This is a genomic window from Dactylosporangium sp. NPDC049742, assembly GCF_040674675.1.
Lineage (GTDB): Bacteria > Actinomycetota > Actinomycetes > Mycobacteriales > Micromonosporaceae > Dactylosporangium > Dactylosporangium maewongense.
On sequence record NZ_JBFANF010000024.1, the window covers coordinates 438 to 56,807 of the forward strand.

Sequence of the window (56,370 nt, forward strand, 5' to 3'; positions counted from 1 at the left end):
CCGCCACCATGCACAACCCGGGATCGCGCCCGAGCCTGGCACGGCGTCCGGCCCGACGCGGCACCCAGCCCGGCGCGGCACCCGGTTCACCAACTCCGACCACGCACCCACTCCGACCACACACTCGCCCGGCACTCACACATAGCCCCGACTCAGTCGCAGCCAGCCGACACCGCACACAGCCCGCCACCATGCACAACCCGGGATCGCGCCCGAGCCTGGCACGGCGTCCGGCCCGACGCGGCACCCAGCCCGGCGCGGCACCCGGTTCACCAACTCTGACCACGCACCCACTCCGACCACACACTCGCCCGGCGCGCACACACAGCCCCGGCGCAGTCGCACCCGGCCGACACCGCGCACAGCCCGCCACCGCGCACAGCCCGCCACCGCGCACAGCCCGGCATCGCGCCCGAGCCTGGCACGGCACCCGGTTCACCGGCTCCGACCACGCACTCGCCCGGCGCTCACACACAGCCCCGGCGCAGTCGCACCTGGCCGGCACCGCACAGCCAGGCACCGTGCACAACCCGGCATTGCGCCCGGTCTGGCGTGGCGACCGGTTCAGTCGCGCCGATCTGGATCGCGCTCGGCCAGGCGCGCCCGGAGCAGCGGCGTGGTGGGCTGTGGCCAGCTGGCCCTGGCGACGGCGAAACGGACCGGGGTCGCGTCCGCTGGCGTGGTGTAGGAACGGCCAGCGCTGATCCAGATGGTTGAATGTTAGGCCGCTGCCAGTTCGGCGGCGGTGGGTTCAGCGTTGGTTCCCTCGGTCGTGATCAGGGTGAGTCTGGCTTTGGCGAGGATTTCCAGGCCCATGTAACGGCGGCCTTCAGTCCATTCGTCGGTCTGCTCGGCGAGGACGGCGCCGACGAGCCGGATGATCGCGGCCCGGTTGGGAAAGATGCCGACGACGTCGGTTCGGCGGCGGATCTCCTTGTTGAGCCGCTCTTGGGGGTTGTTGCTCCAGATCTGGCGCCAGACCTCCCGCGGGAACGCGGTGAACGCCAGGAGCTCCTCACGGGCGTCGTGCAGGTGGTCGGCCGCGGTGGTGGGGAACCGTTCGCCGATCGCGGTGACGGCGCGGTCGTACTGGGCTCGGACGGTGTCGGCGTCGGGTTGGTCGAAGATGGTGCGGACCAGGGTCGCGACCCATGGCTGCGCCGATTTCGGGACCTTGGTGAGCAGGTTGCGCAGGTAGTGGGTGCGGCAGCGTTGCCAGGTGGCGCCGGGCAGGGCGGCGCCGATGGCGTTGACCAGGCCGCGGTGGGCGTCAGACACGACGAGGCGTACTCCGGGCAGGCCGCGGGCGGTCAGGGACCGCAGGAACGCCAGCCAGCCGGCGCCGTCCTCGTCCGAGGTGACGTCCAGGCCGAGGACTTCGCGGCCGCCGTCGGCGTTGACCCCGACCGCGATCAGGGCGTGGACGTTCACGATCCGGCCGTGTTCACGGACCTTGATCACGAGGGCGTCCATCCACACGAACGTGTAATGCGCCGCGTCCAGGGGCCGGTTGCGGAACGCCTCGACCTGCGCGTCCAGATGCGCCGCCATCTCGCTGACCTGCGACTTCGACAGCGTGGCGACGCCCAGCTGCTCGACGAGCTTCTCCACCCGCCGCGTGGACACCCCGAGCAGGTAGGCGGTCGCAACCACACTGACCAGGGCCTGTTCGGCGCGGCGACGGTGCTGCAGCAGCCAGTCCGGAAAGTAGGAGCCCTGCCGCAGCTTCGGAATGGCGAGCTCGACGGTGCCGGCGCGGGTGTCCCAGTCCCGCTGCCGGTACCCGTTGCGGGAGTTGACCCGTTCGTCGCTGCGTTCACCGTAGCCCGCGCCGCACACCGCGTCGGCCTCGGCGGACATGAGCGCATCGGCGAACGTTTTCACCATCGCACGCAACAGATCGGGTGACGCGGACTCGAGTTGCTCACGCAGGAACGCGGCACCGTCCACACTCACAGGTACGGCCATCGCTTGATCTCTCCTTCGTTACTTCGCCGTTCGAAGGATCAAGCGGTGGCCGTTCCCATTCACCACATCACGCCCAAAGTGGGCGAGTCGTACACCACTCTCGTGGACGCAACCCGGACCGGCCGCGATGCCCCGAGATGGATGTGCCACGCCCCGCGGGCGGGTGCCGCGGGTTCCACGGTGCAGCGAGGCCGCCACCGCTACCGCCAGTTCGGGCAGTGCAGGCGACCCCTCCGCATCAGCCGGACCGAGTCACCCCCACATGCGCACGTAACTCCCCTCGGCCCGTCTGATCCGAGGACCTTCCACGCCGGTGCTGTCACCGCAGCGCCGTGATCCATGGACGGGGTTGGTCGTTTGCGCGGCCGGATTCGTCCATGGGTCACGGCGGCTCGTCCGGTGCTCACGCCGGGCGCCGGTCGGGGTGGGGCAGAGAATGGGGGGCATGGAGGGGACGGTGCGGTGGGTGCGGTCGTTGGCGGCGGCGGAGAGTGTGGCGCTGGTGGTCGGAGGGCGCTGTGGGTTGCGGGTGACGGGGTGCGAGCTGGTCAGGTCGCTGGTCAACGACGTGTACCGGGTGGACGTCGAGGGTGGCCTGGTCTATGCGTGCAAGGTGTACGCCGCCGGGAAGGCGCATGTCGCGTGGGAGCAGGATCTCGCGGTGCACCTTGCGGCGGCGGGGGTCACCGAGGCGGTGCCCGTTCCGATGGAGGACGGGGCGCTCGTCGGGGAGATCGAGGCGCCTGAGGGGGTGCGGCAGTTCACCGTCACGGCGTGGATGCGGGGTGGCAAGCCGCGGCCGCCGTGGTCCGGGGAGTTGTTCTTCCGGTACGGCGCGGCGCTCGCCCGGTTCCACGAGGCGGCGGACGGGTTCGACAGCGCGCATCCGGCCAGGACGTACGATCCGGTCCGCACGCTGGACGACGCGTTGGCGTACATCGGCGACCCCATGGTGCACGAGATCGCGGAGCGGGTCAGGCCGCTGCTGGACGGCATCGGCGACGTCGGGGTGCGGCACGGGGACGCGAGCCTGGACAACGTGCACCTGACCGATGACGGCAGGATGCTGTGGCACGACTTCGACCTTGCCGCCGTGGGGCCGCGGGCGGCGGACCTGACCGGGGTGTTTGCGAGCGGGCACTGGCCGGCGTTCGAGGCCGGGTACGCCTCGCGACGGCGGACGACCGGCGACGTGCGGGCGCTGCGGGTGGTGGAGCTGGTGCGCAACATCGCGTGGCACCTGCGGGACAAGGTGGCGTTGCGGGGCACGGAGTCGACGGCCGAGGGCTGGGTCGACCGCGAGCTGCAGAGCCTGAGGGATCTGCTGTAGGCGGCGGCAGCCCCGCCGCCGCCTACAGCGTCACCCCGCTACCCGACGGCGCAGGTCGTGCCGTTGAGGGTGAACGCGGCCGGTTTGGCGTTGGTGGTGTTGTTCCAGGAGGCGATGAAGCCGAAGTCGACGCTGCCGCCGTTGGCGGCGATCGTCTTCGTGTAGTCGGCGGGAGTGATGGTGACGTTCGCGCCGCTCTGGGTGTAGACGCCGCCCCAGATCTGGTTGATGACCTGGCCGTTGGCGTACGTCCACGTGAGGGTCCAGCCGTTCACCGGGGTGGCGGAGCGGTTGGTGATCTTCACGGCGCCCTGGAAGGCGCCGCCCCACTGGCCGGCGATGGAGTACGCCACGGTGCAGGCGGCCGATGAGGAGGACGAGGGCGAGGACGAGGCGGAGCGGGACGGCGACACCGAGACCGACGGCGACACCGACCGCGAGGGCGATGCGGAAGAGGCCGACGGCGACGCGGAGAACGACGTCGGCGGGGCGCCGGTGCGGTCGCCGTAGATGATGCCGCGGCCGTTCGTGCCGAGGTACACCCGGCCGTAGATGCGCGGGTCGCCGGTGATGGTGTCGCCGATGTTGCCGTACTGGTGCTGGTCGTCGTTGATCCGCAGCCAGGAGGCGGCGGTGTCGTCGGAGCGGTAGACGCCCTTCTTGCCGTCGACCTGCGCCACGGCGAACACGGCCACGTTCGGGCGGCCCGGTGCGCCCTTGCCGAACCCGACGGCGTTCGCCGCCTGTACCGACGCGACCTTGGCGAACGAGACGCCACCGTCGGTCGACCGGAAGAGCCCGGAGGTGCCGCCGGCCAGCCAGATCTCGCCGGCCACGCCCGGGACCGCCTTGAACGACGCCGTCGCGGGCAGGCCACTGGCGGCCGCCGTGAACGTGGCGCCACCGTTGGTGCTGCGGTAGAACGTACCGCCGCTGAAACCGTAGAAGGTGCCCGGAAGCACCCGGTCGGACTCGACAACGGCATTCTGCGGCAGTCCATTGATAGAAGTCCACGTGTTGCCGAAGCCCACCGAGTAGACGGGGGCGGAGTTCTTCGGCGCCCAGACGAACCTGGACCCGTCGGCGGCGGCGGCGATGGTGCCGCCCTCGTTGATGCCGCCGGGCTCGCTGCCCTGGAACCAGTTCGCGCCGCCGTCGGTGGAGAACGCGGCGTGGCTGTCGTTGGGGCGGTCGCTGTCGGCGAAGTTGCCGGCACGGACCATGACGCTCGGGTTGAGCTCGGCGTAGTCGAGGCTGGTGGTGCTGGTGAAGTACGGCGACTGGAACATCATCGCGGGCACGGCGTCGAGGTTCGTGTGCCGGAAGCCGCCGATGTCGCCGAGGCCGGAGATGAGCGGCGCGCCGGTCGGCGGGCTGATGAGGTCCAGCACCGCGGTCTCCTCCAGGCCCGCGGCCATCGGCTTGATCGTGATCTGGCCGCCGGTGTCCCAGGTGGTGAGGTCGGTGCTGCCGTACACGGTGGCGCCGGTGCCGTACATGAACCGGTTGGAGTTGAAGGGGTCGATCTCCATCGACTCGGTCATCCAGCCGAGCTTCGGCGTCACCTCAGGGGGCTGCGGGTTGGCCCCGAGGGAGAGCCACGGCGAGCGGCTGACGTCCATCTTGTACCGGAAGCTCCGGTTGGGGTAGCTGGTGAAGTCCCAGATCCGGGTCCACGTCGCGCCGCCGTCGGTGCTGCGGAAGAAGATGACGTCCGGCCACCACGAGATCTGCGTGGCGACCATGATGGTGCCGGGGTGCTGCCGGTCGATGGTGAGGCCGCTGTACCCGAAGTAGTCGTCGCTGCTGCTGCTCGGCACGGGGCTGATCTGCGTCCAGGCGCCGGTCGCGGTGTTGTACTTCCAGACGTCACCCTTGCCGCCGTCGTACGGGCCGCCGGTGTCGCTGGTCGCGATGTACAGGTAACCGCCGGCGGTGTCCAGGACGCCCTTGTGCGACAGGTACCCGGTCGGCTGCCCGGCGAGGCGCTCCCAGGTGGTGCCGCCGTTGGTGGTGCGGTAGACGGTGTTCTGCTTGTCCGCCACGCCGACGTAGATGGTCTGGGTGGTGTTTCCGGCGGTACCGGAGCGCTTGTCGAACGTCACCCAGGTGATGCCCTGGTTGTCGGTCAGGTACCCGTTGGGGTCGTTCGGGTCCTGTGCGTAGTTGCCGGGGTTGGGGAACGCGGTCACCTTCGCCCAGGTGACGCCGGAGTCGGTGCTGCGCCACAGCCCGTTGCCGCTGGGGGCGCCGAGGTACAGGATCGAGTTCTTGTTCGGGTCGATCGCCAGCCGCTCCCCCATGCCGCGGCCGGGCATGTTGCCGCCGAGCTTGAACGGAAGGGCCGAGGTCTGCCAGGTGGCGCCCTTGTCGGAGGAGCGCAGGACCGCGCCGTTGTTCGGGTCCCAGCTATTGGTGTACATGCCGGCGGCCACGTACACCTTGTTCGGGTCGACCTCGTCGGTGGCGAGGCTGACGACGCCGTTGTAGCCCCAGTTGTCCTGGCCGACCCAGTCCAGCAGGGGAATCCAGCGGTTCGTGGCGGGGTCGAGGCGGTACGCCCCGCCGATGTCCGTCCGGGCGTACACCAGATTCTGCTGCTTCTGGTTGAAGATGATGCCCGGCACGAAGCCGCCGCCCTCGATCTGGACGTTCTTGAGCGCGTACGGGTCCGCGGCCGCGGCCTGCGCGGGGCTGGTGGCGGTCTGCACGGCGACGCCGACGGCGACGACCGTCACCGCCCCCGCCAGCCCGGCAATGAGCCCTCTCAGCTTGGTTCGCATGGGCCGCATGGTGTGAGCGCTCACTGTCCCGGGTCAACGAAGCCGGTGTCCCACTCCAGGTCAACCCCCTTCGGAGTGTGAAACTCTCACCACGCGGGTCGCTTGCGTATGGTTGAGCCCCGTGAGACGGGCCCGACCGCTGATCGCCCTCGCCGCCGCGCTCGTCGTCGGCGGGTGGCTGCTGTTCTCCCCCACCTCGCGGGACACGCCACCCTCGGTCACGCCGTCGGGCGCCGGGACGGTCACGGCGACGCTGGAGCCGGGGGTGATGCCCGCGAAGCTCGCCGACGGGGTGATCTACACGCCGCTGCTCTATCTGGAGACCGGCGCCTCCGTCGGGACCGCCCCGTCCGCCGACGGCAAGGCCGAGCGGTTCCTGCTTCGGGAGGCTGCCACGGTACGGGAGCTGCGCAGCGTGCCGAAGGACCAGTTCCCGCAGTGGCTGGGCCTCACCGCCGCCGACGGGGTCCTGTACTGGGCGGAGTCGGCGGCGACCGCCGCGGGGCCGTACGAGACGCGGCTGTGGCGCGCGTCCCTGGCCGGAGGGGCACCGGTCGCGCTGACCGCCGACACGGGCGGGATTGTGTTCTTCGACTCACAGTACGACCTGGTCGTCGCCGAGGAGCGGGTGCACTGGGTCGCAGCCACGCCCGACGACGCGCCGAAGACGGAGGTGCGGTCGGTCGCCCTCACGGGTGGCGCCGTCAGCACGGAGGTCATCGACGGCCGGTACAGGTGGAGCTCCTGGCCCTGGCTCGTCAGCGTCGACCCGGGCGCGGCGACGCTGCTCAACCGGGCCGACGGGCAGCGGCGATCCGTGCCGGCGACCGCGGCGGAGACGATGCTGTGCACGCCGGAGTGGTGCCGCGCGATCCAGGAGACGGCGAGCGGGCGCAACCTCGTCGACGTCATGCGCTCCGACGGCGGCGGGCGGCGCCGGGTCGCGGGTGACCTGAACGCCATCGGCGTCGACGTCGGCCTGCTGGACCGCTTCGAGCTGCTGACCGGGGTCGAGGGCGAATCGTTGCGGCTGCTCGCGTACGACCTGACGACGGGCCGGACGACCGTGCTCGCGCGGGACGTCGGCGTGGTGACGACCAAGGCCGGCCTGGTCTGGTGGTCCACCGGGAGCCCGGATCCGACCGCCTGGCACGTGCTGGACCTGCGGCGGCTGGCGTAGCCACAACCCCTGTAATAGGCCGGAATCGAACGTGTGCTCGACTAGTAATCAAGCCGCGTAGGCTGGTCACCGGCCTTTTCACGGACGGTGACCTCGATCAGGAGGGGTTTTGTGACGAATCCAACGGCCACGGCATCGACCAAGATCGACGCCGCGGTGCTGAAGATCGCGGGGGTCGTGGTCCTCGGTGCGATCATGTCGATTCTCGACATCACTGTCGTCAGCGTGGCGCTGCCGACCTTCCAGACCGAATTCAACGCGTCGTACGCGACCGTCGCGTGGACGATGACCGGTTACACCCTCGCGCTGGCAACCGTCATCCCCCTCACCGGCTGGGCGGCGGACCGGTTCGGCACGAAGCGGCTGTACATGGTCGCCCTCGCCCTCTTCACGATCGGCTCCGGCCTGTGCGCCACCGCCGACTCCATCGGCCAGCTCATCGGCTGGCGGGTCGTGCAGGGCCTCGGCGGCGGCATGCTCATGCCGCTGGGCATGACGATGCTGACCCGGGCCGCCGGCCCGGAGCGGATCGGCCGGCTCATGGCCATCCTCGGCATCCCGATGCTGCTCGGCCCGATCACCGGCCCGATCCTCGGCGGCTGGCTCATCGACGACTACAGCTGGCACTGGATCTTCCTCATCAACCTGCCGATCGGCGTCGTCGCGCTGGTCTACGCGGCGCTCGCGCTGCCGAAGGACGAAGCGCACCCGTCGGAGTCCTTCGACTTCCTCGGCATGTTGATGCTGTCCCCGGGCCTCGCGCTGTTCCTGTTCGGCGTGTCGTCGTGGCCGGAGGCCGGCACGTTCTCCGCGACGAAGGTGTGGCTGCCGATGCTCATCGGCGGGCTGCTCGTCATCGGCTTCGTCTTCTACTCCTTCAAACCGGCGCACCCGCTGCTGGACCTGCGGCTGTTCCGCAACCGCAAGCTGACGATCGCGACGATCACCCTGTTCGTGTTCATCATCGCGTTCATGGGCGCCGGCCTGCTGTTCCCGAGCTACTTCCTGCAGGTCGGCGGCGAGTCCACGCTGCACGCCGGTCTGCTGATGGCGCCGCAGGGCATCGGCGCGATGCTCACCATGCCGATCGCCGGCATGCTCGCCGACAAGGTCCCGGTCGGCCGGACGGTGCCGTTCGCGATGGCGCTCATCGCCGCCGGCTTCTTCACGTTCACGCAGGTCACCGCCGACACGTCGTACTGGCTGCTGTGCGGCTCGCTGTTCGTCATGGGCCTCGGCATGGGCGGCACGATGATGCCGATCATGACGTCGGCGCTCAAGACGCTCGGCCACGCCGAGGTCGCCCGCGGCTCCACGCTGGTCAACATCCTCCAGCAGATCGGCGGCTCCATCGGCGGCGCCGTCATGTCGGTGATCCTGACCAGGCAGCTCAACGAGTCGGACCTGGTGCCGGGCTCCAACCCGCCGGTCACCGAGGCCCAGCTGGCCATCGCGGCGCAGCACTCCGACCAGATCAAGGCGCAGGTGCCGCCGCCGCTGTTCGAGAAGGGCCTGGACTTCGTCGCGGAGTCGTTCGCCACGACGTTCTGGGTCGGCTTCGCGCTGGTCCTGCTGACGTTCATCCCGATCGCCTTCCTGCCGCGCAAGAAGGACCAGAAGACGGCCGGCGACGACGCGGCGGCCGGCGCCGCGACGCCGGTGATCGTGCACTGACGTCCTGATTTGGGAAAGGCCGCCCCGTTGCCGGGGCGGCCTTTTTCATGTCGTCTTCAGGGAGCCGGCCGCGAAGAACTCGGCGAACGGCCGCACGAACGCCGGCCGGGCGACGTTGGCCGAGTTGTGCGACGCGCCGGGGATGAGCATCGCCCTCCCTCTCGGCGCGGCGTCGGCGACGGCCTGGCAGTTCTCCATGAAGTACCGGGGGCTGCGGGCACCCGCCGCGAGCAGAAGCTCCGCGCTGACGCCCGCGTAGTCCTCCGCCTTGCCGCTGTGGTCATGGATGCGGCGGATCTCCGGCGGCATCGTCGGCATGAGCTCGACGAACCGCTTGCCGATGCTCGTGCGCAGGAACAGGCTGGTCATGGCCTTGGCGACCGGGAACGGCACCTTGGCGCCGAAGTCGTCCGGGTAGGTGGCCCTGGCCATCACCGTCATCGCCCGCGCGTGCTCGCCCTGCCGCACGAGCCGCTCGAACTCGTCGAGGAACTCCGTCGACGGTCGGCCGTCGAAGTGCAGGCCGGGGTCGTACACCGCGATCCGCTCCAACGGGAGGGTGAGTCCCGCCCGGAGCGCGGTGAACCCGCCGCCACTGTGCCCGAAGACGCTGCGCGCACCGGTGTGCTCGAGGACCGCGCCGAGGTCGGCGAGGTCCGTCTCCACCGTCTCGGTGCCCGTCAGCGGCGCCGAGTCGGCCCGGCCGCGCCGGTTGTACAGGTGCACGGTGAACTTGTCCGCGAGCGCGGCGGCCAACCGGTGGTAGTCCCGGACGGTGACACCCCCGCCGTGCAGGATCACGATCCCCGGCCCGGTGCCGGTCGAATACACGGTGACCTTCGCACCGTCCCCTGAGGTGACCTTCGCTTCTCTCATGTTCAATTATGCGAACGGTGTTTGCAGTTTTTCAACCCTATGCAGAACTGGGAGTAGCTATGTAGAGTACGGGCATGGCCGGTTTGCGTATGACGACGCCGCGGCTGCTCGTGCTGCGGGTGCTGCTCGACGACCCGGCGCGCGAGCGCTACGGGCTCGACCTGGCCACGGAGGCGGGGCTCGAGCCGGGCACGATCTATCCGATCCTGGTCGCCTTCGAGGGCGCGGGCTGGCTGTCCAGCCGCGAGGAGGAGATCGACGTGCACGCCGCCGGCCGCCCCCGCCGGCGCTATTACCTGCTGACCGCGGCAGGCGTGACCGCCGCCCGGGCGGCCCTCGCCAAGCGGTCCGCCCCGCGCGTCGGGCGCCTGGCGTGGTGACCGGCGCGGCCCCGGCCGCTCTCACCACCGGCGTGCGGCTCGCCGTCGCGACGCTCGCGCTGCTGCTGCCCGCCGCGTTCCGCGACCGCCAGCGCGCCGAGTGGACCGCGGACCTCCTGACCCTGCCGACCGGCCGCTGGCGCTACCTGTTCGGCGCGGCCCGCACGCTCCCGGCGCTGCGCGCCGCCGCACACCGCGCCGGCCTCTCCCGCGGCCCGGTCGCCGCCGCCGCTTCCTTCCCGTCGGACGCGCTGGCCCGCACGCTGCTCGCCGGCCTCGGCTGGCCCGTGCTGTCCTGGCTGCTGATGGTGCCGCTGCGCTACTTCCTGTTCGACATCCCCGGCCGCATCGCCACCGGCCCCGTCGACCCGAAGAGCCTCTGGCCCTCCGGCGCGCTGTTCGTCGTCCTGCTCCCGCTGATCCTGGCGCTGACCTTCGGCGCCTATGTCGCCCTTGCCGGCGGCTGGCTCCTCGCCGCCTCGATCGGCCTGGCCGGCGCCGCCGTGGGCGTCGGCCTGCGGCGCCTCTGGCTCGCCGTCGCCGGCCTGTCCCTCGCCGCGGCCGCCCTGCTCGCCGTGACGGCTGCCGGCCTGCCCATCTTCGACGCCGACCCGGGCTATGGCGCCGCCCTCCTCGGCACGACGGCCGTCGCCCTCGGCCTGTGGTCCCGCACCCTGACCCGGTGGCAGCGGGGCTGGCTGCTCACGATCGGCCTGGCCGCGGCCGCGGTGCTGGCCGCCCACCACACCCCCCTCGGCGCAGCCATGCACGCTTGGTACCTGGACTGACCTGCTTCGACGACCGACGCGCCGACCCTCCGGTCTCCCATGAGGAGCGCGGGGCCGCACCCTCCGGCCTGGCGCTCCAAGCCGCTCGTCGCCGGGCAGCAACCCATGCCTCTGCGTCTGGACCGGTCGCCGCCTTGGGTGGCCGCCGCATCTGGGCTGACCGACGCGCTGGGAGGCTGCCCCTGTCTGGGCTAGCTGCCGCGTTGGGTGATCGCCGCGTCTGGGTAGTGCTCTGACCACGAACGTTCACGGTGTTGGGTGACACGCCGCTCAGCCTCCGGGCCGGGTGGCGTGTCTGCGTTCAGGCTGGGCCGGTGGCAGAACCTGTGCGTGTGCGGCGGCTGTCTGACCAGGAAGGTCAGCAGCTGCTGCGAATAACCAGACGAGGGACCGGCTCAGCGATCCGGTTGCGGCGGGCGATGGTCGTGCTCGCCTCGGCCGGCGGCAACACTGTGCCGGTGATCGCCCGCCTCGTCCAAGCTGATGAGGACTCCGTCCGGCAGGTGATTCACCGGTTCAACGAGATGGGCATGGCCTGCCTCAACCCTCGGTGGGCGGGTGGCCGTCCCCGCCTGATCAGTGAAGACGACGAGGCGTTCATCGTCGCGACGGCCAACACGCGTCCCGACGCGCTCGACCAGCCGTTCACCCGGTGGAGTCCGCGCAAGCTCGCCGACTACCTCACCCACAACTCAGGGCCGCGCCGGGTCCAGGTCGGTCGGGAGCGCCTGCGGCAGCTGCTGCGCAAGCATGACCTCACCTTCCAGCGCACGAAGACGTGGAAGGAGTCCAACGACCCCGCCAAGACGGTCAAACTGGCCCGGATCGAGCAGGCCATGACCGAGTTCCCGGACCGGGTTTTCGCGTTCGACGAGTTCGGGCCGTTGACCATCCGCCCGCACGGCGGCGCGACCTGGGCGCCGGCCGGGCACCCCGACCGACTCCCCGCGAACTACCACAAGCTGCACGGGGTCCGGCAGTTCCACGGCTGCTACAGCGTCGGCGACGACACCCTCTGGGGCGTCGTCCACCAGCGCAAGTCCGCGGCGAACACCCTCGCCGCGCTCAAGTCGATCCGTCGAGCCCGGCCGGACAAGGCACCGATCTACGTGATTCTGGACAACCTGTCCGCGCACCGCGGCGTGAAGATCCGGCAGTGGGCGGCCCAGAACCGGGTCGAGCTGTGCTTCACACCGACGTACTCATCCTGGGCCAACCCGACCGAGGCGCACTTCGGGCCGCTACGGACGTTCACCGTCGCCGGGTCGAACCGGGCCAACCACCCGTCCTCGACCAAGGCGATCCACGCTTACCTGAGGTGGCGCAACGCCAACTCCCGCCACCCCGACGTCCTCGCCGCACAACGCCGCGAACGCGCTCGCATTCGCTCCGAACGGCAACACCGATGGGGCCAGCCAGCCAGTCGACCAGCCAGTCGCGCTGCCTGACCTGCGTCACCAACGAACGCGCCAGCCCAACTGCTCCATCACAGCTCGTCCACCGGCCGGCCCACCTCGCCAAGACCGTCCAACAACCGCTCCCGCGCGGCGTCCAGGCGGGCCGAATAGTCGGGCACAAAGACCTCCATCAATGAGGTATCCAGCGTCCCGGCGATCCGGTACAGCGGCGACCACACCGCGCGGTCCTGGTTCACCAGGCTGTCGAACTCCGCGGTACCCATCATGCGGTCGAGCCAGTCGGACAACACCAACGCCTGGTCCCGCGTCAGCTTGATCGTGAAGTCGTCCTCAGCCATCTCGCCGAGGCTACCTTCCGATCAACACTGTGAACGTTCGTGGTCAGGGCAGTAGCCGCGGCTCGGATCGCCGCCGCGCGTGGATGCCCCTGTCCAATCTGCGCGCCAACACTCCGGCCCACACCCGCGACTGGCTCCAGACAGTCCCCGAGTGATCCCGAATGAATCTGGTAGCTCTGACTACCAGAACCACACGGGATCATGGAGCAGCGACTGGCCCCGACTCCGACCCTCGGCCCGCCTGGCCACCACTCTCAAGACCAGCGCTCCACTGGTTGGCGGCAACCACGGCCAGGCGGCCACATACCCGTCGGCGTCCAGGGGCCAGCACGCGGAGATCAGCTCCCACCGGATCGCTCCCTGACCCAGCAGCCAGACGGCGCCGGCAGCACGCGACCCCCCAACACCGACGGTCGGCCAATTAGGTCCGAAGCCGTTCCAGACTGCGGGCACCCAGTTCGCGGTCGGATCCCGTGCCCACTCACCATCACAGACATCGGTCAATGCCCTGAAACATCCCATTCGGAGGCGGATGACGCGCAGTCACCGGGATGCTGGCAGTCCTGCCTCTGCGGGCGGCGGAGCGGCGGAAGGCAGCGGTGTGGGGGAAGGTGGGGTCGGGTCCGGAGGTGAGGAGGGCTTGGTCCGGCGGTACAGGAGCAGCGCCGTCAAACCGCCCGCCACGAGGCCCCAGAAGGCGGGGCCGATGTTCAGGATCGTCGTGCCCGATGCTGTCACGACGAAGGTGACCACCGCAGCCTCGCGGCCCGAGGGGTCGGTGACCGCGCTGGCCAGGGAGGCGCCGAGGGCGGACAGTAGGGCCAGGCCGGCGACGGCGATGACCAGGACCGGCGGCGAGAGCAGTACGAGCGCCATCGCCAGACCCGCGCCGAGGCCGAGGGTGAGCTGGCCCGCGCCGAGGGCGGCCGTGGCGACCCAGCGCCGGCGGGGGTCGGGGTGGGTGTCGGGGCCGGCGGTGAGGGCCGCGGTGATCGCCGCCAGGTTGAGGGCGTGGCCGCCGAACGGGGCGGCGAAGGCGCTCGCCACGCCGGTGGTGACGAGGACGCCGCGGAGGGGTGGGGTGTAGCCGTACGTGGCCATGACGGCCATGCCGGGGACGTTCTGGGCGGCCATGGTCACCAGGAACAGCGGGACGGCGATGCTGATCAGGGCCGGCAGGTTGAACGTCGGCACCGTGAGCACCGCGGCGGGGGCGATCGAGACGCCGGTGAGGTGGACGCCGCGGACGGCGATCGCGACGACGGCGGCCAGCAGCGCGCCCGGGACGGCCCACTGGCGGGCGAAGCGGGTCAGCACCGCCCAGGTGAGCACCACCGGGATGGCGAGTGCGGGCACGTCGACGACGGCGCGGACGGGGGCGGTGCAGAGGCTGAGGATGACGCCGGCGAGCATGGCGCCGGCGATCGGGCGCGGGATCGCGGCGATCGCGCGGCCGAGCCACGGCGACAGGCCCGCGACGACGATGAGCGCGGCACAGACGAGGAACGCGCCGACGGCCGCGGGCCAGCCGCCCTGCACGTGGCCGGTGGCGACGAGCAGCGCGGCGCCGGGGGTGGACCAGGCGATGCTGATCGGCATGCGGTACCGGAGCGCGAGGAAGACGGCGGTCGCGGCGATGCCGGCGCACAGGGCGAGCAGCCCGGACGCGGCCTGCGCGGGGGTGGCGCCGACGGCGCGCAGGCCGGCGAGCACGACGGTGAACGAGCTCGCGTACCCGACCACGGCGCTCACCAGCCCCGCCAGGATCGGCTGTGCCGAATCGAACCGCCGCATGACCACCCTCCGTTTCGCGTTCCGTATACGGAACGACTTGAAGAGAATGGCACCATAGCTGCGTGGAGACAAGTCTCGGTGACCGGCTGCGGGAGCTGCGGGCCGCGCGGGGGATGTCGCTGTCGGAGCTGGCGCGGGCCGCCGGCATCGGCAAGGCCACGCTGTCCGGGCTGGAGCACGGGACCAGGAACCCCACGCTGGAGACGCTCTACGCGGTGGCGGGTGCGCTGGGCGTACCGCTGACGGCGCTGGTGCGGGAGCAGCACGGCGAACCCGTCCGGGGGTCCGCGGTCACCGCGACGCTGCTGGAGGTGTTCGACGAGCCGGGGGTGACGTTCGAGCTGCTGCGCATGCGGGTGCGCCCCGGCGTCGTGCAGCAGTCACCACCCCACGCGCCGGGCGTGACCGAGCACGTCACGGTTTCGGAGGGTGTACTGCGGGCGGGCCCCACCAGCGCACCACTGATCGCGGGGCCGGGCGAGCACATCGCGTGGCCGGCGGACGTGCCGCACGTGTACGGCACCGTCGGCCCGGACGAGGTGGTCGCCACGCTCCTGATCAGGTCTCCCCGCGGGCAGACCTAGTCGACCGTGGTCTCCTCGGAGTCCTGGTCCTTGTCGTGGCCGTGCCCGGTGAGCCCATCCACGATCGCGTCGATGGGCTGCCCGATGTAGTCGAAGTCGGGCACCGCGATCCGCTCCGCTTCGTCACGGATGATGTCGATGTCCACGGTCTCGTCGACGCGCGGGACGTCATGCCTGCTGGTCATACTGAACCAGTTTCCGGCCGGGGCCGCCGCCAAACCCGGACTGTGGCATCGTTGCCACGATGGAGGTCCGCACAGCGCGCACCGAGGACGTCGACGCCCTCGTCACGATCCATCAGGTGGCCCGCCGCACGTACTACGGCGACCTGGAGATCCCTGACGACACGAGGGAGTTGCGGGACGCGTACACCATCAGCATCCAGGCAACGGATCGCCTCGTGCTGTGCGTGGACGGCGCCGACGGCCGGCCCGCCGGGTTCCTGTCGCTGGGACCGCCGGCGCGGCTCGTCGGCCTGTACGTCGACCCCGCGCACTGGCTCCGCGGCGCCGGCAGCGCCCTGCACGACGCCGGCATCGCCGCCTGGCGCGAGGCCGGGATCACCGAGGGTCAGCTGGAGGTCTGGGACGGCAACGCCCGCGCCAAGGCCTTCTACCTGCGGCGCGGCTGGCAGCCGTCCGGCGACCGCCGCGACGGCCCGCTGGGGCGCGACTTCGTGGTCCTAGGACTGAAGGTGGTGTAGGGCTCCGTCTTTGGACCGTTCTGCGGGGGCGGCGGCTCTCATACGATGCCAAGGGTGAGACCGATGGTCGCCGCCATGCGCGTGGTCTGGGACGAGCCGCGCGCCCCAGACGCGCCCCGGCGGGTGTGGCGCGACTGGGCGCTCGTCGGCGTCCTCGGCCCGGTCGCCGTGCTGGAGGGGCTGCTCCGCCCCGACCTGCCGATGCGCGCGCTCTCCGTCCTGGTCGTCCTGGCCGGCGTCGTGGCGGTGGTGCCCTGGCGCCGGCGTCAGCCGTTGGCGGCGGTCGCGGTGGCGTTCGGCGCGACCGGCCTGCTGCCGCTGCTGGCGGGCCGGGCCATGGACAATGGCGCCGCCGTTGCGGTGCTGCTTCTGGTGTACGCGCTGACGCGCTGGGGCTCCGGCCGCGAAATCGTGCTCGGCACGGCGGTCATCGCCGTGAAGGCCGGCGTGCTGGACCAGCTCGTGCAGGTCAAGCCGAGCGACACCGTCGCGGGGCTGGCCGTGCTGTCCAGCTGCCTCGCGCTGGGCCTGGCGCTGCGGTATCGTGCCGGCGCCCGCCGCCGCGAGATCGACCGCATCCGCCTCCTCGAACGCGAGCGCCTGGCCCGCGACCTGCACGACACCGTCGCCCACCACGTCTCGGCAATGGCCATCCGCGCCCAGGCCGGCATCGCCACCGCCGCGACGGACCCTGACGCCGCGCTCTCCGCCCTGCACCTCATCGAGGCCGAGGCGTCGCAGGCCCTGACGGAGATGCGCGCCATGGTCCGCCTCCTGCGCCACGCCGCCCCGGCCGACCCACCGGACCTGTCCCCGACCCCGTCCATCGCCGACCTGACCCACCTCGCCGACCCGGCCGCCGTGCCCACCATCGCGCAGCCCGACAACGCGCGGCCCGCCGAGACCCCTGCCGACGAAGCCCGAGACGACGAGGCCCGAGACGACGGCACACGGACCAACAGCACCCAGCCCGCCGAGACCCCTGCCGCCGAGGCCCGAGCCGACGAAACCCCAACCGACGGCACGCGAGCAGACGGCACACGGCCCAGCGAGGCACAGACCGACAGCGCACGGAGCAACAACTCGCCGCCCGACGACGCACGCGCCAACGACCTTCCAGTCAGCGCCCCCCGAACCAGCAACCCGCACACCGGCGACCCCCGAATCAGCAACCCACAGACCGGTAACCCCCGAACCGACAGCACACAGACCGACAAGGCCCAGGCCGGCGAAACCCCAGCCGACGACACGCGAGCAGAAGACACACGGACCAGCGAGGCACAGACCGGCGGCCCACGGAGCAACCACTCGCCGCCCGACAACGCACGAGCCGACAACCTTCGAGCCAGCACCCCTCGAACCAGCAACCCACAGACCAGTAACCCCCGGACCGACAGCACACAGACCGACGAGACCCAGGCCGGCGAAACCCCAGCCGACGACACGCGAGCAGACGGCACACAGCCCAGCGAGGCACAGACCGGCGGCCCACGGAGCGACCACTCGCCGCCCGACGACGTACGAGCCGACAACCTTCGGATCAGCGACCCCCGAAGCAACAACCCACAGACCGGTAACCCCCGGACCGACAGCACGCGGGTTGAGGGCACGCAGAGCGGCGACCCGCAGTCGTACGACCCGCGGACCCACGGCACGCGGCAAGTCAGGACCCGGATCGGCGACGCACAGACCGGGAACGCGCAGACCGGCGACGCAGGGATCGACAACCCGCGGACCAGTGGCCTACGAAACGGCGAACCCCGGAGCGGCGGCCTACGAAACGGTGACCCTCGGACCGGCGACACTCGGACCGGCGGCACTCCGGCCTCTGACGCTCGGGCCGGCGACTCGCAGGCGGACGGGGCGCGGACCGGCAAGGCGCGGACCGGGCCTCGCGTGGACGTCGAACTCTCCGGCGACCTCGACGGCATCCCGGCGCCGATTGGTGCGGCCATCTACCGTCTTGCGCAGGAGTCGGTCACCAACGCCAGGCGGCACGCCCGGCATGCGACCAGGATCGAGGTGCGGGTCCACGCCGACGACACGTCGGTGCGGCTGCGGGTCACCGACGACGGCGACTCAGGGTCGGCCCGGCCAGCCACCACCCACGGGTACGGCCTCATCGGCATGACCGAACGCGCCACCCTCCTCGGCGGCACCTGCGAGGCCGGCCCGACCCACCGCGACGGCACCGGCCGCGGGTGGACCGTGACGGCCGTCCTGCCGCGCTCGGGGGCGACTGCCCCGTCCCGAACCCGTCGGCCCGAGCCCGCAGCATCACCCTCACCCGAAGCGCCGCAGCCGCTCGGGCCGGCATCGTCGCCAGGACCGGCCTCGCCGACCAAGGCATCGCGGGCCGAGCACTCGCCCACCGATCCCCCGCGCTCCGAGGGACCTCGCGCTGATCCCCCGCATTCCGAAACGCCGCGCACCGAGCCCCCGCGACCCGAAAGGCCGCGCACCGAACTCCCGCAGCCCGAGAGGCCGTGCGTCGATCCCCCGCGATTCGAGACGCCGGGCACTGAGCTGTCCGATTCCCGGTGGTCGGTGTCCGAAATTCCGGACACGTTGCCGTCGGGGGTCGAGTCGCCGTGCGCCGAGGGAACCAGGTCGCATCAGCCCGCCCGCAGCGCCACGAAGGCACTGGCATCGGACCCGAAGCCGGCGTCCGGCGCGGCGGCTGCGAAGGCGTCCTCGGGGGGCTCCCGTTCCGAGGCGTCGCGGTCTGAGGCGTCGCGGTCTGAGGCATCACGGTCTGAGGCATCACGGTCTGAGGGGGCGCGGTCCGAGGGGGCGCGTGCTGGCGTTGAGGGGCCGCGGTCTGGGGTGGTGGGGTGAGCGTCCGGGTGGTGGTGGCCGACGATCAGGAGATCGTGCGGACCGGGTTGAGCATGATTCTCAATGCGCAGCCGGGGATTGAGGTTGTCGGGGTCGCTGCGAACGGGCATCGGGCGGTTGAGCTGGCGCGGCAGGTGCGGCCTGACGTCTGCCTGTTCGACATTCGTATGCCGGGGGTCGACGGGATCGAGGCGACGCGGGCGTTGGCCGGGCCTGGGGTTGAGGATCCGCTCGCGGTGGTCGTCATCACCACGTTCGACCTTGATGAGTACGTGTACGCGGCGCTGCGGGCGGGGGCGCGGGGGTTCCTGCTCAAGGATGCCGGGCCGGCGCTGCTGGCGCAGGCCGTGCACGCCGCGGCGAATGGGGAGGCGCTCATCGCGCCGGTGGTCACCGCCAGGTTGCTGGGGGCGTTCGCGGGAGCGGGGCCGGCGCCCAGTCCGCCGCAGCCGGTCGAGGCGCTCACCGAGCGGGAGGAGCAGGTGCTCGCGAAGGTTGCCAGGGGGCGGAGCAACGCCGAGATCGCCGCGGAGCTGGGGATCACGCTCAGCACGGTGAAGACGCACGTGGCCAGTCTGATGGCGAAGCTCGGGGTCAGGAACCGGGTCGAGATCGCCATCTGGGCCTACGAGACGAGGCGGGTAGTACTTAAGCACGGTCCGCCGTAGGTCCAAGTGGCGATGAGTGGGGGCGGGGGTGGCGTTCACCATCGACGCATGACCAAAGCCACCTGGCTCGTCCCGACCGGGCTGATCGCGCTCAGCTTCGTGCCGATGGCCGCCGGCACCATCCGTCTCGTCGAACTGGGCGGCGGCGGGACGCGTACACCGGACAATGCCCGCTTCTTCGATCAGCCGCTGCCGGTCGTGCTGCACATCATCAGTGCCAGCGTGTTCCTGCTGCTCGGCGCGTTCCAGTTCTCCCCCGGTCTGCGCCGCAGGCGGGCCGGCTGGCATCGGGCGGCGGGGCGGCTGCTGATCCTGCTGGGCATCGTCGCGGCGCTCACCGGTCTGTGGATGTCGGTGATGTACGACCTGCCGCCCGCCGACGGCACGCTGGTGATGCTGGAGCGCCTGCTGTTCGGCACGGTGATGGCGGCGGCGCTCGGGCTCGGGTTCGCCGCCGCCCGGCGCCGCGACTTCGCCACGCACAGCGCCTGGGTGACGCGTGGCTACGCGATCGGCCTCGGCGCCGGCACGCAGGCGCTCACCCACGCGCCCTGGTTCCTGTTCGTCGGCGAGCCCGGTCCGTCCGCGCGGGCGTTCCTGATGGGCGCCGGCTGGGTCATCAACCTCGCCGTGGCGGAGTGGGCGATCCGCCGCCGCCGCGCGAAGTCCCAGCAGCGACCGAGCCGCAGCGCACCGGTCCCCGCAACACCGTGACACCACGACACCGCAACGCCACAACACCGTGACGCCACGACGCCACAACACCGTGACGCCACGACGCCGCAAACCCGTGACACCGCAAACCCGTGACGGCACGACGGCACGACGCACGACCTCAGGCGGCGGGCTTCCACACCTCCGTGATCGAGCCGGTGAGGACCGTCCACCTGGGACGGTCGGCGTGGACGGGGACAGGGCGTTGCGGGCCGGCCGTGACGCCGTTGACCATGCCGTAGTCGACCCGCGGGCGCACGAGGCCGGGCAGGCCGCGCTCCAGCATCAGCGACAGCGTCGTGCGGACCTGCAGGTCGGCGAACTCGGCGCCCAGGCAGCGGCGCGGGCCGAGGCCGAACGGGATGAACTCGTACTGCCGGGGCGCCGGCTCCCCCGCGCGCCAGCGCTGCGGGCGGAAGGCCTGCGGCGACGGGTACACGAGCGGATCGCGGTGCTCGAGCAGCGGTGCCATGAAGAGCAGCGCCCCCTTCGGCACCGGCGGCGAGCCCGCGATCTCCACGGTCGTCGTCACCCGCCGGGGCAGGGTGATCGGGACGGCGGGCAGCAGCCGCTGCGACTCCTTCAGCACCGCTGACAGGTCGTCCTCGGTGGTCACCTCGACCGGGCTGGCGGCGGGGTCGGGGCTGCCGAGGAGTGTGATGAGCGCGAGGCTCAGCGTCATCGCCGTCGTCTCGAAGCCCGCCGCGAAGAACCCGTGCAACTCCCCCGCGATCTCCTCGGTGCTGAGCCTGTCGCCGTCCTCGTCGACGGCGTGGCAGAGGATCGACAGCGCGTCCGGGCGCGGGTCGGCGGCGCGGCGGCCGGCGATCAGCGCGGCGAGCTCGTCGTAGGCGGCGGCGACCCGGTGCAGCCACCGCCCGTACGGCGACCAGGGCAGATCCCGCCGGAAGAGCAGCACCCGCGGGTCGGCGGCGGTGGTGCCGAGCGTGACGATGCGGTCGGCGAAGGGGCCGAGGGACGCGTCGTCGTCGAAGCCCAGCAGGCAGCGCATCAGGTTCGTCTTGGAGATGCGCAGGCACTCCTGCTTGAGGTCGAACGGGTCCCCGCCCGGCGCGGCGAACCGGGACCGCGCGAACGTGTCGGCGAACACCTCCCGGTAGTGCGCCATCGCGGTGCGGTGCACGGCCGGCATCAGCAGCTTGCGCCGGCGGGTGTGCTCGGCGCCGTTGGCAGTGATGATCGCGTCGAACATGCCCGACCACGGCCGGCCGGGCGGCAGGTCGAAGAGCCCGTCGGCCCGGTGGAACGCGGTGTTGTCGGTGAACACCTGGCGCACGCCGTCGCGGCCGCGGACCACGACGACGGATCCGTTGCCGGCGGTGACCGGGACGACGGGCTGGTCGTAGGGGCGGATCCGGGCGAGCAGGAAGCGGGCCGAGTCGCGGATCAGCCGGAAGTTGTTGACCATGGGGACCCCGGACGGGCCCGGCGCATCGATGCGGAGTGCGGTGTCGAAGAGCTCCACCGCTCCACGCTCCCAAGCCCGGCCCATCGTCACCATCCGGCGAACGGACGGCGAGCGGATGGCGACGGCATGTGATGATCGGACGCTGTGACCCGCCTGATCCTCATCTGCGGCCTGCCCGGCGCGGGCAAGTCGACCCTGGCCCGGCGGATCGTCGCCGGGCGGCCCGCGGTGCGGCTGTGCCCGGACGAGTGGATGGAGGACCTGCGGATCGACCTGTTCGACGAGGACACCCGGGACCGGCTGGAGCGCCGCTTCTGGGTCCACGCGCAGGAGCTGCTGCGGCTGGGGCAGACGGTGGTGCTCGAGTCCGGGTTCTGGGTCAGGGCCGAGCGCGACGAGAAGCGGCTCGCCGCCCGCGCGCTCGGCACCGGGGTGGAGCTGCACTACCTCACCGCGCCGGTCGACGAGCTGGCCCGCCGGATCGCGGCGCGGGCCGCGGCGGGCGAACCGGGTGCGGTGCCGATCAGCCGCGAGCTCCTCGACACCTACGTGCCGCTGTTCGAGGCACCGACGGCCGAGGAGCTCGCGCTGTTCGATCAGCCGGCCGAGGTGAACCGGGCCGCCGGCTCGCCCGACAGATGACCGGGCGGCAGTTGCCGGCCGCAGACGACGAGGAGCAGGTCCTGCGCGAGGCCCCGCAGCGGCGTACCGCCGGCGCCGAAACTCCACTCGAGATCCGTGGCCTCCAGCCTGACGCCGCTCAGATCCGCGCCGAAGTACTCGACGTTGCGCGGCCGCATCGCGTCCAGGACCAGCCGGAGCCGGTCGTGCGGCACCCGCCGGTCGAGCCCGAGCGCGACCGTGCTGTCGAGGCCGTGGATGATCTCGTGCGACAGCGCCCCGACCGCGCCCCCGCCCGGCGGCGCCCACGGATGCTCGACGTTGTCCCGCAGCGACCGCAGCAGCGCCTCGGCCGGCATCCGGGCCGCGTCCCGCCGGGCGACCCGGTCCGACATCGCGTTGAACCGGCCGCCGGAGCGCACCATCTCCCACACGAACCCGCCCAGCCCCATCCGGAACGGCATCGTGGTGTGCGCCACCACCTCCCGGACCCGCCATCCGGCGCACAGCGACGGCGCGTCCCATTGCGCCGGGGTCAGCGCCCCGAACACCTCCGCCAGCTCCGACCGCTCCGCCACGACCGCGGCCCTCTCCTGCGACATGCGACATCCTCCTCGTTCGGCGTTTCCGGAGGGTGTACGAACGGAGCGGGCGAGACTCATCGGTCATGAGCGCGCGCCGTCGAGTCGGTCATGAGCGCGGCCCGGCGAGTCGGTCATGAGCGCGGCCCGGCAAGACCGGCCGGGCACGAGCGCGGGCCGGCAAGACCGGCCGGGCACGAGCGCGGCCCCGTTACACTGCCGAGTCATGACGACCTTGACCCGCCGACTCGCTGCGGCCGCCGCCGCCCTGGCCATCGGGCTGGGCGCGCTGACGGCGTGCAGCTCCGACAACGTGACCTGCTCGACCAACGCGTGCACCGTCACGTTCGACCGCGGCGTGGAGGCCGAGTCCAAGGTCCTCGGCGTCGAGGTCAAGCTGATCGGCGTCGACAACGGCATCGTGAAGGTCGACGTCGGCGGCACCACGGTCAGCGTGCCCGTCGACGGCAGCGCCCAGGCCCAGGGCTTCGACATCACGGTGCAGAGCGTGACCGACTCCCAGGTCGTCGTCCGGGTCCAGACCAGCTGACGGGTGGCCGGCGGCCGGTCTGCGGACCGGCCCCCGCCGCACGGCGAGCGGGCGGATACCGACCGGTAGGGTGTCGGCGTGAACATCGCCGCTCTGGTCCTCGTCGGCCTCGTCGCCGCGCTCCACGCCTACTTCCTGGTGCTGGAGATGTTCCTGTGGACGGCCCCGCGCACCCGGGCCGCGTTCGGCACCACGGCCGAGTTCGCCGAGTCCAGCAAGGCCCTGGCCGCGAACCAGGGCCTGTACAACGGCTTCCTCGCCGCCGGCCTGGTCTATGGCATCGTCGCCGACGACCCGGTCGGCTTCGCGATGCGCGTCTTCTTCCTCGCGTGCGTGATCGTCGCCGGCCTGTACGGCGCCGCGACCGCCAGCCGCCGCATCCTCCTCGTTCAGGCCCTCCCCGGCGCCCTGGCCCTGATCGCCGTCGTGCTCGCCCACTAGGCCGCGCCAGGCCGCGCCAGGTCGCGCCAGGCCGCGCCGCCCCGAGCCCCGAGCCGGCGGGCTGAGCCGAACCGCCGCACGCACGCCGCACACGGGTCTACGCTGAGTTAAGTGAAGATCACTCGCTGTGCACTGGTGCTGTGTCTGAGCCTCGCCGTCGGGGCATGTGCCGACAAGGACAAGCCGGGTGGCGAAGGGGCTGCCACGGCGGCCTTCAACGCGGGGCTGACCGAGGTCGTGAACCCGTCCACGGCGACCGGCGGCACGCTGAAGCTGGCCAGCGCGCACGACGTGGACTCGTGGGACCCGACGCGGTCCTACGTGACGGCGGTGTACAACCTGCAGCGGCTCTACGTCCGGACGCTGCTGACGCCGGACGCGAAGCCCGGGGCGGACGGGCTGAAGCTGGTCCCGGACCTCGCCTCGGCACTGCCGGAGATCTCGGCGGACAAGCTGACGTACACGTTCAGGCTGCGTGACGGAATCAGGTTCGAGGACGGGTCGGCGATCACGGCGCAGGACGTGCGGCACGGCATCGAGCGGCTGTTCGCGCAGGAGGACCTCAGCGGCGGGCCGACGTACCTCATCGACCAGCTCGACCAGGGCCAGCACTACCCCGGCCCGTTCGCCGACAAGAACGGCCTGAAGAGCATCTCGACGCCGGACGACAAGACGATCACGTTCAAGCTGGCGGAGCCGTTCGCCGACTTCCCGTACCTGCTCGCGATGGGCGTCGCCGCGCCGGTGCCGGCGGCGAAGGACACGGGCGCGAAGTACGGCGACAAGCCGGTGTCGAGCGGGCCGTACCGGTTCGAGACGATCGACCCGGGCAAGGAGGCCGTGCTGGTCCGCAACGAGCAGTGGGACCGGGCCACGGACACGGTGCGCAAGGCGCTGCCGGACCGCATCGAGCTGACCATCGGCGCCGCGGCCGACGAGATCGACCGCCAGTTGCTGGACGGGGACCTCGACGCGGACGCCGGGCAGGGCGGGGTGCAGTCGGCGTCACAGCCGAAGATCCTGCTCGACCCGGTGCTGAAGGCCCGCGCCGACGAGCCGACGACCGGGTTCGTGCAGTACGCGGCGATGAGCACGGCGGTGAAGCCGTTCGACGACGTGCACTGCCGGCGGGCCGTGCAGTACGCCGTCGACAAGACCACCGTGCAGACCGCCCGCGGCGGGCCGGACGCGGGCGGCGACATCGCCGGCGCGATGCTGCCGCCGGGCATCCCGGGGCACGACCCGTCGCTGGACCCGTTCCAGACGAAGAGCGGCAAGCCGCAGCCGGAGAAGGCCAAGTCGGAGCTGACCGCGTGCGGCAAGCCGGACGGCTTCGAGACCGTCATCGCCACCACCAACAGCCCGAAGGCGTCGAAGACCGCCGAGGCGATCCAGGCGGCCCTGGCGGCGGTCGGCATCAAGGCCCGCATCGACGCGTCGGACCCGTCGACCTACGCCCGGTCGGTCGTGGGCTCCCCCTCGAACGTGCACACCAAGGGGTACGGGCTGATCATGGGCGCCTGGTCGGCGGACTTCCCGACGGGCTACGGCTTCTTCCCGACGCTGATCGACGGCCGGCTCATCCCGCCCAGTGGCAACAACAACTACGCGGAGCTGTCCGACTCGGCGATCAACGCGCTCATCGACCGGGCCCGTGACACCACGGACCCGGCCGAAGCGGCGAAGCTGTGGTCGCAGGTCGACGCCGCGGTCATGGACTCCGCGACGATGTTGCCGCTGACGTACGACAAGGTGCTCAACTACCGCAACCCGCGAATGACGAACGTGTTCGTGAACCAGTACTACGGGATGTGGGACGTCACGGCACTCGGGGTGGCCTGAGCATGGCGTAGAGGGGCGGCCCGTCGCCGATGTGGAACGGCTGGGTGTCCGCGTACCCGTGCCGGGCGTACAGCGCCGCGTTGCGCCGCCCGGTCGCCTCAAGGTAGGCGGGCAGCCCGGCCTCGTCGGTGATCCGGTGGTGCTCGCGCAGCAGCCTGCTCCCCAGGCCCTGCCCCTGCCGCTCCGGCCGGACGCCGAGGAACGCCAGGTAGTCGTGCGCCAGGCCGTCCGGGTGCGCGGCGAGCATGTCCTCGTCGAGCTGGACGAACCGGCCGGTCGCCGCGCCGCACGCGGCCGCGAGGCGCCGGTCGTAGTCGGCGATCTCCGGCTCGAACTTGCCGTCGAGGCGCACCCAGGCCGCGACCGCCGCGCCGTCGGCGGTGACGTACACCGTCCCGTGCTCGACGAACCACGGCGTCACGAGGTCGAAGTACCGCCGGTACACCTCGATCCGCTCCGCCCGGTCGGGCACCAGCCAGTGCGCGATGTCGGTGTCGTCGAGCGCGGTGGCGAGCACCGCGGCGACCGTGCCGGTGTCGCCGGCCCCGGCGACGCGGATCGCCGGGGCCGTCGAGGTCGGGGTCATCGGGACGGACCGGCCCGGTGCGCGGCGGTGTCCTCGGGCTGGACCGTGAGCAGCGCCGCGCTCACGCCCTGGCCGATGCCGCGGTACGTGTCGGGGTTGCCGGCCCGCAGGAACGCCGCCCACGCGGCGCCGACCAGGGCGGCGGCCAGGAACAGGCCCGGGAACAGGTACCGCGCCAGGTCGGTCGGCTTGACGCCCAGCAGCGTGTCGAACTCCAGGATCGTCACGATCAGCACCCCACCCAGCAGCACCGCGCCGATCGCCGGGGCGATGAACCGCCGCCACGGCGACACCTGGGCGACCTCGCCGTCGCGGTTGCGCAGGAAGAACGCCAGCACCGCCACCGACGTCACGGTCATCAGGATGAGCACGCCGAAGCCGCCGGTCACGGTCCACCAGAAGAACAGGTGGACGAACGGGTCCAGGCCGTCGCTCGCGGCGAACACGGCGAGGACGACGGCGGCCAGGATCGTCTGCGTGAGCGAGCCCCACAGCGGCGCCCGGAAGCGGCGCCCGGTGGTGCCGAAGAAGCTGAACAGCACCCGCTCCCGGCCGAGCGCGAACGTGTAGCGGGCGGCGGTGTTGTGGAACGCGAGCAGCGCCGCGAACAGGCTGGTGATGAACAGCGCGTGGCCCAGGGTCAGCCAGATCTCCGCGAGGTGCGGGCTCACCAGCACGAACATCGTCTCGCTGGAGTTCTCCGTCGACAGGCCGATGATCTTGTCCGGTCCGGCGGCGACCGACATGGCCCACGAGCAGAACGCGTACAGCAGGCCGATGATGATCAGCGACAGGTAGGTGGCGCGAGGGATGTTCCGCTTCGCGTTGCGGGTCTCCTCGCTGTAGACGGCGGTCGACTCGAAGCCGACGAAGCCGGCCACGGCGGTGGCGAGCGCCGCACCCGTGCCCGCGCTGAACAGCTGCGACGGGTTGACCGTGTCGAAGGTGACCGTACCGCCGGCGGGGTGCGCGAGCTCCACCACCGAGAAGACCAGCGCGATGATGACCTCGGCGCCGAGCAGGACGCCGAGCACGATGCCGCTGAACTCGATGCTCAGCACGCCGAGGACGGCGATGACGGCCCAGGCGATGAACGCGCACGCCCACCACTTCAGGTCGATGCCCCACTGGTCGGCCAGGAAGCCGCTGAGCACCGGGCCGAACCCGCCGTACAGGCCGATCTGCATGAAGTTGTACGCGAGCACGGCGACACCGGCGGCGCCGAGGCCGGTCACGCGGCCCAGGCCCTGCGCCACGTAGGCGTAGAACGCGCCGGAGTTGACGATGTGCCGGGACATCTCGGTGTACCCGACGCTGAAGATGCCCAGCATGGCGGCCATGGCGACGTACGCGACGGGGATGCCGAGCACGCCGGTGACGGCCCAGCCCGCGGTCGCGCCGCCGGCGATGACGGTGAACGGCGCCGCCGCCGCGATCACCATCAGGATGACGGTCAGGACCGTCAGCTTGTTCTGGTCGAGTGCCGAGTCGACCTTGCTGGTGTAACCGCCTGTTGGCGGCGCGGTGCTGACAGGCATGAGGTCCTCCGGGGGAAGCGGGGGTGGGGGTGTTTCAGCGTCCGTTCATCACCTTGTTGCCGATGACGACCCTCGTTTCCTGGATGAGGGTCTGCACATCCGCGTGGGACTGCTGGATGAGGTGGTCGAAGTATGCGTACGCGGCCTGACCACCGCCGTCGAGAATGCTCGGGAGCAGCCCCGTCGCATCGGCGATACCCAGCAGGTGGACGTCGATCTGGTCGACCGGTCTGCGCTGCGCCAATGCCGTCCCCAGCCGCACCCTCGGCCACACGAACTCGTTCGTGTCGGTCGGCTGATAGAACGTGAAGCGGCGCAGCAGCCGCCGGCCTTCCTGGGGAATGACATGATTCCCGGCGACCATCCTGCGGGCGACCCGTTCATAGGCCTCCATCGACAGATATGCCAGCCAGGTGCGCACGTCGCGGGGCGTGCGCTCACCGCGGATGTCGTCCAGGACCGCGTGCGCGACGGAGTCGCCGGGCGTCGACCCGCTGCGCACGAACAGCAGTCCGTCCTCGACGGTCAGGATGCCGGCCCAGCCCAGCTCGCCGATCAGCGCGGAGGCGAGACCGATCCGGGTGGCGTCGTCGGACAGCCGCAGTGTGCCGCTGCGGTCGTCGTGACAGAGCCGGAAGAAGTCGTCGGCGAGCGGCTCCCGGCGCATGCGGTCAGCCAACAACCGCGTGCCATTCCCGCTGGTGCCGCACAGTCGTCCCCCGTGAATGAATGTCCGTGACCGAGTCCGCACAGCACCGTAGCGGTTGGTCACGACACACTTCAATCCCGAACGACGTTTTAACAACATGGAAACGGATCGGTCCAAGCGTGCGTGTCCCGATTTGCGAGGTCAGCACCACTATGACGAACTTCGATCGCGAAGATTTCTTTCGTTCCAAACGGTAAACTGGATCTTCATGGACGTGTTCACGATCTCCGGACCAGGTGACGGCCCATACGGCATCACGACCGGCCCCGACGGCGCGCTGTGGTGCACACTGGTCCACGCGGGTGCGGTAATGCGCATAGCCCTGGACGGGATCACGACGCGCTTCAATGTGCGGGACGGCGACGGGCCCGCGCTGATCACGCCCGGCCTCTGGTTCTCGTTGCTGCACACCGGCGCCGTGGGGCGGATCTCCCCCTCCGGCGAGGTGTCGCTGACGCCGCTGCCGGGTGTCCAGGGGACCTACGGTGTCACCGCCGGCCCGGATGGGGGTTGCTCGTACACCACGATGCAGCCACCACACATCGGATTCATCGGAAATGACGGATCTGTCGCGACCGTGTCCCTGCCGGAGGGGTCGATGCCGTCGATGGTGACGGTCGCCGGCGGCTCGACCTGGTGCACGCTGAACCAGGCCGGCGCGGTGGCCCAGGTCGGGCCGTCCGGCGCGCTGACGATCCACCCGCTGCCCACGCCGGACGCCGGGCCGGTCGGCATCACCACCGCGGGCGACGGCGCCGTCTGGTTCACGGAGATCGCCGCCGGTCAGATCGGCCGTATCACCGCCGGCGGCACGATCACCGAGTTTCCGCTCCCGGACCGCGCCGGCCGGCCCCACGCGATCACCGCCGACCCGGCCGGCGGCTGCTGGTTCACCGAATGGGCGGGCAACCGCATCGGTCACATCACCGCGGCCGGCGCCGTCACCACCTACGACCTCCCGGTCGCGGGCGCCGAACCGCACGGCATCACGGTCGCCCCCGACGGCACCGTCTGGACCGCCCTGGAGACCGGCGCCGTCGCCCGCCTCACGCGGACGTGAGGCGGGCGTTCCCGGACTACGACAGCACGCGCAGCTGGACCGTGGTGGCCATGTTGGACAGCTGGGCGAGGATCTCCGCCGGGTAGTCGATCGCGATGTCGGACAGCAGGTAGCCGAACTCGCCGCGGGTGGCCAGGATCTGGCCCTCCACGTTGACCTTGTGGCCGGCGAGGATGCTGTTGACGTCGGCGAGCACGCCCGGGACGTTGTGGTGCAGCAGGGCGATGCGGTGGGTGCCGGGGGCCTGCTGCAGGTTGAGCGACGGCAGGTTGACGCTGAGCGTGGTGGAGCCCTCCTGCACGTACTTGTGCAGCTTCTCCGCCACGAACGAGCCGATGTCCGACTGCGCCTCCTCGGTGGACCCGCCGATGTGCGGGGTGAGGATGACGTTGGGCAGGCCGCGCAGCGCGGACTGGAACTCGTCGCCCTTCGCCTTCGGCTCCTTCGGGAAGACGTCGACGGCGGCGCCGGCCAGGTGCCCGTTCTCCAGGTGCTTGCGCAGCGCCTCGTGGTCGATGACGAAGCCGCGGCTCAGGTTGAGGAAGATGCTGCGCGGGCGCATCCTGGCGAACTGCTCCTCGCCGAAGAACCCGCTGTTGCCCGGGCGGCCGTCGACGTGCAAGGTGACGATGTCGGACAGCTCCAGCAGCTCGTCGAGCGTGGCGCACCGCTGCGCGTTGCCGAGGGCCAGCTTGTCGGCGGTGTCGTAGAAGTACACCTTGAGGCCGAGGTTCTCGGCGAGGACCGACAGCTGGGTGCCGATGTTGCCATAGCCCACGATGCCGATCGACCGGCCGCGGACCTCGTGCGACCCCTCGGCGTCCTTGTCCCAGACGCCGTCGTGCATCCCGGCGTTCTTCTCGGTGAGCCGCCGGGTCAGCGCGATGATCTCGGCGACGGCGAGCTCGACGACGCTACGGGTGTTGGAGAACGGCGCGTTGAAGACCGCGATCCCGGACTCGGCCGCGGACCGCAGGTCGATCTGGTCGGTGCCGATGCAGAACGCGCCGATCGCCCGCAGGTGCGGCGCGGCGGCCAGGGCCGCGGCCGACACCTGCGTCTTGGACCGGATGCCCAGCAGGTGAACCCCTTCGGAGAGCTTGGCGATCAGCTCGTCCTCGTCGAGCGCGCGCCCGAGGGTCTCGACCAAATATCCCTCGGACCGCATCCGCTCGACGGCGACGGGGTGGATGTTTTCGAGGAACAGGACCCGCACCGGGTCGCTCTGGGAAGTCATTGACTGCACCCCACCTACCCTAAGTGACCTCAGGTGCCACTGGTACGTGACCCGCGACTCGTCCCGCTGTGTGGCTGACCCTGTGCGACCGCGTGCCGCTCCTGCAGCTTCGCCCGGATCTGCTCAGGCGTGTATGCCCGCCGCCGGCGCTCCGCCCGCGCGACCACCACTCCCGTGGCCGCGACACCCACCACACCGGCCAGGCCGAGGACCTTCCACCACTTCGCCTTCATGGGCATCTAGGGTACTGGTCGTGCAGGGAGCTATCGATCTCGACGACGCCGTCCAGATGACCCGGACGGGCGACCTCTGGGTGTTCCGCGGCCGTTCCAAGGCCGACCGGGCGATCCAGACGCTCACCAACAGCCCCGTCAACCACGTGGGCATGGCCGTCGTCCTGGACGACCTGCCGCCCCTCATGTGGCACGCCGAGCTGGGCAAGTCCCTGCCCGACATGTGGACCGGCGGCCACCAGCGCGGCGTCCAGCTCCACGACCTGCGCGACGCCGTGCTGGTCTGGGGCCGCCGCTACGGCCAGCGCCCCTGGCTCCGCCAGCTGCACTACGACGTGTCGCCGCCGATGGAGGAAGCGGTGCTGCGCACCATCGCCCGCCTCGACGGCACCCCGTTCCCGTCCACCGCCCGCCTCGCCGGCCGCTGGTTCGCCGGCCGCGTCCCGAACATCCGCAAGCCCAACGAGTCCTCCCTGGAGACCGCCTACTGCGCCGAGGTGGTCGCCGTCACCTACGAGGAGATGGGCCTGCTCCCCAAAGGCCGCCGCGCCAACTGGTACGACCCCGGCAAGTTCTGGAGCGGCGACGACCTCGACCTCCAGCACGGCGCCACCCTCGGCGACGAGATCGCCGTCACGCTCCCACCCGCCTGACCCGGCTGCCCTCCCGAAGGTCGGCTCAGCCGGCCAGGGCGGTCGCGGGCGCCAGGGTGGCGGCCAGCTCCCGGGCGAACCGCATCCGCGCCGCGGCCGTCTCCGGCCGCTCCCCGTACTCCCGCGCCAGGATGTCGACGCACCCCTGCGCACCGTGCCGGGTGACGGCGACGGTCACCGCGGCCCACGCCTCAGCGACGGTGACGGGCCGCGACGGCTGCAGATCGGAGGCGAAGACAGCTTCCGCGATGAACTCCGTGACGGTGCCGATCATGTCTGCCTCCCAGTGCTGTTCCCCCGTGTGTGCTGCCAACCACAACTCAACGCTCCAACGGGAGCAGCACCACACCCCAAACGGGTTCCGGACGGTTGCGGACCAACCGTTCACCCGACACGCCCACGCCGCTAGCCGGGGAGCTTGACGGTCGGGTCGTCCGGGTGGCCGCCGAGGCGCTGGGTGGTCGGCTCCTCGGTGGTGAGGCGGATGGTGACCTGCTCGCCGATCGGGTCGGCCGCGGGGGGCGGGAGGTCGTCGTCGTCGAGGGGCGGGACGAGCTGCGGGACGACGCGGTGGACGGTGGCCAGGACCGCGGCGACGACGAGGCCCGCGGTGCCGGCGATGCCCAGGGCGCCGCCCGCGTAGGCGGCGAAGAGGCGGCGGCGGCTCAGGTCGTCGACGGCGACGTCCAGGGCCTGGTCGGTCAGGTAGAGGGCGGCCGCGGCGCCGAGCAGCAGGCCCAGGGAGATGAGGGTGAGGAAGACGGTGGCGTAGGTGCTGGGGGCGCCGTACGTGACGCCGCCGTGCCGGCGCTGGACGAGGACGATGAAGACGCTGGCGAACGCGGCCCAGGCGCCGACGACGAGCAGGGCGGCGACGGCGTCACTGGGGCGGTGCCAGCCGGCGGAGAGGGTCGCGACGCCGGCGAGGGCGGCGAAGCCGGCGGCGATCAGGGCGCCGGTGGCGCGCGCCTTCGCCGGCAGGACCAGGACGAAGGCGACGGCGACGGAGGCGGCGATCGTGGTGTGGCCGCTCGGCAGGCTGTTGCCGACGCCGGAGCGCTCCAGGTCGACGCCGAGGTCGGGGCGGGTGAGGATGGCCTTGATGACCTGGGTGGTGACGTTGGCGCCGCCGATGAGCAGGATGGCGCCGACGGCGAGGGCGACCCGGCGGCGGATGAGGGCGATGAAGCCGACCGTCACGGTGGCGACGGTGAGGGAGAGCACGGAGATGCCGTTGAGGACGCGGTCGACGATCGTCTCGACGCGGGCGCGGCCGATGCTGTTGCCGGTGATGGCGAAATAGTCCAGCAGCTGCCCGTGCTCGGTCTGGACGAAGAACTGCCAGACCTGGGTGGCGCCGTAGGCTTCCGCGGTGCCGAGGAGAAGCAGCCACACCACGAGCCCGAGCGGCCATCCACGCATGGCGTGCAACATAGCCGATCCGGCGGCGATACAAACCTGGCAGGTGACCGGAATGCGTGGCCACGTACCAATCAGGGTAGAGAGTCGTTGCTGTCCACGAGAAGGAGGCGGAATGATCACCAGAGTGCGGCCGACCGGTGTCCTGGTCGGCTATGCGGTCGAGGCCGTCGACGGTCCCGTGGGCACGATCGACCGGGGCACGTACGACACCGGCCGCCTCGTCGTGAAGACCCGCGGCGGCGCGGCGGTCACGCTGCCGGTCGACGCCGTGCAGCGCATCGACCACCGCCGCCGGACGGTCTACCTGGGGGTGAGCCGGGCGTCGGTGTCGGGCTGAGCAGCCGCGACCTCGACCCGGTTCCGGCCGGCGCGTTTGGCGTCGTACAGGGCGGCGTCCGCGCGGGCGACCAGCTCGTCGGACGTCTCCACGCCGTTCCACTGGGCGAGGCCGGCGGAGAACGTCTGGCCCAGCGGCGTCGCCGCCATGAGCCGCCGCAGCACCGCCACGGACTCGGCGGTGTCCGCGCCCGGCAGCAGCGCGATGAACTCCTCGCCGCCGTAGCGGGCCAGGTGGTCGGTGCCGCGCAGCTGCCCGGACCAGGCCGCGGCGGCGGACTTCAGCAGCCGGTCGCCGGCCGGGTGGCCGTACTCGTCGTTGAAGCGCTTGAAGTGGTCGAGGTCGATCATGACGACGGCGAGCCCGGCACCGTCGCGGCGGGCCCGTTCGAGGGCCGCGGGCAGCTCGGCGCCCCAGGCGCGCCGGTTGGGCAGGCCGGTGAGCTCGTCGGTGCGCGACAGCTCGCGGACCCGGGCGGTCTGCGCCTCCAGCTGCCGCAGCAGCTGCGCCATGCGGATGACCACCAACAGGAACAGCACGATGGAGCAGATCGCGATCGGCAGCGCGTCGGTGACCTCACCGGCCGCGATCTGGCCGAGCAGCAGCAGCGGCGCCATCAGCGACGCGAGGGTGAGCAGGACGAGCAGGCCGGGGCCGAGCTTCGGCGGCGGGCCGGCGGTCTCGCCGATCTGGGCGGCGGAGCGGTGCAGCGCGGCGTGGCCGACGAGGACGTACGCGAGGAGGAACACCGCCCCGAGGACGCGGTGCGCGGCGGGGCCGGGCTCCACGCCGATCGTGTTGAGCACGGCCCAGGTGACGTCGCCGGCCAGGAAGAGGGACGCCGAGGCGATCATCAGGCGGAACGCGGCGCTCCGGGCGCCGCCGCCGAGCAGCAGGCGGGTCAGCATCGCCAGGACGAGCACGTCGCCGACCGGGTACGCGACGCCGGTGAGGTGGGCCAGCGGCGACAGGTCGGTCTGGTCGATCGCCGGGCGGATCATGAACACCCACGCGAGCAGGCCGAGGCCGGTGGTGACGGTGGTGGCGTCGACGAGCGCGCCCCAGTCGTGCCCCTCGGACCGGCGGCGGATCAGCAGGACCAGGCCGATCGCGAGCCCCGGGTACAGCGACAGGTAGCCGACGTCGGGCCAGCCCGGCGACTCGTACTCGGCGTTGACGTGGAAGCTGTAGGCCTCGACGAGGATGCCGGTCGCGTTGCCGCCGACCCCGGCCGCGAACGCCAGCCAGGCGGCCCGCGCGGTGCCGCGGTGCCGCAGCGCGCCCGCGATGATCGCCGAGACCGCCAGGTAACCGGTGAGCACCTGCACCGCGACCTGCCACCAGCTGCCGTCGGGCACCAGGAACGACAGGGCGACGCAGGTCCCAGCGGCCACCAGGTACCACCGCAGCATCATGTCACTTAGGGTAACTGCACAATCACACCAATAGGGCCGCGGTGGCGAGGCCCGTGCCCGCGACCGCGACGGCCGCCCCGGTCAGCAGGAACCGCAGCGGCGGCACCCGCAGGCCGGCCGCACGGCAGCGCTCCCACCACAGCAGCGTCGCCAGGGACGCCCACGGCACGGCGAGCGGCCCGACGTTGACGCCGATGAGCAGCGCCAGCAGCTGCGTGCGGTGTCCCGCCTCGATGCCGCGTTCTCCGGCGATGTACGCGGGAAGGTTGTTCACGACGTTGGCGAGGCCCATCCCGGTGGCGGCGGACCGGAACGCCCCGGCGGCGCCGCCCTGGTCGCCGATGAGGGTGGCCGCGAACCGGTCCAGGCCGTGCGCGCCGAGCGTCTCGACGACCAGGAACATCCCCGTCACGAAGACCAGCAGCCGCCACGGGAGCAGGCCCGGCCGCAGCGCCGCGCGGTCCCGCAGCGCGAACGCGCCGGCGACCACGACCGCGGCGGCCCCGGACGCCAGCCACAGGGGCACCGCGAGCAGCACGCCCGCGACGAACACCAGGCACGCGCCGAGCGCGACCCGGAACAGCACGGGGTCCCGGGGGCGGTGCGCCGGAGGCGGCGCGAACCGTCGGGGCGTGCGCCGCCAGTACGCGAGCCACAACGCCAACGCGGTGACACCGATCGCCGCCAGTTGCGGCAGCCACATCCGTCCCGCGAACGCGACGGGCCCCAGCCCAACCCGTCCGGCGGCGAGCAGGTTCGTCAGGTTGGACACGGGCAGCAGGAGGCTCGCCGTGTTGGCCAGCCACACGGTGGTCACGGCGAGCGGCAGCGGCGGCAGGCCGAGGCGCCGGGCGAGGGCCAGCATGACCGGCGTGAGCAGCACGGCGGTCGTGTCGAGGTTGAGGGTGACGGTGGTCAGCGCCGCGAACCCGACGCAGACGCCGAAGAGCGCGACGGTCCGCCCGCGGGCGAGCGTGGCGAGGCGGTCGGCGAGCACGTCGAACACCTCGGCCTGCGCCGTCAGCTCCGCCAGGACGATCACCGCACCGAGGAACGCCAGCAGCGGCGCGATCCGCCGCACCGTCGCCTCCGCCTCGGCCGCCGGCAGCAGGCCGGCCGCGACCGCGACCCCACCGGCGGCGAACAGCCCGATCCCGATCCAGTCCAACGCATGCAGCCGCCTCATCGCAGATGATCTTCTCACCGCGCTGACGTGCACGCACCTCGGGTCAGCCCCGGGTCAGCCTCAGCGCGCGGCGGCGTCCTCGCTCTCCGGCTCGGCCAGCGACGCGTTCGTCCAGCGCAGCGCCGACAGCATGTCCTCGGCCAGGTCCGGGACCACGGCGGTCGCGGCGTCCCGCTGGTACGTGCGGACCGCCGTGAGCACCGCGCCCAGCTGCCCCCGGCCGTGCACGACGGCCTCCGCGACGTCCTCGGTGAGCGGCAGCTGGTCGGTGAGCTCGCTGGCGGGGCGGCCGAGCAGGTCGCCGATCGCCGACAGGAGGCCGACAGTGAACGCCGCCGGGCCGGGTGCGCCGCGCCGCTCGGCGACCGTCTGGCACATGCGGGCCCGCAGGACGGCGTCGGTGAGCTGCGCCTCGTCGCCGTCGGCGAAGTCGGCGACCATCATCAGCGTCGCCCACTGGCGCACCTGCGGGATGCCCAGCATGACCACGGCCTGGAAGATCGAGGAGACCGGCTGCGGCAGGCCGTTGGAGGCGGCGTTGACGCCGCGCAGGACGCGGACGGCGAGCGCCGGGTCGCGTTCGATCGTCTCCACGGCCCGGTCGAGGTCGACCTCGTCGGCGGCGAGGTCCGCGAGCAGCCGCATGCGGGCCAGCCGCGACGGGCTCAGCGTGTGCGTGGTGATGAGGTGCGGCCGGCTGAGCACGTGGCCCTGGAAGAGCTGGAACTGCAGCTTGCGCGCCAGGTCGAGCAGCTCCTGCGTCTCGACCCGCTGGGCGACGAGCCGGATCCGCGGGAACCGGCGGCACTGCCCGGCGATCGCGCCGATCGCGGCCCGGTCCCCGGCGAGCATGTTGACCTTCACGTAGTGCGCGAACGGCAGCAGCCTGGCCCGGGACGCGTCGCCGGCGAAGTCGTCGACCGCGATGCGGTGGCCCTGCTCGACGAGCCGCCCGACGCCGTCGAGCACCTCGTCGTCGACGGCGACGTCCGCCATCAGCTCCAGCCCGACCGATCCCGGCGGGAACGGCAGCGGCAGCTCCCCCACGATGAACTCGCGGGTCAGGTTGATGAAGCAGCGCCGGTCGCCGACGAGCTCGGTGATGCCGAACGCGGTGAACGCCTCCACGATCACCCGGCTCGTCGCGGCGCTGTCGCGGACCGAGGCGTGCATCGCCTCCGGGCCGTCGCGGAACAGCAGCTCGTAGGCGGCGACGTGACCGTGCCTGTCGTAGAGCGCCTGCCGGCCGATGTGTACGGGTCGCGTGCTGTCCACGTCCGCCTATCGGCAGGTCGCGTCGCCGGTTGCGTGTTTTACGGCGTCGCCGGGCGGGTCCTGGGCGCGATGATGTGGCCGGTGTACGCGACGGCGTCCAGGTAGGCCAGGGCGGTCTCCTCCACCGGCACCGGCGCGGCCAGCAGCATCGGCAGGTCGGACGCCTCGTACGCGGCGACGAGCGACAGCAGCTCCCCGAGCGGCCCGACCCCCTCGACCAGGGCCTCGGTCACCTCGTGGCTGAGCGACAGGCGCAGCGCCAGCTCGGCGGCGCGCTGGCCGAGCAGCTCGGCGACGGCGGAGACGAGGCCGACGGTGAACGCGGGCTCCGGCGGCACTCCCATCCGCTCGGCGATGTTCTGGCACATGCGGGCCCGGGTGATCGCGCCGCTCAGCTGCGACGCGCCGGGGTCGTCGAGGTCGCTGACCAGCATCAGCGTGGCCCAGTCGCGGAGCCGGTCGACGCCGAGCAGCAGCACCGCCTCGTGGACGGAGGACACCTTCACCGGCAGGCCGAGCGCGTCGGCGTTCGCGGCCGCCATGAGCCGCAGGCTGAGCGCCGGGTCGCTGGTGACGAGGCCGACGACCCGGTTCAGCGGGATGCCGGGGCCGACGAGGAGGCTGAGCAGCTCGACCCGGGCCAGCCGCGACGGCGACAGCGCGGTGGTGGAGACGACCTGCGGGCGGCCCAGCACGTACCCCTGGAAGAGGTCGAACCCGAGCGCCCTGGTGTGCTCCAGCTGCTCCTGCGTCTCCAGGCGCTCCGCGACGAGGGTGAGGCCTGGGTACTTGCGGCAGCGCTCCACGGTCGCGACGAGCTCGGCCGGGGGTGTCTCGAGCACGTCGATCTTCACGTACGCGGCCAGTTCGAGCAGCGGCTCGTGGCCCAGCCCGAACACGTAGTCGTCCAGGGCGATGCGGTACCCCTGCGCGACGAGCTTCCCGACGGCCTCCACCACGACGTCGTCGATCGTGACGGTCTCGAGGATCTCCAGGACGACCTGCTCGTGGTCGAACGGCAGCGGCAGGTCGCCGACGAGGAACTCGCGGGTGAGGTTGACGAAGCACAGCCCGCGCCCGCACAGGGGCTCGATCCCGATCTCGGTGAACGCGGTGATGAGGACGCGGCTGGTGGCGTACGCGCCGCGCTCGTCGGCCGCCACCGCCCCGGCGTCGCCGCGGAAGAGCAACTCGTAGCCGTGGACGTCGCCGTGCCGGTCGAAGATCGGCTGACGTCCGACGTGCACTGCGCCGGAAGGGGGGAACATACCGCACTCATCGACTCCGGCGGCGCGACACTGACCCCTTTGCCGCGGAAATGTTCCGCTTCAGGCCGCCCCGGCCATGGCGTGGATCTTCCAGCCGTGGTCCGGGAAGCCGGCGGCGTCGGCGACGTGGGCGCTGGCCGTGTTCGCCGGGTCGTGCAGGTAGGTCGCGACCGCGCCGCCCGCCACGATCCGCCGGGCGGCCTTGGCGACGAGCCGCCGGGCCAGACCCTGCCCGCGGGCCCGCTCGTCGGTGCCGACGGAGATCTCGACGCCGGAGACGTCGTGCGGCTTCAGCCCGACCCCGGCCAGGTAGGCGCCGCCGGCGTCGCGGGCGATGAGCACCTCGCCCGGGAACGGCCGCAGCCAGTCGGGGATGCCCGGGCCGTCCGCCGGCTCCCACTCCCCCGCGCCGGGCAGCTCGGCCGGCGTCTGCGACCAGCGGAACACCCCGGTGAAGCACACCTGCTCCGGGCGCCCCAGCAGCCCCGGCAGCCGCGCCAGGACGTCGTCGAGGGGCATCCGCGCCAGCAGCGCGGCGACCTCGTCGCGGTGCGCGGGCGGCACGGACAGCACCCCACGGCCGCCGGCGTCGGTCACCCCGAGCATGAGCTGCTCGGCGCCGTCCCAGCGGGGCTTGTCCCGCGCCGGGTGCCCGACGACCGTGATCCCCTGGTCCGGTGCAGGCCACGCGCCGAGCCAGACCTGCAGGAACCTCGCCAGCACGCACGCCTCCGCGGTAAAAGATCGAGAGCCCAGGCACATCCTAGGCTCTCGATCTTCAATCGTTCAGCCCACGAAGAGGACTTCCTGGACTTCGGCGGTCACTCCCGCGGCGAAGTTGCGCTGGACCTGCGCCGCCTCGGCCGCGCTCGGGTTGGCGTTGGTGCAGGACACCGGCGCGCTGCTGCCCGACATGAGGTCCGAGCACAGCCCGGTCCTGCGGTCCGGCAGACCCAGGATGTGCCCGAACTCGTGCGTGGCGATCCGCAGCTGGTAGTAGCCGTCGTTGACCGCCTCACGCCCCATGTACCAGCGCCCGTTGCCGAGGCTCGTCGAATACGTGCGGGGCCAGCCGTTGTCGGCGTAGACCCGGATGTTGGGCGTCCGGCCGGCGGTGACCGGGACCAGCCGGACGTTGCTGACCTTGCCGTTCCAGAGGGTGGCCGCCTGGTTGACCACGGCCACGAACTCCTGCGCCTGGCTCGCGTCGTAGTAGAGGGTACGGGTGGCCGCGTGCGCGGGGACCGCGCCGACCAACTGGACGCCGACCAGCGCCGCAATGGCGAGCAGCACGGTGGCGAATCTGCGTCTGACCATGCCGCTCAGGCTAGATGACATCGCCAGTCATCGATATATACCAGATGACCCATACTGGGTGGTGTGGCGTATGTCTGGCTCCTGGACGTCGACGGGGTCGTCAACGCCCGCAAGCCGCCGTGGCACGCCGCCCCGCATCACGGCCGCGCGTACGCCGACGGGGTCGGCTGGCCGATGCGCTGGGCGCCGGCCCTGACCACCCGCATCCGCCGCCTGCACACGTCGGGCGCCGTCGAGGCCTTCGCCACGCCGTGATCAGGCGCGGACGCGGGCGCTCGCCGGGTCGTACAGCGGCCGCAGCGACGCCTTGAGGGGGTACTCGCGGTCCGCGACCACCACGGTCAGCGGGGCGGCGTCCAGCCAGGCCTGGTCGAGCGGCGAGGTGCCCGCGTCGAGGAACGCGAGGCCGACGGCGCCGCCGAGGGTGTGGCCGTAGGAGGCGGCGCGCACGTAGCCGACGTCCCGGCCGTCACGGCGGACCACCTCGCCGTGGAAGAGCAGCGCGGACGGGTCGGTCACGAGGATCTGCACCAGGCGGCGCGACAGCGGCCCCGCGTCGCGCACGGCGAACAGCGCGTCGCGGCCGATGAACGACGGCTTGTCGAAGGCGACCGCGAAGCCGAGGCCGGCCGACAGCGGGTCGTCGGTGTTGTCGATGTCGTGGCCGTAGTCGCGGTAGCCCTTCTCCAGCCGGAGGCTGGCCAGCGCCTTGAGGCCCGCGTGCCGGACGCCGAGCTCCCGACCGGCCGCGACGAGCCGGTCGTAGACGTGCACGGCCTGCTCGGTGGGGATGTAGAGCTCGTAGCCGAGCTCGCCGACGTACGTGATGCGCAGGCACAGCACGCGGGCGTAGCCGATCTCCAGCTCGCGGGCGCCGCGGAAGGGCATCGTCACGTCCGTGTCGCTGACGGCCGCCAGCAGGTCACGCGACCGCGGGCCCTGCACGTTGAGCTGGGCCCACCCGGAGGTGACGTCGGTGACGACCGCGCCGTGGCGCCGCAGGCGGGTCAGGACGTGCCGGTGGGCGGTGTCGGAGGCGACCACCCAGAAGCGGTCCTCGGCCAGCTCGGTGACGGTGAGGTCGGCCTCGATCGTGCCGCCCTCGTTGAGCCACTGGGTGTAGGTGACGAGGCCGCTGCCGGTGACCCGGTTCGCCGACAGCCGCTCCAGGACGGCGCCGGCGTCGGGGCCCTGGACGAGGAACTTCGCCATGAACGACATGTCCATGAGCGCCACCCCCTCGCGCACCGCCCGGTGCTCGGCCGCCCACTGCGGGAACCACGCCGGGCGGGACCAGGACGGCTCGGGTTCCGAGGTGACGCCGTACACGTCGGGCATCTCCCAGCCGGAGACGTCGCGCAGGTGCGGCGACAGCCCGGCGAGCCGGTCGTGCAGCGGGGAGCGGCGGGCACCCCGGGCCGACCGCATCGCCTTGTCGGGGTAGTGCGTCTTGTACACCGTGCCCAGCGCCTCGACGGTGCGCTCCGAGCGGTACCGCAGGTTGCGCTGGTACGGCTGCAGCCGGTCGATGTGCATGCCGGTCACGTCGACATCCGGCTCGCCGGCGGCGATCCAGTGCGCCAGGGCGCGGCCGATCCCGCCGCCGGTGAGGATGCCGATCGAGTTGAGTCCGGCCGCGACGAAGTACCCGCGCAGCTCCGGGGACTCGCCGAAGATCGGCGCCAGGTCGGGGGTGAAGCTCTCCGGCCCGCAGAAGAACGTGCGGACGCCGGCGGTCGCGGTCACCGGGATGCGGGCCATCGCCGCCTCCAGGTAGGGCGCCATCCGGTCCCAGTCCGGCGGCAGCGTGCCGAAGGAGAAGTCGTCCGGCACCCGCTCGACGCTCCACGGCGCCGCCTCGCCCTCGAACAGGCCGATCATGAGCCCGCTGCCCTCTTCGCGGAAGTACCCGTAGGCGCCGGGGTCCTCCAGCACGGGCAGGCCGGCGTGGACGCCGTCGATCGGCTCGGTGATGAGGTAGTAGTGCTCGGCGGCCTGCAGCGGGACGCTGACGCCGGCCTCCTCGCCGAGCTGCCGCGCCCACATCCCGGCGCAGTTGACGACGACCTCGGCCTCGATGTCGCCGTACGCCGTCCGCACGCCGGTCACGGTGTCCCGCTTGCGCAGCACGCCGGTCACCGGGACGCCTTCGAGAATCTTCACGCCGCGCTGCCGGGCGCCCTTCGCCAGGGACATGGTGACGTCGACGGGGTTGGCGCGGCCGTCCTCGGCGACGTAGAAGCCCGCGAGGACGTCGTCGACCCGCGCCAGCGGGAACAGGTCGAGGACCTCCTTCGGCGAGATCTCGTGCACGTCGACGCCGAGGTGCCGGTTGAACGCGGCCACCCGCCGGTACTCCTCCAGGCGGCCGGCGTCGGTGGCGAGCTCGATGAACCCGCACTGCCGCAGCCCGGTGGACAGGCCGGTCTCCGCCTCGAGCGACGCGTACAGGTCGCGGGTGTACTGCCGCATCCGCGTCGAGGTCTCCGACAGCGACCCGAAGGTCACCATCAACCCGGCGGCGTGCCAGGTGGTCCCGGCGGTCAGCCGGTCGCGCTCCAGCAGCAGCACGTCGGTGACGCCCTCCTTCGCCAGGTGGTAGGCGACCGACGTGCCGATCACCCCACCGCCGATCACGACGACGCGGGCCCGCTGTGGAAGCTGCATCCTGAGAGACTAAGCGGATGACGGTCGTCGTGATCGGGGCGGGCGTGGCCGGGCTGGCGTGCGCCCGGGCGCTGCACGACGCGGGCGTCGCGGTCCGCGTCCTGGAGCGCGCCGCGGCCCCCGGCGGGCGGCTCGGCGGCGACGTCGTCGACGGGCGGCCGGTCGACCTCGGCGCCGCCTACTTCACGGTGTCCGACCCCGGATTCGCGGCGGTGGTCTCGCGATGGCATCGCGCCCGTCTGGTGCACCCTTGGCCCGGGGATTTCACGGTGTACGGCACGCCGCCCGCCTCCCCACGGCCGGCGCCGGTGCGGTGGGCCGCCCCCGGCGGGCTGGCCTCGCTCGCCGCGGATCTCGCCGCCGGGCTTAACGTCACCTGTGGGGCCGCTGTCAAAGACCTGACAGTTCTCGGCGGCACGGTCGTCCTGGCGATGCCGGCGCCGCAGGCGGCCCTGCTCCTGCCGGCCGCCGCGCCGCTCGCCGAGGCCCAGGACTGGCAGCCGTCCCTGGCCGTCGCGCTGCGCTACCGCCGCCGCTGCTGGAAGCCGCTGACCGGCGCGTTCGTCAACGATCACCCCGTCCTCACCACGGTGTGCGACGACGGGTCCCGCCGCGGCGACGGGGCTCCGGTACTGGTGGCGCACACCACACCGGCATTCGCCATCGAATCGGCCGTCGCGGACGTTGAGGCGGCCGTGAGGGAGTTGCTGGAGCTGCCCGACGCCGCGGTCTCCGTGGCCGCTCGGCGCTGGCCGGCGGCCCGCCCCACCCGGCCCTCGGAGTCCGCGTTTGCGCAGGTGGATGGCGTGTTCCTGGCCGGCGACGGGTTCGGCCGGCCACGGGTCGAGGCGGCCTGGCTGTCCGGCCGCGCGGTTGCCGCCGCGACAGTCGGAAACCAGAATCCGAAAACTCCACGAACGGCCAGCCGGCCGAGGTAGCCTCGTGGGCGCCAACGCTGTTGATATGTCCACAGTGGACCGATTTGGTCCCGGCATTATTCATTCATGTCGGTCGGGGAACACATCCGAGGCCGGCGGCGTTCGTTACACAACCACAGTCACCAAGAGAGGGTGAACGCCATGGCCATCAGCACCGACTACGACGCGCCACGCCACCCCGTCGGCACGGACCTCGCCGAGGACAGCCTCGAGGAGCTCACCGCCCGGCGGGCCAACGCCCAGTCGCCGTCCGTCGACGTCGACGACAGCGACACCGGCTTCGAGCTGCCCGGGGCGGAGCTTCCCGACGAGGAGCTCACCGTGCCGGTCGTGCCGATGCGGCTGGACGAGTTCCGCTGCTCCAGCTGCTTCCTCGTGCACCACCGCAGCCAGCTGTCCCGCGAGAAGAACGGCGCTCCGGTCTGCCGCGAGTGCGACTGATCCCGGTGAGGTCCCTGGTCGTTCAGGGGCGGCGGGCCGGCACCCGAATCCGGGTCAGGTCCTCCGCCACCACGACCTCACCTCCGAACACGCTCGCCGCTTCCTCGGCGAAGCGTGTCGGGTCGTCGTACCGCTGCGAGAAATGGGTTAGCACGAGCGTGCGCACCCCGCACTCGGCCGCGACCCGGGCCGCCTGACCAGCCGTCAGGTGCCCGTGCGCCGCGGCCAGACCGGCGTCGGCGTCCAGGTACGTCGACTCGATCACCAGCAGGTCGGCACCGTCGGCCAGCGCGTACACGCCGTCGCACAGGCGGGTGTCCATGACGAACGCGAAGCGCTGACCTGGTCGCGGCACGCTGACGTCCTCGACGGCCACCGCCCGGCCGTCGACCGTCACGCTGCCGTCGCGCTGGAGCGCCCCGACCGCGGGCCCCCGCACGCCGTGCCGCTCGAGCAGGTCGGGCAGCATCCGCCGGCCGTCCGCCTCGACGAGCCGGTAGCCGTAGGTCTCGATCCCGTGGTCCAGCTGCCGCGCTTCCAGCACCCAGCCTTTCCCATTGGCGATTTGCCCGCCTTTATCCACTTTGACCGGATTTATCGTAGCAACGTCGTAGAAAGCGGACGCATGCCGCAGGCGGTCGAAGTACACCTGGCCGCTCGCCGGGAAGTACGCCTCCACCGGGCGGGCCGCGTTGTCCAGGGAGATCCGCTGGATCACCCCCGGCAGGCCGAGGCAGTGATCGCCGTGGAAGTGCGTGACGCAGATGCGGGTGATGTCGCTCGCCGCCACCCCCACGCTCGTCATCTGCCGCTGGGTCCCGTCACCGGGATCGAACAGGATGCCCTCCTCGTCCCAGCGCAGGAAGTACCCGTTGTGGTTCCTGGCCTTGGTCGGCACCTGGCTGCTGGTCCCCAGCACGACGAGCTCACGCATCTGGGGGACCTTACAGTTGGCGGATGGTCGATGACTCCAAATTTGCGCTCGTGCTGGGCGGGGGCGGCGTCACGGGCGTCGCCTGGGAGATCGGGATGATCGCCGGGCTGGCCGCCGCCGGCGTCGACCTCACCGAGGCGGACCTGGTCGTGGGCACCTCCGCTGGCTCCGTCGCCGGCGCCCAGATCACCAGCGGCAAGCCGCTCGAGGAGCTGTACGAGCGCCAGCTCGCCCCCGCCACGGGTGAGATCGCCGCCCACTTCGGCGTCGGGACCATGCTCCGCTACGCGTCGGCCGGCCTGCGCCCCGGCGACGACCGGCAGGCCCTGCGACGGCTGGGGCACGCCGCCCGTACCGCCGACACCGTGTCCGAACAGAGCCGCAGGGACGTGATCGCCGGACGGCTCCCCAGCCACGACTGGCCGGACAGCCCCCGGCTCCTCATCACGGCCGTCGACGCCGAGACCGGCGAGGAGGTCGTCTTCGACCGCGACAGCGGCGTCGACCTCGTCTCCGCAGTGACGGCCAGCTGCGCCGTGCCGGTCGTCTGGCCGACCGTCACCATCGCCGGCCGCCATTACATGGACGGCGGCTCGCGCTCGGCGGCCAACGCCCACCTCGCCCGCGGGTACGACCGCGTGGTCGTCCTCGCCCCGACGACCACGTCGCTGCGCCGCTCCGGCCGGGTCGCCACCGAGCTCGCCGCGCTCGGCCCCGCCGTCCGCTCCGCCGTGGTCACCCTCGACGCCGACGCGCGGACCGCCATCGGCCGCAACGTCCTGGACCCCGCGAAGCGCGCCACCGCCGCCCAGGCCGGCCGCCGCCAGTCCGCCGCCGCTCTGGCCGCCGTCACGGCCGTCCTGCCTGACTGACCGGCGGGTCAGCCCGCGGGTGCGACCGGGGCGGTGCCGCAGATGAAGTGCGGCTCCGGGTCGTAGCGCCAGGAGAAGCGTTCCCGGCGCAGCTCCTTGCCGCCCTGCTTGAACACGCGCCACGCCTCCTGGGTGAAGCCCGGCAGGCCGTCGGTGGGATTGCAGTCGGTTTCGCGGAGGTACGTCGTGGGCGGCTGGACCACCTTCGTCCGCGGGCCGTACTCGAGGGCGATGTCGTAGCGCTTCGTGCCGTACAGGGTGACCGTGACCGACGTGTCGGTGGTGGCGGTGTCGATGAGCACCCCGGTCGGGGAGTCGTTGCGGAAGCGCAGGTCCAGCGACGGGAACACCACGGTCGCCTCGATCACCGACGGGTAGCGGTCGAACCAGTACGTGTGCGGGCGGTGCTCCACGTCCTGCAGGCCGGCGTAGAAGACCGCGTTGAACAGGGTGGTCGCGACCTGCGACACGCCACCGCCCGGCGAGTTCTTGATCTTCCCGTCCTCGATGCCGGGGGCGTCGACGTAGCCCTTGGCGTGGGTGCGCTGGCCGACGTGGCCGTTGAGGGAGAACGTCTGGTCCGGCAGGACGACCGCGCCGCGCAGGGCCTCGGCCATGGTGCGGATGTTGACGACGCGGGGCTGCCCGGCGACGAACTTCGTGGTGAAGGTCGACAGCTGCTCCTTGACGCCGAGCGCGCCCAGCTGCGCCGCGGTCACGGCGGCCGGCTTGGCCGCGAGCCCCACCTCGACCCGTCGCGGTGTCGCCGACGTACGCAGGACCGCCAGGATCGCCGGGCTCGCCGCCACCAGGTCGGCCTGCTGGCCGTCGACCTGCGGGCGCACGACCGGCCGGCCCCGCTCGACGGTGAACGTGGCGTCGGTCGCGGCGACCTCGACCTTGCCGAAGGCCGGCACCGCCTTGCGCAGGGCGGCCACGTCCAGCGACGGCTGGACGAGCCCGTCGGCGTCGGACTCCAGCTTCAGCGCCGCCGCGATGGCCGTCGCCGGGACGGTGACCTCACCCCGGGGCGTGGCCACGACCAGCGGCGCGGCGACGGCGGGCGTCGCCAGCTCGCCGAGCAGGCGGTCGACGTCGGCCTTGGTGCTGCGCGGCACGAGGTCCACGACCGGGAAGTCGACGGTGCCGCGGCGCAGCCAGCCGGCCTCCATGATCGCGCCGACCTTGTGCCGGTCGATGCCGCGGCCGCTGACCGGGTACACGGCGACGGGCTGCTGCTTGTCGAAGCGGACCGCGGGCAGGACCGGGGCGTCGCCCTGGGTGCCGAGGTGCGCCATCAGCGCCTCGTAGAGCCGGGTCGCGTCGGCGCGGACGACCGGGGCGACGCTGATCCCGCCGTGCAGCCACGCGAACGGGCCGGGCGTCGCGGCGACGGCGCGGTCGACGGTCGCCTCCACGTCCAGCACCAGCCCGACGGCGGCCGGGTCGACGGTGGCGCCGGCCGTGCCGACGCGGACCGCGACCGGGGCGGTGACCCGCTGCCGGAGGGTGTCGCGCAGCAGCCGCACCGCCTCGCCGCGGGAGTGGCCGCCGAGGTCGACGCCGAGGACGTGCACGCCGCGGTCGACGTCCTTCGCGTACGTGCTGACCGCCGTCACCACCGGCACCACGACCACCAGGGTCAGGGTCGCCGCGAGACGCCGCCGCCGACGGGCCCGCGCGCGCCGCACGATCGGCGGCACGACGGGACGCTCCTGCGGCGCGGTGGGAGCCAGCCGGCGCAGCCGGGACAGCAGGTCCGTTGCCATACAACGAACAATGCCCGATTTGTACCGTCTGTCTGGCTCGATCGGCCCCGATGTCCCCCAACGTGTCACTGTGATGGCGGCGCGTACTGCGGATATGCCGATCTCGGCCCGGGTCGCCGACCGGCAGCGACACTGATGGGCCTCGCTGGCAGGATGTACGGGTGCGGCAGTTCCGGACGTTGGCCATGCGTGTGCGCTCGCCTGAGGCGAGTGCCGCGATGACCCATGCCGCGCGCCGGATCGGCCTGCCCGTCGCCCAGCTCCCCGGCGACCCCGCCGAGGTGACCGGCCTGCGCTCCGCCGACGGCGTGGCGTGGCGGGCGGCCGGCGGCTACCTGACCACCCTCATCGCCGGCGGCGTCGACATCCGCCTGCACGGCGCCAACCCGAGCTGGTTCGCCGGCCTCCCCCGCGACGTCACCGGCCGCGACGTCAGCCTGGTCACCGTCGGCGAGGCCCCCGACCTCGTCGGCCCCCGCCCCGCGGTGGCGAAGCTGGCCGACGAGAAGCACCCCGCCTTCTCCGCCGCCTGGGTCCGCGACGCCGACGACCTGCGCAACCGCCTGCGCACCGCCCGCCTGCCCGCCGACAGCACGCTCATCATCATGGACCACTGGCTGGACCTCGCCTCCGAGTACCGCGTCTTCACCATCGGCCGCGAGCCGGTCGCCTGGTCGCCGTACGTCGTGGAGGGCGAGGAGTGGAGCCCGACGCTGCGCCACCACCGCGCCTCCTGGCACGACGAGGCCGCCACGTTCGTCGCCCTGATGCTCGCCGCCCTCCCCGACGGCGACGTGCCCCCGACCGCCGTCATCGACGTCGGCCGCACCGACGCCGGCGACTTCGCCGTCCTCGAGGTCAACAACGTCTGGAGCTCGGGCCTCTACAGCTGCGACCCCGACGGCGTCCTCCGCGCCGTCCTCGCCGCCAACGACCCCGACTGCGCCCCCCGCTGGCGGTGGCAGCCCGCCCCCGCCCTCGGCGCCTGACCGGCCGCCCCCGGATAACCGTCACCGCTGGAGGAACGGCCAGCGGGTGAGTCGAGCTTCGCGGCGCCCGACCTCTCCGGCGGGCGGGGGCACGTCGTGGTCACCGCGGCCGGCGTCACCGAGTTCGCCTACGAGCGAGGCAACCTGGTCGCGCCGGTGAGCCTGCCGTCGTCGCTGTTCACCCGGGCGCTGATCGACGGCATCCGCACCGGCGCGGCCGACCTCGACCAGGACGGTCCCATCGACCTCGACGAGCTCTACGTGTTCGTCGAGCGGCGGGTGGTCGCCGCTCACCCCGACCAGCATCCCAACCGGTGGCACTCCGGCAGCCGCGGCAAGATCTACGTCACGCACAGCACCCGGCGCCGGATCCGCCCCGGCACGCTGCCCGAGCACATCCGCGACCTGCTGGACCACGGCGCCGCCGGCGTCCGGCTGGCCGCGGTCCTCGAGCTGCGGGACATCGCCGAGGGGACCGACCTCCCGCAGGCCGCCGCCGCCCGGGCCACGCTGGCGCGCCTCGCCCACGACGACAGCCGCAAGGTCTCCCTCGCCGCCCAGGACGCGCTCGCCGCGACGGCGGTCCAGCTCTCGCAGTCGACCGCCGACCTCGGCATCGCCGGTGCCAGCTCGGCGCCCGTGACGCAGGTGCAGCTCAAGGGCGGCCCGCCCGCCCACGCCTCGACGGTGCTCGCACCGCCGGCGATCCGGGCCCGCATCGTCGGCGACACGCTGCACCTGCGGCTGAGCGGGGACCGGCCGGGCCCCGTCGACGCAACGGTGACCGTGACCGGTCCGGCCGGCGACGCCACCGTCCAGGCCACCGGCTGGGTGGCGCTGGACCCGGGGCTGCCGGCGGCCGCGGCGGTGTCGCTCGCCGGGTCGCTCACGGAGCATCCGCGGGACCAGGCCTGCGCACTCGCCGCCGCGGCGTGGGCGACACATCACGCGGGCGACACGACCCTGGCACGGACCCTGCTCGACCGCGCCGGCGCCACCGCCGCCGACATCGCCGACCCGCTGTCGCACGCCCTCGTCGCGGCGCTGGTGAACTGGACCGGCGCCCGCTGCGGCGACGCCCGGCGAGCCACCCGGGTGCCGGGTGACCTCGCCGCCGCGGTCCGGATCGTCTGCACCGACCCGCGCGACCGCACCATCGCGCTGGCCGCCCTCGCGTGGCCCGCTCATGCCGGGTCCTCGGACCCGGCGCCGCCTCACGGTCCGTCCTGGTGGCCGATGGTCCACGGGGCGCTGCGCTGGCTGGCCGGGGGTCTCGGCTCCGCCGGCCGGTCGGCGCCACTCCTGGACGAGGCGCACCGGAACTTCGAGGCGATCCACAAACCCGGCGACCTGCCGTTGGCGAGCCTGGTCGTCGACCTTGCCGGCGTTCGCACTGGACGGTCCATGAGTGGACTGGAGCTCTTCGACGACCTGTTCGAAGTCATCAACAGGTACGACAAGGACCCGTGGTCCCGCACGATGCAGCATCTCGGGCTCGCCTGGCTGGCGGCCGTGCTGGCCGGCGGACCGGCGCGACGGCCCCGGCCGCTGGACCGGGAGGCACTCGCCGGCTTCCTGACCCGCCTCACCGGCGCCGACCTCACCGACCACGCCGGCCTGCGGTTGCAGGGCCTGAGGGCGCTGGATCATGCCGAGGCCGCCGCGGAGCTCGAACCGGAATGGCGGCCGTTCGTGCACGCGGCGGCGGCCTGGCTCGCCGTGTGCCTCGGTGACCGGCAACGGCTCGACACCGTTGCGGCCGCCGCCGAGGCCGCAGTCAACGATGACGAGTCCGATCTCGAACCGATCGCCTGGGCCGCCACCGCGTGGGCGATGCGGGCCTCCGGCGATGACGGCGCCGCCGACGCGATGCTCACCTGGGCCGCCGAGGCGGCCGAGCAGCTGGACACGTGGGACAGGTTCGCCACGCTGCTCATTGCCGCCGTAGCCACGCGCCGCGCCGACGGCGAGGCGGTCGCGCGCTCCAACGCTGCCGTCGTCGCCGCGACGGATGCGTTCGCGGGTCCGGCCCAGCGTTCGGTTGGCCGGATCGCACCGGCCTGGCTGCTCGTCAGGTCCGGCGAGAACAGGCGGGCCCTCGCGATGCTGGCGGACGTCGAGCAGCCGTCCCCGCAGTCGAGGACGAGGGCCTGAGGACCATCTGCAGGGCTGTCGCGTCCTGGGTCGGCACCCAGGCGGGCGACGGCCGGTCGGCGGGCAGGCTCTTCACCGACCTGGCGGACCTCACTCGCGCCGACGACCCCGACGACTGGCTCAAGGCGTGGCTGCTCGGCGTGGTGGCCTTGCTGGAAGGCGTTGCCGCCCGCGCCCCTGGCCACGGCGCGTCCGTCGCGCTCGACGAGGATCCGTTCCTGCGGGCGCTGACGCTGACGTGCACCGCGTTGCTCAGGCGCCTGGACGGTGACGACGTGCCGGCCCAGCGGGCGCTCAGCGAGGCGTACGCCGCCGTCCAGCACATGAGCAGCGGCCCCGGACAGGCCTGGCTGCTGGCCGCCGTCTCGTGGATCGCGGCCCGGGACTGAGCGGGCCGCGGCGCGGGGACCCGCGAAACCCGGGTGACACGTCCGGGACACTGGAGGGCATGACACCGGAGAATGTGCTGCTGGCGGGGATCGTGGGCTCGACCGCGTACGGGCTGGCGGGGCCGGGGTCCGATGTGGACCGGCTCGGGGTGTTCGCGGCGCCGACGGTGGCGTTTCACGGGCTGCACCAGCCGGTCGAGTCGGTGGTGTCGGCGCATCCTGACGTGACGCTGCACGAGGCCCGCAAGTACTGCGGCCTCGCGCTCGGCGGCAACCCGACGGTGTCGGAGCTCATGTGGCTGCCGGAGGAGCTGTACGAGACGCGCACGCCGCTCGGGGACGAGCTGATCGCGATCCGGGCGTCGTTCCTGTCGTCGAAGCGGATCCGGGACGCGTACCTCGGCTACGCGACGCAGCAGTTCCGGAAGCTGGAGTCGCGCGGCGACGGGTCGTTCTCGTCCGAGACGCGGCACCGGACCGCGAAGCACGCCCGGCACCTGCTGCGGCTGTGCTGGCAGGGGTACACCGCGTACACGACCGGCGTGATCCACATCCGGCTGGAGGAGCCGCAGCGGTTCCTCGACTTCGGGGAGCGGGTCGCGGGCGGTGACGTGGACGCCGCGCGCACGATGCTCGCCGACTACGAGGCGAAGTTCGACGCGACGCCCGGCGTGCTGCCGGCGTCGCCGGACGAGCGGGTCGCCGAGGACTGGCTGCTGCGCGTCCGGGCCGCGTTCCTGCCTCAGAGGTCGTGAGCGCGGAGCAGGGCGCGCAGGCCGAGCGCCGTCCGTAACGCGTCGCCCTCCGGGGTGTCGGCGATGTCGTCGACGACGCACGCGGTACCGACGAAATCCGCACCGACCTCGAGCACCATGTCCCGGGTCGCCTCGGCCTGCGTGCCGCTCTCCACCCAGTCGTCCACGCAGAGCACCCGGTCGCCCGGCCGGACCAGGCCGCGGCGGAAGCTCATGACACCGCCGCCGCCATGGTACGAACCGGGCAGCGCTCTGCGTACGAAGCCCGGATCGGGGCCGGACGCCGCGCGGTCGTTCTTGCGCACCTCGACGAGCCCGACGCCGAGGTGCGCCGCGACGAGCGCGCCGAGCAGGCTGCCCCGCGAGACGGGCCCGGCGACCAGCGTCGGCGCCCCGGGCACGAGCCCCGCGACGGCGGCGGGCAGGTCCCGCAGCACCACCGGGTCCCGCCACCACTCCGTCACGTCCGCCCAGGCCACGTCCGAGTACGGCGCACGCCGCCAGTGGAAGCCGACCTGCAGCCGGCCCACGAGATCAACCACGCGGCTACCGTACGGCAGCGACCGCCGCGTCAGGTCCGCCGCGCCACAGCGTGCCCGACTCGGTGAAACCGGCGTCGCGCAGGGCGTCGAGGTGCCAGCTGACCGGCGGCAGGAACTCCGCGCTCGCGCCCTTGGGGTGGATGACGGCCCGGTCCGCCGTCAGCGGGCCGAGCACCGGGTCGGCGGCGGCGAGGTCCCACCACGCGGACCAGGTCGGCGCGGCGCCGGCGGCGTACCTGGCGTCCCGCCGCGCGTCGGCGGAGGCGACCAGCTGCTTGGTGAGGCCGGGCAGCTGCGGGTCCGGCATGTGGTCGGCGTTGACGAGCAGGCCGCCGGGGCGCAGGACGGTCCGCAGCTCGGCGTACAGCACGCGCAGCCGCTCGGCCGGCAGCCAGTGCAGGGCCGTCGCGGCGAGCACGGCGTCGTATCCGGCGTGCGGCAGGGCGCCGGTCCAGGCCGGGTCGCGCAGGTCGGCGGTCACGATCTGGGCCCGGTCGCGCAGTGACGCCCGGGCGATGCACAGCAGCACGGGATCGACGTCGAGCAGGGTGACCTGGGCGCCGGGCAGGCGGCGCAGCACGCGGAGCGCGATCGATCCCGTGCCGCCGGCCAGGTCCAGCACCCGGGGCGGATCCTCGGTGACCGCTTCCACGGCGTCGATCATCGCGGCGATGCGGTGCTCCCGGTCCGGCATGAACGCGGACTGCTGCAGGTCCCAGCTTTCCTGCCACGCACCGGGGTCGGCGACGTAAGGAGTCATACCCATCACGCTAGTTACCCCACGGATCGATGTCCAGCGTTACCCGGCGACCGTGCTCAGCGCCCGCTCCGGCTCCGCCGGCGTGTGCATCCGCCGGTCCACGGCGAACACCAGCCCCGCGGCGGCCGTCGCCGCGACCGCGAGCACCAGCCAGAACGGGACGGGCGTGCTGAGCAGGTACACCGCGACCGGCGGCCCGATCGTGTTGCCGACCTGGAACGTCGCCCACGCGGCGCCGGTGGCCCGGCCCAGGGTGCCGGGGGGTGCCAGCCGCTCCACGAGCGTGTAGAACGCCGGGCTGTAGGCGCACTCGCCGAGCGCGAACGTGACCATCATGACGACGAGCAGCGTGGTCCTCGCCCCGCCGCTCACGGCGCCCGCGGCGTAGCCGAGCAGCCACGCGCCGGCCCACGCGAGGCTCATCGCGATCAGCGCGCGGGTCTTGTGCACCCGCTCCACCCAGCGGGACACCGGCAGCTGCCCGGCCAGCACGACGAACGTGCCGACGGCGTACAGCGCGCCGACCAGCGTCGTGGAGCCGCCCAGGTCGGTGCGCACGGCGAGCGGCACGCCGCTCTCCAGCTGCGCCATCCCGAACGTCACCAGCAGCAGCTGCGCGACCAGCAGCAGCACATAGCTGCGCCCGGGCCGGAACCGCGCCAGGGTCTTCCGCTGGGACCCGACCGCGTCGGCGTCCTCCGGCAGCGGGACGAACACGGCGATCACCACGGCGTACAGCGCGCAGCTGACGCCGTCGGCGGCGAACAGCCACCGGTAGGTGGCGTCGGTCGCGCCACCCAGCAGCAGGCCGCCGAGCCCGCCGCCGACGCCCAGGCCGACGTTGAGCAGCAGGTACCGCATCGACATCGTGCGGACCTTGACCTCCTCGCTGCCGCTGAGCCTGGCGATGATCGGGACCACGGCCGGCAGGAACAGCCCGGTGCCGACGCCGATGACGAGCAGCGCCGCCAGCTGGGCGGCGTAGCCGCGCCCGGCCGCCAGCAGCAGCCACCCCGCCGTCTGCACCAGCAGCGCGCCGACGGCGACCGCCCTGGGCGAGCGCCGGTCGACGAGCGCACCGCCGTACACGGACATCGGCACCGCGGCGCCGGCGAGCACGAGCAGCAGCACCGCCGTCTCGCCCGCCGGCAGCCCCTGGAACTGGTGCAGGTAGATCGCCAGGAAGGGGTAGCAGAGCCCGGTGCCGATCGCCGACAGCCCGTACCCGCCGACGAACCACCACGCGGGGCGGCTGAGCCGCCGGTCCGCGCGGCCGGGTCGAGCCTTGCCCATGCCAGCTCCTTCGCTGCTCGTCTTCGCTGCTCGTCTTCGCGGCTTGTCTTTGCTCTTGTCAGGCGGTGCCTCGGACGTGCCGCACCATGTGGTCGAGGCGGTCGAGGACCTCCGACTCGGTGGCGCCCTCCACCGTGACGGCGGCGACGGCGTCGCTCCACCGGGTCGGCCGCGGCAGCACGTCGCCCGGGCGCCGCAGGTACGCCAGATCGACCAGCCACGGCACATCCGGCGCCGCGGGGGTCGCCTCCAGCACGCCGCCGGGCTGGTAGACCATCACGTAACCGATCAGCGGCACCGGGTCCGCCGCCGGGTCTTTCGCCGGGACCGGCAGGGCGTCGCCCAGCTGCGCCATGACGGCGGCCTCGTCGAGGTCGACGCCCGTCTGGTGCCGGAAGCCGGGGATGATGCCGCCGCCGCCCGGGCGGCCCGCGATCTCGCAGAACACCACCTCGCCGGTGCGGTCGAGGAACATCTCGTGGTGGGTGACCCCGCTGAACCACGGGAAACACTTCAGCACCGCGGCGTTGAACGCCAGCAGCGCCTCCCGCTCCGGCCCGGGCCCGATGTTGTGGTCCCGGCAGGGCGCCGCGTCGTGGTAGCTCGTGGTCGGATCGACCGTCCTGGACACCGTGGCGACGACGGGCTCGCCGTCCCGCACGACGCTGTCCACGTGGTGGAGATTACCATCGATGAACTCTTCGACCTCGTAGTTCGCCCGATCGAGGCCGGGGTTCGCGTCCAGCACCGGCCGCAGCTGCTCGATCCGGTCGAGGACGAACACGCCGGTCGACGCCATCCCCTCCGTCGGCTTGAGCACCACCCGGCCGTGCCGTTCGAGCAGCCTGGCGACCGCCTCGGGGCTGAAGGGCTCGTGCCGCGGCACCCTGACGCCGAGCCCGCCCACGTGCTCCTTCATCCGCAGCTTGTTGCGGACCAGCAGGGTGCGCTCCTCGCTCAGCCCGGGGATCCCGAGCCGGTCGCGGAGCCGGGCGGCGGGCAGCAGCAGCCGCTCGGAGATGGCGACGACGAGGTCCAGGGGGCGGTGCCGGTGCACCATCTCCCCGGCCTCGAGCATGAGCGGCACGTCGTCGAGGTCGATGCCGATCACCGCGTCGATCTCGGCGCCGGACACCTCGCCGACCTTGGCGCGGTCGGTCAGGACCGTCACCGCGAACCGGTCGGCGGGCATGAACGGCGAGCCGTCGTGGCGACGGTAGTGGCTGTAGCCGATCCGGTCGATCAGCAGCACCCGCCGGCGGTCGTCTGCGGACATGGTCTTCTCCTATGCCTGGAAAGGGTTTCAGCCGACCGCGGTCGGGGCGGCCGTCCGGTCCTGGCCGCTGCGGGCCGCGTACTCCTGGTACCGGGCGCCCAGCTCCAGCGCGTGCTCGGCGCAGTCCGCCAGCCGCATGGTGCGGCAGTCGTACCCGAGCGACTCCCGCATGATCCCGGCCGACTCCTCGGTGAACTCCACCGTGCCGTCGGGACGGATCCGGTCGATGCCGTCGCGGCGCTGCCCGGCCTCGTTCACCGCGACGGCGTCGCCGAGGCCGACCGACGCGGGCAGGTCGAGGGCGACCGCGCCGTGGCCGATGCGCACCGGATACCCGCCCGGCAGCCCGCCGACCCCCGGCGCGTGGGCCTGCGCGGCGTCGCCGTGCAGCAGCGGACGCAGCACGCTGAGCGCCGACGCGGCCGTCATCAGCTGCCCGGCCATCCCGCCGAGCCGGCGGTGGCTGCTGGTCAGCGGTAGGAACAGCGTGCCGGCGTCGACGTCGGCGGTGCGGTCCGCGCCCTTGACGGTGACCTGCAGCCGGAACGTGTCTGGTTCGGCGTCGCCGGTACGGGAGACGTGATGGCTCACGTAGTGGTGCGCCACGAACCGCACGCCGACGTCGCGCACGGGCACGCCGAGCCGCTCGGCGGCGATCAGCCGCAGCGCCGGCACGTTGTTGGCCACGTTCCCGATGCCGGCGTCGGGCGCCAGCCCGGCCGTGTGCAGGACCGGGTGGACGGCGTCGGGGTACGCGGCGTTGACCACGACGGGCCTGACCCCGGACCGGCGCACGGCCGTCATCAGGCGCAGCGCCGGCGTCAGGTGCATCGGCAGCCAGGGGCCGAAGTTCGC

At 72.4% G+C, this 56,370-nt stretch carries 55 protein-coding genes (1 of these 55 cut by a window edge); 26 read left to right on the plus strand and 29 right to left on the minus strand.

The features are described 5' to 3' along the window. Positions 1-720: 720 nt before the first annotated feature. Positions 721-1,968: an IS256 family transposase gene (locus AB0J72_RS27190; RefSeq protein WP_363403334.1), complete on the minus strand. Its 1,248-nt coding sequence runs from the start codon at positions 1,966-1,968 to the stop codon at positions 721-723. Between the two features lie 445 nt (positions 1,969-2,413). Between AB0J72_RS27190 and AB0J72_RS27195 the strand changes: the two genes are divergently transcribed. Continuing rightward, on the plus strand, positions 2,414-3,298 hold the full coding sequence (locus tag AB0J72_RS27195; protein WP_363403336.1) for a phosphotransferase: 885 nt from the start codon (positions 2,414-2,416) through the stop codon (positions 3,296-3,298). Positions 3,299-3,336: 38 nt separating this feature from the next. Here the strand turns inward: AB0J72_RS27195 and AB0J72_RS27200 are convergent, their stop codons facing one another. Continuing rightward, positions 3,337-6,081: a cellulose binding domain-containing protein gene (locus AB0J72_RS27200; protein ID WP_363403338.1), complete on the minus strand. Its 2,745-nt coding sequence runs from the start codon at positions 6,079-6,081 to the stop codon at positions 3,337-3,339. Between the two features lie 121 nt (positions 6,082-6,202). Between AB0J72_RS27200 and AB0J72_RS27205 the strand changes: the two genes are divergently transcribed. Both AB0J72_RS27205 and AB0J72_RS27210 read left to right on the plus strand, forming a co-directional pair. After that, positions 6,203-7,261, plus strand: coding sequence for a hypothetical protein (locus tag AB0J72_RS27205; RefSeq protein ID WP_363403340.1), 1,059 nt, complete (start codon positions 6,203-6,205; stop codon positions 7,259-7,261). 111 nt (positions 7,262-7,372) lie between these two features. Then, positions 7,373-8,935 carry a DHA2 family efflux MFS transporter permease subunit gene (locus AB0J72_RS27210; RefSeq protein ID WP_363403342.1) on the plus strand — a complete coding sequence of 521 codons (1,563 nt, stop codon included), beginning with the start codon at positions 7,373-7,375 and terminating at the stop codon, positions 8,933-8,935. Positions 8,936-8,980: 45 nt separating this feature from the next. Here AB0J72_RS27210 and AB0J72_RS27215 read toward each other — a convergent pair whose 3' ends face one another. Next, complete coding sequence (locus tag AB0J72_RS27215) at positions 8,981-9,811, minus strand: alpha/beta hydrolase (protein WP_363403344.1); 831 nt, start codon at positions 9,809-9,811, stop codon at positions 8,981-8,983. A 74-nt stretch (positions 9,812-9,885) separates the two neighbouring features. Between AB0J72_RS27215 and AB0J72_RS27220 the strand changes: the two genes are divergently transcribed. From AB0J72_RS27220 to AB0J72_RS27230, 3 genes are all read left to right on the plus strand, one after another. Then, the gene (locus AB0J72_RS27220) at positions 9,886-10,191 is read left to right on the plus strand and encodes a helix-turn-helix transcriptional regulator (protein WP_363403346.1); all 306 of its coding nucleotides are present in this window, start codon (positions 9,886-9,888) and stop codon (positions 10,189-10,191) included. Next, a complete protein-coding gene (locus AB0J72_RS27225; RefSeq protein WP_363403348.1) occupies positions 10,188-10,979 on the plus strand; it encodes a hypothetical protein in 792 nt (263 codons plus the stop codon). Before AB0J72_RS27220 ends, AB0J72_RS27225 begins: the two co-directional genes overlap by 4 nt. 314 nt (positions 10,980-11,293) lie before the next feature. Further along, positions 11,294-12,427, plus strand: coding sequence for an IS630 family transposase (locus AB0J72_RS27230; RefSeq protein ID WP_363403350.1), 1,134 nt, complete (start codon positions 11,294-11,296; stop codon positions 12,425-12,427). Positions 12,428-12,465: 38 nt separating this feature from the next. Here AB0J72_RS27230 and AB0J72_RS27235 read toward each other — a convergent pair whose 3' ends face one another. Together AB0J72_RS27235 and AB0J72_RS27240 are read right to left on the minus strand one after the other, a co-directional pair. After that, positions 12,466-12,735: a hypothetical protein gene (locus AB0J72_RS27235; protein ID WP_363403352.1), complete on the minus strand. Its 270-nt coding sequence runs from the start codon at positions 12,733-12,735 to the stop codon at positions 12,466-12,468. 543 nt (positions 12,736-13,278) lie between these two features. Continuing rightward, positions 13,279-14,529, minus strand: a complete 1,251-nt coding sequence (locus tag AB0J72_RS27240) for a benzoate/H(+) symporter BenE family transporter (RefSeq protein ID WP_363403354.1) — start codon at positions 14,527-14,529, stop codon at positions 13,279-13,281. A 62-nt stretch (positions 14,530-14,591) separates the two neighbouring features. Here AB0J72_RS27240 and AB0J72_RS27245 point away from each other — a divergent pair, with 62 nt between their 5' ends. Beyond that, on the plus strand, positions 14,592-15,113 hold the full coding sequence (locus tag AB0J72_RS27245) for an XRE family transcriptional regulator (RefSeq protein WP_360562254.1): 522 nt from the start codon (positions 14,592-14,594) through the stop codon (positions 15,111-15,113). Here AB0J72_RS27245 and AB0J72_RS27250 read toward each other — a convergent pair. Next, positions 15,110-15,298 carry a hypothetical protein gene (locus tag AB0J72_RS27250; protein ID WP_363403356.1) on the minus strand — a complete coding sequence of 63 codons (189 nt, stop codon included), beginning with the start codon at positions 15,296-15,298 and terminating at the stop codon, positions 15,110-15,112. The two genes, AB0J72_RS27245 and AB0J72_RS27250, sit on opposite strands and share 4 nt — an antisense overlap. Positions 15,299-15,357: 59 nt before the next feature. Here AB0J72_RS27250 and AB0J72_RS27255 point away from each other — a divergent pair, with 59 nt between their 5' ends. From AB0J72_RS27255 to AB0J72_RS27270, 4 genes are all read left to right on the plus strand, one after another. Next, positions 15,358-15,816 (plus strand): GNAT family N-acetyltransferase, encoded by a 459-nt coding sequence (locus tag AB0J72_RS27255; protein WP_363403358.1) that lies wholly within the window; start codon positions 15,358-15,360, stop codon positions 15,814-15,816. Between the two features lie 63 nt (positions 15,817-15,879). After that, entirely contained in the window at positions 15,880-18,654 is a 2,775-nt protein-coding gene (locus AB0J72_RS27260) for a histidine kinase (protein WP_363403582.1), read from the plus strand. Further along, complete coding sequence (locus tag AB0J72_RS27265) at positions 18,651-19,322, plus strand: response regulator transcription factor (protein ID WP_363403360.1); 672 nt, start codon at positions 18,651-18,653, stop codon at positions 19,320-19,322. Before AB0J72_RS27260 ends, AB0J72_RS27265 begins: the two co-directional genes overlap by 4 nt. A gap of 48 nt (positions 19,323-19,370) precedes the next feature. Then, entirely contained in the window at positions 19,371-20,036 is a 666-nt protein-coding gene (locus AB0J72_RS27270; protein WP_363403362.1) for a DUF2306 domain-containing protein, read from the plus strand. A gap of 121 nt (positions 20,037-20,157) precedes the next feature. Here the strand turns inward: AB0J72_RS27270 and AB0J72_RS27275 are convergent, their stop codons facing one another. Beyond that, positions 20,158-21,522, minus strand: coding sequence for a cytochrome P450 (locus tag AB0J72_RS27275; RefSeq protein WP_363403364.1), 1,365 nt, complete (start codon positions 21,520-21,522; stop codon positions 20,158-20,160). 87 nt (positions 21,523-21,609) lie between these two features. On the opposite strand from AB0J72_RS27275, the gene AB0J72_RS27280 reads away from it, so the two are divergent. Next, complete coding sequence (locus AB0J72_RS27280) at positions 21,610-22,107, plus strand: AAA family ATPase (RefSeq protein WP_363403366.1); 498 nt, start codon at positions 21,610-21,612, stop codon at positions 22,105-22,107. Here AB0J72_RS27280 and AB0J72_RS27285 read toward each other — a convergent pair. Further along, positions 22,062-22,688: a maleylpyruvate isomerase family mycothiol-dependent enzyme gene (locus AB0J72_RS27285; RefSeq protein WP_363403368.1), complete on the minus strand. Its 627-nt coding sequence runs from the start codon at positions 22,686-22,688 to the stop codon at positions 22,062-22,064. The genes AB0J72_RS27280 and AB0J72_RS27285 overlap by 46 nt on opposite strands. Positions 22,689-22,893: 205 nt before the next feature. Between AB0J72_RS27285 and AB0J72_RS27290 the strand changes: the two genes are divergently transcribed. The 3 genes from AB0J72_RS27290 (at position 22,894) to AB0J72_RS27300 (ending at position 25,500) form a co-directional block, all read left to right on the plus strand. Then, complete coding sequence (locus AB0J72_RS27290; RefSeq protein WP_363403370.1) at positions 22,894-23,217, plus strand: hypothetical protein; 324 nt, start codon at positions 22,894-22,896, stop codon at positions 23,215-23,217. Positions 23,218-23,295: 78 nt separating this feature from the next. Continuing rightward, the gene (locus tag AB0J72_RS27295) at positions 23,296-23,658 is read left to right on the plus strand and encodes a DUF1304 domain-containing protein (RefSeq protein ID WP_344498292.1); all 363 of its coding nucleotides are present in this window, start codon (positions 23,296-23,298) and stop codon (positions 23,656-23,658) included. Positions 23,659-23,769: 111 nt separating this feature from the next. After that, positions 23,770-25,500, plus strand: coding sequence for an ABC transporter substrate-binding protein (locus AB0J72_RS27300; RefSeq protein ID WP_363403372.1), 1,731 nt, complete (start codon positions 23,770-23,772; stop codon positions 25,498-25,500). On the opposite strand, the gene AB0J72_RS27305 is transcribed toward AB0J72_RS27300, so the two are convergent. The 3 genes from AB0J72_RS27305 to AB0J72_RS27315 are packed head-to-tail and all read right to left on the minus strand — an operon-like array spanning position 25,478 to position 28,396. Then, a complete protein-coding gene (locus tag AB0J72_RS27305; protein WP_363403374.1) occupies positions 25,478-26,086 on the minus strand; it encodes a GNAT family N-acetyltransferase in 609 nt (202 codons plus the stop codon). The genes AB0J72_RS27300 and AB0J72_RS27305 overlap by 23 nt on opposite strands. Next, a complete protein-coding gene (locus AB0J72_RS27310; RefSeq protein ID WP_363403376.1) occupies positions 26,083-27,624 on the minus strand; it encodes an APC family permease in 1,542 nt (513 codons plus the stop codon). Before AB0J72_RS27310 ends, AB0J72_RS27305 begins: the two co-directional genes overlap by 4 nt. Positions 27,625-27,658: 34 nt before the next feature. Continuing rightward, positions 27,659-28,396, minus strand: a complete 738-nt coding sequence (locus tag AB0J72_RS27315) for a GPP34 family phosphoprotein (RefSeq protein WP_363403378.1) — start codon at positions 28,394-28,396, stop codon at positions 27,659-27,661. On the opposite strand from AB0J72_RS27315, the gene AB0J72_RS27320 reads away from it, so the two are divergent. Beyond that, a complete protein-coding gene (locus tag AB0J72_RS27320) occupies positions 28,389-29,393 on the plus strand; it encodes a virginiamycin B lyase (RefSeq protein ID WP_363403380.1) in 1,005 nt (334 codons plus the stop codon). The genes AB0J72_RS27315 and AB0J72_RS27320 overlap by 8 nt on opposite strands. Positions 29,394-29,409: 16 nt before the next feature. Here the strand turns inward: AB0J72_RS27320 and serA are convergent, their stop codons facing one another. Beyond that, positions 29,410-30,630 (minus strand): phosphoglycerate dehydrogenase, encoded by a 1,221-nt coding sequence (gene serA / locus AB0J72_RS27325; RefSeq protein WP_363403382.1) that lies wholly within the window; start codon positions 30,628-30,630, stop codon positions 29,410-29,412. A gap of 29 nt (positions 30,631-30,659) precedes the next feature. Further along, positions 30,660-30,863 carry a hypothetical protein gene (locus AB0J72_RS27330; protein WP_360561645.1) on the minus strand — a complete coding sequence of 68 codons (204 nt, stop codon included), beginning with the start codon at positions 30,861-30,863 and terminating at the stop codon, positions 30,660-30,662. 56 nt (positions 30,864-30,919) lie between these two features. Here AB0J72_RS27330 and AB0J72_RS27335 point away from each other — a divergent pair, with 56 nt between their 5' ends. Continuing rightward, complete coding sequence (locus AB0J72_RS27335) at positions 30,920-31,516, plus strand: hypothetical protein (protein WP_363403583.1); 597 nt, start codon at positions 30,920-30,922, stop codon at positions 31,514-31,516. A 25-nt stretch (positions 31,517-31,541) separates the two neighbouring features. On the opposite strand, the gene AB0J72_RS27340 is transcribed toward AB0J72_RS27335, so the two are convergent. Together AB0J72_RS27340 and AB0J72_RS27345 are read right to left on the minus strand one after the other, a co-directional pair. Beyond that, positions 31,542-31,790, minus strand: coding sequence for a hypothetical protein (locus AB0J72_RS27340; RefSeq protein WP_363403384.1), 249 nt, complete (start codon positions 31,788-31,790; stop codon positions 31,542-31,544). Positions 31,791-31,921: 131 nt separating this feature from the next. After that, a complete protein-coding gene (locus tag AB0J72_RS27345) occupies positions 31,922-32,938 on the minus strand; it encodes a phosphatase PAP2 family protein (protein ID WP_363403386.1) in 1,017 nt (338 codons plus the stop codon). Positions 32,939-33,050: 112 nt separating this feature from the next. On the opposite strand from AB0J72_RS27345, the gene AB0J72_RS27350 reads away from it, so the two are divergent. Further along, complete coding sequence (locus AB0J72_RS27350; protein ID WP_363403388.1) at positions 33,051-33,275, plus strand: hypothetical protein; 225 nt, start codon at positions 33,051-33,053, stop codon at positions 33,273-33,275. Here AB0J72_RS27350 and AB0J72_RS27355 read toward each other — a convergent pair. The 6 genes from AB0J72_RS27355 to AB0J72_RS27380 all read right to left on the minus strand — a co-directional run bounded on the left by AB0J72_RS27355 (position 33,239) and on the right by AB0J72_RS27380 (position 39,736). Further along, positions 33,239-34,690 carry a GGDEF domain-containing protein gene (locus AB0J72_RS27355; RefSeq protein ID WP_363403390.1) on the minus strand — a complete coding sequence of 484 codons (1,452 nt, stop codon included), beginning with the start codon at positions 34,688-34,690 and terminating at the stop codon, positions 33,239-33,241. The two genes, AB0J72_RS27350 and AB0J72_RS27355, sit on opposite strands and share 37 nt — an antisense overlap. Before the next feature lie 22 nt (positions 34,691-34,712). Beyond that, positions 34,713-35,876, minus strand: a complete 1,164-nt coding sequence (locus tag AB0J72_RS27360) for an SLC13 family permease (RefSeq protein ID WP_363403392.1) — start codon at positions 35,874-35,876, stop codon at positions 34,713-34,715. 60 nt (positions 35,877-35,936) lie between these two features. Then, entirely contained in the window at positions 35,937-37,151 is a 1,215-nt protein-coding gene (locus tag AB0J72_RS27365; RefSeq protein ID WP_363403394.1) for an HDOD domain-containing protein, read from the minus strand. Between the two features lie 38 nt (positions 37,152-37,189). Further along, positions 37,190-38,419 (minus strand): HDOD domain-containing protein, encoded by a 1,230-nt coding sequence (locus tag AB0J72_RS27370; protein WP_363403396.1) that lies wholly within the window; start codon positions 38,417-38,419, stop codon positions 37,190-37,192. A 60-nt stretch (positions 38,420-38,479) separates the two neighbouring features. Continuing rightward, positions 38,480-39,142, minus strand: coding sequence for a GNAT family N-acetyltransferase (locus AB0J72_RS27375; RefSeq protein WP_363403398.1), 663 nt, complete (start codon positions 39,140-39,142; stop codon positions 38,480-38,482). A gap of 63 nt (positions 39,143-39,205) precedes the next feature. Continuing rightward, the gene (locus tag AB0J72_RS27380; RefSeq protein ID WP_363403400.1) at positions 39,206-39,736 is read right to left on the minus strand and encodes a snapalysin family zinc-dependent metalloprotease; all 531 of its coding nucleotides are present in this window, start codon (positions 39,734-39,736) and stop codon (positions 39,206-39,208) included. Between the two features lie 63 nt (positions 39,737-39,799). On the opposite strand from AB0J72_RS27380, the gene AB0J72_RS27385 reads away from it, so the two are divergent. Continuing rightward, on the plus strand, positions 39,800-39,991 hold the full coding sequence (locus AB0J72_RS27385; RefSeq protein ID WP_363403402.1) for a hypothetical protein: 192 nt from the start codon (positions 39,800-39,802) through the stop codon (positions 39,989-39,991). On the opposite strand, the gene AB0J72_RS27390 is transcribed toward AB0J72_RS27385, so the two are convergent. Beyond that, positions 39,992-42,403 (minus strand): FAD-dependent oxidoreductase, encoded by a 2,412-nt coding sequence (locus AB0J72_RS27390; RefSeq protein WP_363403404.1) that lies wholly within the window; start codon positions 42,401-42,403, stop codon positions 39,992-39,994. Between the two features lie 17 nt (positions 42,404-42,420). Here AB0J72_RS27390 and AB0J72_RS27395 point away from each other — a divergent pair, with 17 nt between their 5' ends. Both AB0J72_RS27395 and AB0J72_RS27400 read left to right on the plus strand, forming a co-directional pair. After that, entirely contained in the window at positions 42,421-43,341 is a 921-nt protein-coding gene (locus AB0J72_RS27395; protein ID WP_363403407.1) for an FAD-dependent oxidoreductase, read from the plus strand. A 147-nt stretch (positions 43,342-43,488) separates the two neighbouring features. Next, positions 43,489-43,782, plus strand: coding sequence for a DUF4193 domain-containing protein (locus tag AB0J72_RS27400; RefSeq protein ID WP_344500656.1), 294 nt, complete (start codon positions 43,489-43,491; stop codon positions 43,780-43,782). Positions 43,783-43,804: 22 nt separating this feature from the next. Here the strand turns inward: AB0J72_RS27400 and AB0J72_RS27405 are convergent, their stop codons facing one another. Beyond that, a complete protein-coding gene (locus tag AB0J72_RS27405; protein WP_363403409.1) occupies positions 43,805-44,716 on the minus strand; it encodes a ribonuclease Z in 912 nt (303 codons plus the stop codon). 23 nt (positions 44,717-44,739) lie between these two features. On the opposite strand from AB0J72_RS27405, the gene AB0J72_RS27410 reads away from it, so the two are divergent. Then, positions 44,740-45,588, plus strand: coding sequence for a patatin-like phospholipase family protein (locus tag AB0J72_RS27410; RefSeq protein ID WP_363403411.1), 849 nt, complete (start codon positions 44,740-44,742; stop codon positions 45,586-45,588). A gap of 8 nt (positions 45,589-45,596) precedes the next feature. Here the strand turns inward: AB0J72_RS27410 and AB0J72_RS27415 are convergent, their stop codons facing one another. Continuing rightward, positions 45,597-47,357 (minus strand): VanW family protein, encoded by a 1,761-nt coding sequence (locus AB0J72_RS27415; protein ID WP_363403413.1) that lies wholly within the window; start codon positions 47,355-47,357, stop codon positions 45,597-45,599. A 218-nt stretch (positions 47,358-47,575) separates the two neighbouring features. Here AB0J72_RS27415 and AB0J72_RS27420 point away from each other — a divergent pair, with 218 nt between their 5' ends. The 4 genes from AB0J72_RS27420 (at position 47,576) to AB0J72_RS27435 (ending at position 51,644) form a co-directional block, all read left to right on the plus strand. After that, positions 47,576-48,346 carry an ATP-grasp domain-containing protein gene (locus AB0J72_RS27420; protein ID WP_363403415.1) on the plus strand — a complete coding sequence of 257 codons (771 nt, stop codon included), beginning with the start codon at positions 47,576-47,578 and terminating at the stop codon, positions 48,344-48,346. A 96-nt stretch (positions 48,347-48,442) separates the two neighbouring features. Beyond that, positions 48,443-50,500 (plus strand): hypothetical protein, encoded by a 2,058-nt coding sequence (locus tag AB0J72_RS27425; RefSeq protein ID WP_363403417.1) that lies wholly within the window; start codon positions 48,443-48,445, stop codon positions 50,498-50,500. Between the two features lie 140 nt (positions 50,501-50,640). Next, positions 50,641-50,889 (plus strand): hypothetical protein, encoded by a 249-nt coding sequence (locus AB0J72_RS27430; protein WP_363403419.1) that lies wholly within the window; start codon positions 50,641-50,643, stop codon positions 50,887-50,889. 59 nt (positions 50,890-50,948) lie between these two features. Continuing rightward, entirely contained in the window at positions 50,949-51,644 is a 696-nt protein-coding gene (locus tag AB0J72_RS27435; protein WP_363403421.1) for a nucleotidyltransferase domain-containing protein, read from the plus strand. Here AB0J72_RS27435 and AB0J72_RS27440 read toward each other — a convergent pair. The 5 genes in view from AB0J72_RS27440 to AB0J72_RS27460 are tightly spaced (at most 58 nt apart) and all read right to left on the minus strand, a layout consistent with a single transcriptional unit that may run on beyond the window. Next, positions 51,632-52,186 carry a phosphoribosyltransferase family protein gene (locus AB0J72_RS27440; protein WP_363403423.1) on the minus strand — a complete coding sequence of 185 codons (555 nt, stop codon included), beginning with the start codon at positions 52,184-52,186 and terminating at the stop codon, positions 51,632-51,634. The two genes, AB0J72_RS27435 and AB0J72_RS27440, sit on opposite strands and share 13 nt — an antisense overlap. A 4-nt stretch (positions 52,187-52,190) precedes the next feature. Further along, a complete protein-coding gene (locus AB0J72_RS27445) occupies positions 52,191-52,946 on the minus strand; it encodes a class I SAM-dependent methyltransferase (RefSeq protein ID WP_363403425.1) in 756 nt (251 codons plus the stop codon). A gap of 39 nt (positions 52,947-52,985) precedes the next feature. Beyond that, positions 52,986-54,239: an MFS transporter gene (locus tag AB0J72_RS27450; RefSeq protein WP_363403427.1), complete on the minus strand. Its 1,254-nt coding sequence runs from the start codon at positions 54,237-54,239 to the stop codon at positions 52,986-52,988. A 58-nt stretch (positions 54,240-54,297) separates the two neighbouring features. Continuing rightward, positions 54,298-55,515, minus strand: a complete 1,218-nt coding sequence (locus AB0J72_RS27455) for an ATP-grasp domain-containing protein (RefSeq protein WP_363403429.1) — start codon at positions 55,513-55,515, stop codon at positions 54,298-54,300. Positions 55,516-55,542: 27 nt separating this feature from the next. Continuing rightward, positions 55,543-56,370: the 3' portion of a hypothetical protein gene (locus tag AB0J72_RS27460; protein ID WP_363403431.1), read on the minus strand. The gene runs 339 nt beyond the window's last position; the window shows 828 of its 1,167 coding nt (coding positions 340-1,167); its start codon lies off the right edge, out of view; it ends in the stop codon at positions 55,543-55,545.

Coding starts and splice junctions, on each gene's coding strand:
- AB0J72_RS27410 (WP_363403411.1), top strand. CDS start 44,740: ATGGTCGATGACTCCAAATTTGCGCTCGTGCTGGGCGGGGGCGGCGTC.
- AB0J72_RS27345 (WP_363403386.1), bottom strand. CDS start 32,938: ATGCGTGGATGGCCGCTCGGGCTCGTGGTGTGGCTGCTTCTCCTCGGC.
- AB0J72_RS27340 (WP_363403384.1), bottom strand. CDS start 31,790: ATGATCGGCACCGTCACGGAGTTCATCGCGGAAGCTGTCTTCGCCTCC.
- AB0J72_RS27240 (WP_363403354.1), bottom strand. CDS start 14,529: ATGCGGCGGTTCGATTCGGCACAGCCGATCCTGGCGGGGCTGGTGAGC.
- AB0J72_RS27250 (WP_363403356.1), bottom strand. CDS start 15,298: ATGACCAGCAGGCATGACGTCCCGCGCGTCGACGAGACCGTGGACATC.
- AB0J72_RS27195 (WP_363403336.1), top strand. CDS start 2,414: ATGGAGGGGACGGTGCGGTGGGTGCGGTCGTTGGCGGCGGCGGAGAGT.
- AB0J72_RS27335 (WP_363403583.1), top strand. CDS start 30,920: ATGACCCGGACGGGCGACCTCTGGGTGTTCCGCGGCCGTTCCAAGGCC.
- serA (WP_363403382.1), bottom strand. CDS start 30,630: ATGACTTCCCAGAGCGACCCGGTGCGGGTCCTGTTCCTCGAAAACATC.
- AB0J72_RS27215 (WP_363403344.1), bottom strand. CDS start 9,811: ATGAGAGAAGCGAAGGTCACCTCAGGGGACGGTGCGAAGGTCACCGTG.
- AB0J72_RS27455 (WP_363403429.1), bottom strand. CDS start 55,515: ATGTCCGCAGACGACCGCCGGCGGGTGCTGCTGATCGACCGGATCGGC.
- AB0J72_RS27285 (WP_363403368.1), bottom strand. CDS start 22,688: ATGTCGCAGGAGAGGGCCGCGGTCGTGGCGGAGCGGTCGGAGCTGGCG.
- AB0J72_RS27360 (WP_363403392.1), bottom strand. CDS start 35,876: ATGAGGCGGCTGCATGCGTTGGACTGGATCGGGATCGGGCTGTTCGCC.
- AB0J72_RS27235 (WP_363403352.1), bottom strand. CDS start 12,735: ATGGCTGAGGACGACTTCACGATCAAGCTGACGCGGGACCAGGCGTTG.
- AB0J72_RS27395 (WP_363403407.1), top strand. CDS start 42,421: ATGACGGTCGTCGTGATCGGGGCGGGCGTGGCCGGGCTGGCGTGCGCC.
- AB0J72_RS27450 (WP_363403427.1), bottom strand. CDS start 54,239: ATGGGCAAGGCTCGACCCGGCCGCGCGGACCGGCGGCTCAGCCGCCCC.
- AB0J72_RS27220 (WP_363403346.1), top strand. CDS start 9,886: ATGGCCGGTTTGCGTATGACGACGCCGCGGCTGCTCGTGCTGCGGGTG.
- AB0J72_RS27390 (WP_363403404.1), bottom strand. CDS start 42,403: ATGCAGCTTCCACAGCGGGCCCGCGTCGTCGTGATCGGCGGTGGGGTG.
- AB0J72_RS27190 (WP_363403334.1), bottom strand. CDS start 1,968: ATGGCCGTACCTGTGAGTGTGGACGGTGCCGCGTTCCTGCGTGAGCAA.
- AB0J72_RS27415 (WP_363403413.1), bottom strand. CDS start 47,357: ATGGCAACGGACCTGCTGTCCCGGCTGCGCCGGCTGGCTCCCACCGCG.
- AB0J72_RS27435 (WP_363403421.1), top strand. CDS start 50,949: ATGACACCGGAGAATGTGCTGCTGGCGGGGATCGTGGGCTCGACCGCG.
- AB0J72_RS27405 (WP_363403409.1), bottom strand. CDS start 44,716: ATGCGTGAGCTCGTCGTGCTGGGGACCAGCAGCCAGGTGCCGACCAAG.
- AB0J72_RS27355 (WP_363403390.1), bottom strand. CDS start 34,690: ATGATGCTGCGGTGGTACCTGGTGGCCGCTGGGACCTGCGTCGCCCTG.
- AB0J72_RS27330 (WP_360561645.1), bottom strand. CDS start 30,863: ATGAAGGCGAAGTGGTGGAAGGTCCTCGGCCTGGCCGGTGTGGTGGGT.
- AB0J72_RS27255 (WP_363403358.1), top strand. CDS start 15,358: ATGGAGGTCCGCACAGCGCGCACCGAGGACGTCGACGCCCTCGTCACG.
- AB0J72_RS27420 (WP_363403415.1), top strand. CDS start 47,576: ATGACCCATGCCGCGCGCCGGATCGGCCTGCCCGTCGCCCAGCTCCCC.
- AB0J72_RS27260 (WP_363403582.1), top strand. CDS start 15,880: ATGGTCGCCGCCATGCGCGTGGTCTGGGACGAGCCGCGCGCCCCAGAC.
- AB0J72_RS27290 (WP_363403370.1), top strand. CDS start 22,894: ATGACGACCTTGACCCGCCGACTCGCTGCGGCCGCCGCCGCCCTGGCC.
- AB0J72_RS27445 (WP_363403425.1), bottom strand. CDS start 52,946: ATGACTCCTTACGTCGCCGACCCCGGTGCGTGGCAGGAAAGCTGGGAC.
- AB0J72_RS27370 (WP_363403396.1), bottom strand. CDS start 38,419: ATGTTCCCCCCTTCCGGCGCAGTGCACGTCGGACGTCAGCCGATCTTC.
- AB0J72_RS27200 (WP_363403338.1), bottom strand. CDS start 6,081: ATGCGAACCAAGCTGAGAGGGCTCATTGCCGGGCTGGCGGGGGCGGTG.
- AB0J72_RS27380 (WP_363403400.1), bottom strand. CDS start 39,736: ATGGTCAGACGCAGATTCGCCACCGTGCTGCTCGCCATTGCGGCGCTG.
- AB0J72_RS27350 (WP_363403388.1), top strand. CDS start 33,051: ATGATCACCAGAGTGCGGCCGACCGGTGTCCTGGTCGGCTATGCGGTC.
- AB0J72_RS27305 (WP_363403374.1), bottom strand. CDS start 26,086: ATGACCCCGACCTCGACGGCCCCGGCGATCCGCGTCGCCGGGGCCGGC.
- AB0J72_RS27270 (WP_363403362.1), top strand. CDS start 19,371: ATGACCAAAGCCACCTGGCTCGTCCCGACCGGGCTGATCGCGCTCAGC.
- AB0J72_RS27310 (WP_363403376.1), bottom strand. CDS start 27,624: ATGCCTGTCAGCACCGCGCCGCCAACAGGCGGTTACACCAGCAAGGTC.